51 protein-coding genes and 8 pseudogenes (1 of these 59 only partly in view) are annotated in these 57,201 nt (G+C 57.2%); 19 read left to right on the forward strand and 40 right to left on the reverse strand.

The window, feature by feature from the left end; translation table 11 throughout:
• Nucleotides 1-1,130: 1,130 nt before the first annotated feature.
• From G3A56_RS27985 to G3A56_RS28005, 6 genes and pseudogenes are all read right to left on the reverse strand, one after another.
• Nucleotides 1,131-1,467: pseudogene (locus tag G3A56_RS27985) on the reverse strand (DUF736 family protein).
• A gap of 362 nt (nt 1,468-1,829) precedes the next feature.
• Nucleotides 1,830-2,129: a thermonuclease family protein gene (locus G3A56_RS27990; RefSeq protein WP_246231491.1), complete on the reverse strand. Its 300-nt coding sequence runs from the start codon at nt 2,127-2,129 to the stop codon at nt 1,830-1,832.
• A gap of 64 nt (nt 2,130-2,193) precedes the next feature.
• Nucleotides 2,194-3,697 (reverse strand): annotated as a pseudogene (locus tag G3A56_RS29775) (Tn3 family transposase).
• Between the two features lie 11 nt (nt 3,698-3,708).
• Complete coding sequence (locus G3A56_RS29780) at nt 3,709-4,575, reverse strand: hypothetical protein (RefSeq protein WP_425503408.1); 867 nt, start codon at nt 4,573-4,575, stop codon at nt 3,709-3,711.
• A 321-nt stretch (nt 4,576-4,896) separates the two neighbouring features.
• Entirely contained in the window at nt 4,897-5,418 is a 522-nt protein-coding gene (locus G3A56_RS28000; protein ID WP_082186265.1) for an AAA family ATPase, read from the reverse strand.
• Nucleotides 5,415-6,043 (reverse strand): annotated as a pseudogene (locus G3A56_RS28005) (recombinase family protein). Before G3A56_RS28005 ends, G3A56_RS28000 begins: the two are co-directional and overlap by 4 nt.
• 129 nt (nt 6,044-6,172) lie before the next feature.
• On the opposite strand from G3A56_RS28005, the gene G3A56_RS29535 reads away from it, so the two are divergent.
• Genes G3A56_RS29535 through G3A56_RS29545 form a run of 3 tightly spaced genes read left to right on the forward strand, consistent with a single transcriptional unit; the run spans nt 6,173 to nt 9,143 of the window.
• The gene (locus G3A56_RS29535; RefSeq protein WP_343044314.1) at nt 6,173-6,655 is read left to right on the forward strand and encodes a DUF4158 domain-containing protein; all 483 of its coding nucleotides are present in this window, start codon (nt 6,173-6,175) and stop codon (nt 6,653-6,655) included.
• Nucleotides 6,652-7,917, forward strand: coding sequence for a hypothetical protein (locus tag G3A56_RS29540; protein WP_343044315.1), 1,266 nt, complete (start codon nt 6,652-6,654; stop codon nt 7,915-7,917). The genes G3A56_RS29535 and G3A56_RS29540 overlap by 4 nt, the downstream gene beginning before the upstream one ends.
• Nucleotides 7,833-9,143 carry a Tn3 family transposase gene (locus tag G3A56_RS29545; protein WP_343044316.1) on the forward strand — a complete coding sequence of 437 codons (1,311 nt, stop codon included), beginning with the start codon at nt 7,833-7,835 and terminating at the stop codon, nt 9,141-9,143. The genes G3A56_RS29540 and G3A56_RS29545 overlap by 85 nt, the downstream gene beginning before the upstream one ends.
• A 39-nt stretch (nt 9,144-9,182) precedes the next feature.
• Here the strand turns inward: G3A56_RS29545 and G3A56_RS28015 are convergent.
• The 3 genes and pseudogenes from G3A56_RS28015 to G3A56_RS28025 all read right to left on the reverse strand — a co-directional run.
• Nucleotides 9,183-9,332: pseudogene (locus G3A56_RS28015) on the reverse strand (integrase); the annotation flags it as partial.
• A complete protein-coding gene (locus G3A56_RS28020; RefSeq protein ID WP_082186262.1) occupies nt 9,329-9,736 on the reverse strand; it encodes a type II toxin-antitoxin system VapC family toxin in 408 nt (135 codons plus the stop codon). The pseudogene G3A56_RS28015 and the gene G3A56_RS28020, both read right to left, overlap by 4 nt.
• Nucleotides 9,733-9,990 (reverse strand): type II toxin-antitoxin system VapB family antitoxin, encoded by a 258-nt coding sequence (locus G3A56_RS28025; RefSeq protein WP_082186261.1) that lies wholly within the window; start codon nt 9,988-9,990, stop codon nt 9,733-9,735. The genes G3A56_RS28020 and G3A56_RS28025 overlap by 4 nt, the downstream gene beginning before the upstream one ends.
• A 183-nt stretch (nt 9,991-10,173) precedes the next feature.
• Here G3A56_RS28025 and G3A56_RS28030 point away from each other — a divergent pair, with 183 nt between their 5' ends.
• From G3A56_RS28030 to G3A56_RS28045, 4 genes are all read left to right on the forward strand, one after another.
• Nucleotides 10,174-11,322 (forward strand): RHE_PE00001 family protein, encoded by a 1,149-nt coding sequence (locus tag G3A56_RS28030; RefSeq protein ID WP_082186260.1) that lies wholly within the window; start codon nt 10,174-10,176, stop codon nt 11,320-11,322.
• Between the two features lie 155 nt (nt 11,323-11,477).
• Nucleotides 11,478-12,440 carry an SMEK domain-containing protein gene (locus G3A56_RS28035; protein ID WP_225337950.1) on the forward strand — a complete coding sequence of 321 codons (963 nt, stop codon included), beginning with the start codon at nt 11,478-11,480 and terminating at the stop codon, nt 12,438-12,440.
• Nucleotides 12,433-12,675: a hypothetical protein gene (locus G3A56_RS28040; RefSeq protein ID WP_035226358.1), complete on the forward strand. Its 243-nt coding sequence runs from the start codon at nt 12,433-12,435 to the stop codon at nt 12,673-12,675. Before G3A56_RS28035 ends, G3A56_RS28040 begins: the two co-directional genes overlap by 8 nt.
• On the forward strand, nt 12,665-13,552 hold the full coding sequence (locus G3A56_RS28045; RefSeq protein WP_210255093.1) for an AAA family ATPase: 888 nt from the start codon (nt 12,665-12,667) through the stop codon (nt 13,550-13,552). The genes G3A56_RS28040 and G3A56_RS28045 overlap by 11 nt, the downstream gene beginning before the upstream one ends.
• Before the next feature lie 6 nt (nt 13,553-13,558).
• Here G3A56_RS28045 and G3A56_RS28050 read toward each other — a convergent pair.
• A pseudogene (locus tag G3A56_RS28050) lies at nt 13,559-14,239 on the reverse strand (transposase); the annotation flags it as partial.
• 188 nt (nt 14,240-14,427) lie between these two features.
• Here G3A56_RS28050 and G3A56_RS28055 point away from each other — a divergent pair.
• The 3 genes and pseudogenes from G3A56_RS28055 to G3A56_RS28510 all read left to right on the forward strand — a co-directional run.
• Nucleotides 14,428-15,033: a recombinase family protein gene (locus tag G3A56_RS28055; RefSeq protein ID WP_003501158.1), complete on the forward strand. Its 606-nt coding sequence runs from the start codon at nt 14,428-14,430 to the stop codon at nt 15,031-15,033.
• Nucleotides 15,034-15,049: 16 nt separating this feature from the next.
• Nucleotides 15,050-18,019, forward strand: coding sequence for a Tn3 family transposase (locus tag G3A56_RS28060; protein WP_003501156.1), 2,970 nt, complete (start codon nt 15,050-15,052; stop codon nt 18,017-18,019).
• A gap of 41 nt (nt 18,020-18,060) precedes the next feature.
• Nucleotides 18,061-19,869, forward strand: a pseudogene (locus G3A56_RS28510) (Tn3 family transposase); the annotation flags it as partial.
• 42 nt (nt 19,870-19,911) lie between these two features.
• On the opposite strand, the pseudogene G3A56_RS28070 reads toward G3A56_RS28510, so the two are convergent.
• Nucleotides 19,912-20,223, reverse strand: a pseudogene (locus G3A56_RS28070) (DUF4158 domain-containing protein); the annotation flags it as partial.
• 155 nt (nt 20,224-20,378) lie between these two features.
• On the opposite strand from G3A56_RS28070, the gene G3A56_RS28075 reads away from it, so the two are divergent.
• The gene (locus G3A56_RS28075) at nt 20,379-20,966 is read left to right on the forward strand and encodes a recombinase family protein (RefSeq protein WP_003501080.1); all 588 of its coding nucleotides are present in this window, start codon (nt 20,379-20,381) and stop codon (nt 20,964-20,966) included.
• A 36-nt stretch (nt 20,967-21,002) separates the two neighbouring features.
• On the opposite strand, the gene merA is transcribed toward G3A56_RS28075, so the two are convergent.
• The 4 genes from merA to G3A56_RS28095 are packed head-to-tail and all read right to left on the reverse strand — an operon-like array spanning nt 21,003 to nt 23,432.
• Nucleotides 21,003-22,445 carry a mercury(II) reductase gene (gene merA / locus G3A56_RS28080; protein ID WP_164057015.1) on the reverse strand — a complete coding sequence of 481 codons (1,443 nt, stop codon included), beginning with the start codon at nt 22,443-22,445 and terminating at the stop codon, nt 21,003-21,005.
• Entirely contained in the window at nt 22,446-22,703 is a 258-nt protein-coding gene (locus G3A56_RS28085) for a hypothetical protein (RefSeq protein ID WP_003501076.1), read from the reverse strand.
• Nucleotides 22,704-22,714: 11 nt separating this feature from the next.
• A complete protein-coding gene (locus tag G3A56_RS28090) occupies nt 22,715-23,002 on the reverse strand; it encodes a cation transporter (RefSeq protein ID WP_164057016.1) in 288 nt (95 codons plus the stop codon).
• A 16-nt stretch (nt 23,003-23,018) separates the two neighbouring features.
• On the reverse strand, nt 23,019-23,432 hold the full coding sequence (locus tag G3A56_RS28095) for a mercuric transporter MerT family protein (RefSeq protein ID WP_003501072.1): 414 nt from the start codon (nt 23,430-23,432) through the stop codon (nt 23,019-23,021).
• A gap of 98 nt (nt 23,433-23,530) precedes the next feature.
• Between G3A56_RS28095 and G3A56_RS28100 the strand changes: the two genes are divergently transcribed.
• Both G3A56_RS28100 and G3A56_RS28105 read left to right on the forward strand, forming a co-directional pair.
• A complete protein-coding gene (locus G3A56_RS28100) occupies nt 23,531-23,971 on the forward strand; it encodes a MerR family transcriptional regulator (protein WP_023517540.1) in 441 nt (146 codons plus the stop codon).
• Nucleotides 23,972-24,037: 66 nt separating this feature from the next.
• Nucleotides 24,038-26,896 (forward strand): annotated as a pseudogene (locus tag G3A56_RS28105) (Tn3 family transposase); the annotation flags it as partial.
• 282 nt (nt 26,897-27,178) lie between these two features.
• Here the strand turns inward: G3A56_RS28105 and repC are convergent.
• The 4 genes from repC to G3A56_RS28125 form a co-directional block, all read right to left on the reverse strand.
• The gene (repC, locus tag G3A56_RS28110) at nt 27,179-28,459 is read right to left on the reverse strand and encodes a plasmid replication protein RepC (RefSeq protein WP_164057017.1); all 1,281 of its coding nucleotides are present in this window, start codon (nt 28,457-28,459) and stop codon (nt 27,179-27,181) included.
• Between the two features lie 812 nt (nt 28,460-29,271).
• The gene (locus G3A56_RS28115) at nt 29,272-30,090 is read right to left on the reverse strand and encodes a class I SAM-dependent methyltransferase (protein WP_142174410.1); all 819 of its coding nucleotides are present in this window, start codon (nt 30,088-30,090) and stop codon (nt 29,272-29,274) included.
• Nucleotides 30,091-30,675: 585 nt separating this feature from the next.
• A complete protein-coding gene (locus G3A56_RS28120; protein ID WP_142174409.1) occupies nt 30,676-30,996 on the reverse strand; it encodes a hypothetical protein in 321 nt (106 codons plus the stop codon).
• Between the two features lie 268 nt (nt 30,997-31,264).
• Nucleotides 31,265-32,071, reverse strand: coding sequence for a hypothetical protein (locus tag G3A56_RS28125; RefSeq protein WP_037092600.1), 807 nt, complete (start codon nt 32,069-32,071; stop codon nt 31,265-31,267).
• Between the two features lie 488 nt (nt 32,072-32,559).
• On the opposite strand from G3A56_RS28125, the gene G3A56_RS28130 reads away from it, so the two are divergent.
• A complete protein-coding gene (locus tag G3A56_RS28130; protein WP_142174407.1) occupies nt 32,560-32,805 on the forward strand; it encodes a hypothetical protein in 246 nt (81 codons plus the stop codon).
• A 20-nt stretch (nt 32,806-32,825) separates the two neighbouring features.
• Here the strand turns inward: G3A56_RS28130 and G3A56_RS28135 are convergent, their stop codons facing one another.
• Together G3A56_RS28135 and G3A56_RS28140 are read right to left on the reverse strand one after the other, a co-directional pair.
• Entirely contained in the window at nt 32,826-33,680 is an 855-nt protein-coding gene (locus G3A56_RS28135; protein WP_142174406.1) for a DUF932 domain-containing protein, read from the reverse strand.
• A 460-nt stretch (nt 33,681-34,140) separates the two neighbouring features.
• Nucleotides 34,141-34,290 carry a hypothetical protein gene (locus tag G3A56_RS28140; protein ID WP_164057018.1) on the reverse strand — a complete coding sequence of 50 codons (150 nt, stop codon included), beginning with the start codon at nt 34,288-34,290 and terminating at the stop codon, nt 34,141-34,143.
• 154 nt (nt 34,291-34,444) lie between these two features.
• Here G3A56_RS28140 and G3A56_RS28145 point away from each other — a divergent pair, with 154 nt between their 5' ends.
• Nucleotides 34,445-35,017 carry a hypothetical protein gene (locus G3A56_RS28145; protein WP_142174405.1) on the forward strand — a complete coding sequence of 191 codons (573 nt, stop codon included), beginning with the start codon at nt 34,445-34,447 and terminating at the stop codon, nt 35,015-35,017.
• Nucleotides 35,018-35,557: 540 nt separating this feature from the next.
• Here G3A56_RS28145 and ligD read toward each other — a convergent pair.
• The 5 genes from ligD to G3A56_RS28170 form a co-directional block, all read right to left on the reverse strand.
• Entirely contained in the window at nt 35,558-36,598 is a 1,041-nt protein-coding gene (ligD, locus tag G3A56_RS28150; protein ID WP_142174404.1) for a non-homologous end-joining DNA ligase, read from the reverse strand.
• Nucleotides 36,599-36,690: 92 nt separating this feature from the next.
• Nucleotides 36,691-37,092: a helix-turn-helix domain-containing protein gene (locus G3A56_RS28155; protein ID WP_142174403.1), complete on the reverse strand. Its 402-nt coding sequence runs from the start codon at nt 37,090-37,092 to the stop codon at nt 36,691-36,693.
• 123 nt (nt 37,093-37,215) lie between these two features.
• Complete coding sequence (locus tag G3A56_RS29265; RefSeq protein WP_246231492.1) at nt 37,216-39,150, reverse strand: ParB/RepB/Spo0J family partition protein; 1,935 nt, start codon at nt 39,148-39,150, stop codon at nt 37,216-37,218.
• Between the two features lie 744 nt (nt 39,151-39,894).
• Nucleotides 39,895-40,989, reverse strand: a complete 1,095-nt coding sequence (locus G3A56_RS28165; protein ID WP_003501058.1) for a porin — start codon at nt 40,987-40,989, stop codon at nt 39,895-39,897.
• Between the two features lie 408 nt (nt 40,990-41,397).
• Nucleotides 41,398-41,613: a hypothetical protein gene (locus G3A56_RS28170; RefSeq protein WP_003501052.1), complete on the reverse strand. Its 216-nt coding sequence runs from the start codon at nt 41,611-41,613 to the stop codon at nt 41,398-41,400.
• A gap of 160 nt (nt 41,614-41,773) precedes the next feature.
• Here G3A56_RS28170 and G3A56_RS28175 point away from each other — a divergent pair, with 160 nt between their 5' ends.
• Nucleotides 41,774-42,982, forward strand: a complete 1,209-nt coding sequence (locus G3A56_RS28175) for a YadA-like family protein (protein ID WP_003501049.1) — start codon at nt 41,774-41,776, stop codon at nt 42,980-42,982.
• Between the two features lie 35 nt (nt 42,983-43,017).
• Complete coding sequence (locus tag G3A56_RS28180) at nt 43,018-43,830, forward strand: invasion associated locus B family protein (RefSeq protein WP_003501047.1); 813 nt, start codon at nt 43,018-43,020, stop codon at nt 43,828-43,830.
• 45 nt (nt 43,831-43,875) lie between these two features.
• Here the strand turns inward: G3A56_RS28180 and G3A56_RS28185 are convergent, their stop codons facing one another.
• The 6 genes from G3A56_RS28185 to G3A56_RS28210 form a co-directional block, all read right to left on the reverse strand.
• Nucleotides 43,876-44,400 carry a thermonuclease family protein gene (locus G3A56_RS28185; RefSeq protein ID WP_003501044.1) on the reverse strand — a complete coding sequence of 175 codons (525 nt, stop codon included), beginning with the start codon at nt 44,398-44,400 and terminating at the stop codon, nt 43,876-43,878.
• Nucleotides 44,401-44,467: 67 nt separating this feature from the next.
• Nucleotides 44,468-44,734 carry a hypothetical protein gene (locus G3A56_RS28190; protein WP_003501041.1) on the reverse strand — a complete coding sequence of 89 codons (267 nt, stop codon included), beginning with the start codon at nt 44,732-44,734 and terminating at the stop codon, nt 44,468-44,470.
• Between the two features lie 45 nt (nt 44,735-44,779).
• Complete coding sequence (locus G3A56_RS28195; RefSeq protein WP_164057019.1) at nt 44,780-45,970, reverse strand: DUF1173 family protein; 1,191 nt, start codon at nt 45,968-45,970, stop codon at nt 44,780-44,782.
• A 33-nt stretch (nt 45,971-46,003) separates the two neighbouring features.
• A complete protein-coding gene (locus G3A56_RS28200; RefSeq protein ID WP_210255091.1) occupies nt 46,004-46,510 on the reverse strand; it encodes a hypothetical protein in 507 nt (168 codons plus the stop codon).
• The gene (locus G3A56_RS28205; RefSeq protein ID WP_164057020.1) at nt 46,497-46,826 is read right to left on the reverse strand and encodes a hypothetical protein; all 330 of its coding nucleotides are present in this window, start codon (nt 46,824-46,826) and stop codon (nt 46,497-46,499) included. The genes G3A56_RS28200 and G3A56_RS28205 overlap by 14 nt, the downstream gene beginning before the upstream one ends.
• A gap of 9 nt (nt 46,827-46,835) precedes the next feature.
• Entirely contained in the window at nt 46,836-47,513 is a 678-nt protein-coding gene (locus G3A56_RS28210; protein WP_164057021.1) for a hypothetical protein, read from the reverse strand.
• Between the two features lie 666 nt (nt 47,514-48,179).
• On the opposite strand from G3A56_RS28210, the gene G3A56_RS28215 reads away from it, so the two are divergent.
• On the forward strand, nt 48,180-48,605 hold the full coding sequence (locus tag G3A56_RS28215) for a helix-turn-helix domain-containing protein (protein ID WP_158001534.1): 426 nt from the start codon (nt 48,180-48,182) through the stop codon (nt 48,603-48,605).
• A gap of 808 nt (nt 48,606-49,413) precedes the next feature.
• Nucleotides 49,414-49,728 carry a hypothetical protein gene (locus G3A56_RS28220; protein ID WP_137039995.1) on the forward strand — a complete coding sequence of 105 codons (315 nt, stop codon included), beginning with the start codon at nt 49,414-49,416 and terminating at the stop codon, nt 49,726-49,728.
• Between the two features lie 520 nt (nt 49,729-50,248).
• Here the strand turns inward: G3A56_RS28220 and G3A56_RS28225 are convergent.
• The 8 genes in view from G3A56_RS28225 to G3A56_RS28260 are tightly spaced (at most 17 nt apart) and all read right to left on the reverse strand, a layout consistent with a single transcriptional unit that may run on beyond the window.
• Nucleotides 50,249-50,932 carry a thermonuclease family protein gene (locus G3A56_RS28225; RefSeq protein ID WP_425503405.1) on the reverse strand — a complete coding sequence of 228 codons (684 nt, stop codon included), beginning with the start codon at nt 50,930-50,932 and terminating at the stop codon, nt 50,249-50,251.
• Nucleotides 50,929-51,471 carry a thermonuclease family protein gene (locus tag G3A56_RS28230; protein WP_164057022.1) on the reverse strand — a complete coding sequence of 181 codons (543 nt, stop codon included), beginning with the start codon at nt 51,469-51,471 and terminating at the stop codon, nt 50,929-50,931. The genes G3A56_RS28225 and G3A56_RS28230 overlap by 4 nt, the downstream gene beginning before the upstream one ends.
• A gap of 2 nt (nt 51,472-51,473) precedes the next feature.
• Nucleotides 51,474-52,190 carry a type IV secretion system protein gene (locus tag G3A56_RS28235; protein ID WP_164057023.1) on the reverse strand — a complete coding sequence of 239 codons (717 nt, stop codon included), beginning with the start codon at nt 52,188-52,190 and terminating at the stop codon, nt 51,474-51,476.
• Nucleotides 52,191-52,201: 11 nt separating this feature from the next.
• On the reverse strand, nt 52,202-53,275 hold the full coding sequence (locus G3A56_RS28240) for a lytic transglycosylase domain-containing protein (protein WP_164057024.1): 1,074 nt from the start codon (nt 53,273-53,275) through the stop codon (nt 52,202-52,204).
• Nucleotides 53,262-55,682, reverse strand: coding sequence for a VirB4 family type IV secretion/conjugal transfer ATPase (locus G3A56_RS28245; RefSeq protein ID WP_425503406.1), 2,421 nt, complete (start codon nt 55,680-55,682; stop codon nt 53,262-53,264). Before G3A56_RS28245 ends, G3A56_RS28240 begins: the two co-directional genes overlap by 14 nt.
• A 1-nt stretch (nt 55,683) precedes the next feature.
• Nucleotides 55,684-55,983, reverse strand: coding sequence for a VirB3 family type IV secretion system protein (locus G3A56_RS28250; protein ID WP_137039999.1), 300 nt, complete (start codon nt 55,981-55,983; stop codon nt 55,684-55,686).
• 3 nt (nt 55,984-55,986) lie between these two features.
• A complete protein-coding gene (locus tag G3A56_RS28255; protein WP_137040000.1) occupies nt 55,987-56,307 on the reverse strand; it encodes a TrbC/VirB2 family protein in 321 nt (106 codons plus the stop codon).
• 17 nt (nt 56,308-56,324) lie between these two features.
• Nucleotides 56,325-57,201, reverse strand: partial view of a lytic transglycosylase domain-containing protein gene (locus G3A56_RS28260; protein ID WP_164057025.1) — the 3' portion only. Its footprint extends 5 nt past the window's final position; only the last 877 of its 882 coding nucleotides appear in the window; its start codon lies off the right edge, out of view — the gene reads right to left on this strand; it ends in the stop codon at nt 56,325-56,327.

The raw sequence follows: 57,201 nt of genomic DNA on the forward strand, positions 1-57,201 counted from the left end.
GGTCGAGACGACTGTGCCTCTTCCCGAGCCCGAGCCGGCTGCTGTGACGGAAATTAACGGAGCAGATAGCGGCGTTGCCGAGGCCGTTTCCGAAACTCTACCAGCTCGGCCGGTTGAGCCTGCAATCACGTCGCCGAAAGCGGATGCTCCAAGACGCCAGCGACAAAAACTCAAAATGAACGCGGGGGGCTGCGGGCATTGAAGGCGTTGCGGCCCAGAAGGGTGATTACGTTCTCAGCGTTTCGCTAGAAAGAGGTTGAGAGACCGGCTCGCGAGGGCGTCATTCGAAAGCAAGGTCAAACAGACAAATATTGTACGCGAGGCGCTGGACGAGTTTCTTAGAAAAGAGGGCTATTAGGGCTAACGTGCCTCTTTATTAGCCTTGTTTTCACATCTTTTTTAGATATTATGGTGTCGGGGGAATCGACGTTGGCTTGGAGACTCTATAGACCTCGCAAAATCAACTCCTCTTGAAGTCTCCAAACGTGAACAATTTCATCTAAGGAATCCCGCGTGGAAAGCGACGACGTTTTCAACGAGCAAGACGAAAACCAGCCTCCGGAAGCAGTTCGCGCCTACGCGAAGAAATATGGGCTTGTGCCCGTTTTCGAGCCAAAGCGCTAAAGCAGGCGAAGAAAGGGGCGGGGGCTGCCGAAAGCAGTCGAGCCACCACTATTTATCGCAAGCCTGGCTTTGAAGGCGTTCTCTCGTTACCCGAGATTGAGCGCCGCATTGGCGAATATCTGCGCACGGTACGCGACAGTCGCGACATCTCACAATATGATTTCGCCGTACTCCTGGGTATCACAGGGCAGGTGTGGGGCCGTTATGAGCGCTCTATGTCGTCGCTCGACGTCTCGCGCTGATTGTCCTGACAGAGCTTCTGGGGCTGAAGCCAGCAGATCTTCTCGCTTACGTCGCGCCACACTTTTTGGCGATACGCCAGAAGGCGCGAAAGACCGCATCGAGCTAATTCATCGTATTTGCGAGCTTCCGGACGAGACCGCCTCGAACTTGCTTGGCATGGTCAAGCACCTGGAAGGCGTAGCCAGAGGAATGAAGAAAAACTAGTCGGCGTTCCGCCGGCGTTGAAAGTTAGAAGCCCCTTTCGGGGGCTTTTTTTGCGCCATTCAGTCCTTGGCCTGCCAAGGAATGATTGCTTGCAGCGAATGATCGTCCTGGTTGGCGAAGCGGCCGAGTTAGCGTTGAATTTGATCTCCTTGATCGAGAGCGTGAATTTCGTTTCGCCGTTGGCATTTGTGCCTTGCCAGATGCCGCCGACCTCGAGCTCGAAACCCCTGGGGGATTTTCCGAAGATCCGGTGCGTCGGCGCTTTTGCGTTGTTCGAGTGAAAGGGCACTGCCGAGATCTCGATGTCGTGGGTGAGGGTGGAAATCCGGCCGGTGCCTTTCGCGTTTGCGATGTCGTCGCTGTCGACTGGATGAAGTTGGTGAGCTTGTTGGTCATGGTAGTGTTCCTCTTTTTGGGTTGCGATGATCGTTCACAAAGCATGGCGGTAAGGTGCACTGCACCCGAAGGGCCGCAGCGGAGCGGAGGAGGCCTGATCGCGGTAAATTTTGCTGCGCGAGGAAGCCGCAGGCGGGGAAATTTATTGCGAGCTGGCTTTGCCGTAAGCCGGCGCCATGCGAACGAGCATTCTGAGCAACCCATTGAGAGGAATACGTGCGCCGATATAGCTTTCAACCCTCCCGATCGTCGCACAATCACGCCCCCAAAAGGCTCGCTGATTGAACGTCGCCGGCACCTCGATCTGGCCTCACGGGATTCGGCCGACAAAAAACGCGCACCACAGTTTCGAGACCACCTGGTTACGAGCGGCCGGGGGCAGCTGGTTTGCTTGCTCGCCGGAACTCGGAAGGTTTCAATATCTCGGCGGACCACATGCCAGCGTTTGCCGCCTTCGCCCGCTGTTCCGTTTCGACATACTCGCCCAGGTTCATGCCGTGCTGCCGTGGAAGATACCGGAACAAGGTCTCGGCCAAACCTGCGGCGACGATCGCTAACCCGATGTCTCGGCCGCTTTCGAAGCATTGCGCGACCAGACGGCGATATTGATCCGTGTCGATCACTCTGCAGGTGATATGTTTTCCGTCTGCGATCTCCCGCATGAAACTTGGGGTCAGAACAAGAGCTGCTCGAAATCGTACGCTAAGACCGAACGGAGCGGGAACGTCATGCAGCGCGGAGGATTCTTCCAGGAAGTCGCAATGGCCTGAAGCCTTCGGGCATCTGCTGCTCGGTGTCCCAGGAATAGATGCCGGTGAGATTTATGTGCTCCCAGCTGAGTGGCGAGACATGCTTGAGCAATATGTCGGGGATAGTTCGACCACTTTGACGCAGATGGGCTACGGCACGGCTGAGATAAACGGTATTCCAGTGGACGATGGCGCTGACGACAAGGTTGAGGCCCGAGGCACGGAATGCCTGACTTTCGAACGATCGGTCGCGGATTTCGCCGCGCTCATGGAAGAAAACGGCCCGCTTGAGCTTGTGGGCGGATTCTCCTTTGTTAAGACCGGCTTGACATCGCCGGCGAAGTGCCGGGTTGAATACCATTCGATCATAAACAGGGATCGCTCGATGCGCCCGAGCTCACGCAGGGCTTTCGCCAACTGGCTCGGTTTCGAGGATGCCGCCAGCTTTTTGAGGATCATTGAGGGCGCAACAGAGCGTGTCGTGATTGATGCCGCCAGATGGAGAAGGTCATCCCAGTGTTCCAGAATGAGGGCGGTATTGATCGGCGCGCCGATATGGTTGGCAGTGCTGGATATGAGTCGGCCTTTTCGAAAGTATGGAACTTCCGGTCCTTGAGATTGCGCAGCCGAGGCGCAAAACGCTTTCCGATCAGAGTGAAGAGGGCAAATACATGATCGCTCGCACCTCGGTATCGGTAAAGTGCTCCTCGATCTCCAGGATGGTGTCGTGGTCGAACAGGCCGTCGAGAACATAGGCTGCCTCGCTCTCGGTCGGGCTGATCGGCAGAATGCTGAAATAGCCGTACTGATCGGAAAGGTGGCTGTAAAATTTCGAGCCTGGCTCGCTGCCATAATGCAGGTTGATATCACCGCGTTTGGCGGCACGATCACTGGCCCGGAAGAACTGACCATCAGATGATGCGGTCGTCCCTGTTCCCAGAGCTGGGCGTGGGGATGACGCGCATGGGCGTCGGTCACACATGCCTGCGCTGCGCGATAGGTTTCCGTGCGGGCATGGAACATGCGCATCCATCCGATCTGATGGGCGCTGATCCCTTGGAGGCTCCGGCCATACGTTTCGGGCCAAGATTGGTGGCGTCCGCGAGCGTGCCGGCGAGCATGGCCGGAATGTTTTGCGGTGAATCGCCCGTTCGAACATGGGTGAACTGGTCGGCAAAGCCGGTCCACTCATGCACGTCTCTTAAGAGATCCGGCACTTCGACAAGCGGATACATTTCGCTGAGTTCGATATTTAGTTCATCGGCTGCAGCGGGCACTTCGCTCGCCAGCGGTGTTACAATCAGGGTTCCGGCATCGAGACGGACGCCTTCAAGTTTGCCGTTGCGGGCGCGATGGGCGAGACGTTTCAGATTGAAGTCCAGCAATTGTTGCATTTCGGTGAGCCAAGCCACCCCGTCGCGCTGCACACCGAGCCCAAGCTGGTCAGTTTCCTTCAGCTTGGTAAAAGTAGGGCGGGGCATGAAATTTTCATTTATCGGCCGGAACGCCCTGCTGCCTTCGACCCAGATGTCGCCGAACGAAGCCGCTCGCGCAACGCTGCCAGTGTTGCAATCTCATAGAGACGGCGATCGGCCTTTGCCTGCCCGAAGATCAGTTTACGCTCCGCCGCGCCGAGATGAGCGATCGGGACACGTTCGGGAAGCACGCGCCTTCCTTCCGCGTAAAGGGATCTGAGTGTTTCGATCGCTGCCAGCAAAGGATCATACCGACGACTTGAATGGAATGTGAAGGTCAGGAGGAACCGGCCTGCATAATTGCGAACATTGGCATATTGCTCAGCTGCATTAAGCAAGGGTGAGGCGTCATTGTCTTCCACCATCGCCGCAAGCGTCGGCTTTGCCTGCACCAAGCGATGCCAGCCGACGTGGCGGTCGAGCGTTTCAATTGCATCTTCATCATTGTCATTGGCGCACTGAAGAGCCGATATCGTGTCGAGAAACAGCCGTAGTGCCTTAGCCGTCTCCATCCGGGTGTTCACATGGCGCTGCTTCTTGCGGTTATTCGCCTGCGAAAACAGCCTGCCGATCAGCTTGATGAACATGGTGACTGCGGCGTCGGTGAGCTTTTGCCCAAGCTTGATGATCTGCGCGATGATCGTCGCGCGCCGCCGACTGGCGTTGAAGTCGGCGGCAAGCCATGCCGGTGTCACATCGCCCTCCCGGACCATCTGCTCCCAGCGACCGGAGTGGATGCGGGCTTGTAGTCGGGGATCGATATCGAGCGCGCGGATGAAAGCGATCCTGTCGGTCAGCGTGACCAGGTTGGTTGCTCCCGGAGCATCTGGCGCAGATCGCAGCCAATGGAATCGCGTCTGTCGTATCTCGGGATCAACCGTCAAAAGATCATCGAGGGATTGGAGCTTTTCGGCTGAAAGGCCGATATCAGGGCAGCCTCGGCGCGACGGCGGCTATTACGCGGCCGGCAAAGCCGATCCGCTCTATTGTGTCAGGTGCGGGAAGTAACACCTTCCGCTCCCGCAGCGTGGTGACAATAGCTTGGGCAATAGAATGGCCTTGTCCGTTGCGGTCGCCGTTTCGACGGCGGATAGTAAGGCGGCGCGCCGGTCCTGTGCTGTTGCTGTTCGTTTTCCAAAATAGGAAAGCAAATGCGCGATATGGCCCTGAACATTAAAGGGGCACAGATATACGGTAGGCCGATTTCACGCCTTTTGCGCAGCCTTCTTGATGGCAGCTACGAAGCCCAACAGTTCGGCTGGCGAGGTGAACCGGAACACCCGACCGGCAAATCCTTCCATTCGAGCAAGGTCGCGCTGTCGTTGCTCCTTTCGGTAATTGATCACAAATCGGAAGAAGGCCCAATCAAAGCGTTCAGGACATCCCGGCGCGAGCTGATCACCGCGATTTCGGCCCAAACCGGATACCGTTCGTCGAATAACTCGCCACAGGCATAACGATGTTGTGTAATCGAGATGGATAAGCGTGTCCGCAGATGCCAATCGCTGCTCAAGCGTGCCGCTATAATTCCCGTCCATAATCCATTCAGATTGCGCCGCAAGCTTTTCGACGGTTTTCTGCCATGATGCGCTATCCGGCCTTTGCCAGCCCGGCTGCCAGTAATGTCTATCGAGGTGGACGACGGGCAAGCGGGTCGCTTCGGCCAGTTCTTTGGCGAGTGTGGATTTCCCGGCGCCCGGACAACCGACGATGAGGACTCGTTTCATTTCTTTGCCTTCCGCATAAGCAGCCGCTCTCCATCGGTGCGCAGCGCGCCCTTAGGATCGACAAACCGGTAGAGCGTCTGTCGTGTGATACCGAGTTCGGCGCAAAGATCGGCCACCTTGGTTTCCGGCTTCCCCATTGCTGCCTGAGCAAGGCGCAGCTTCGCCGGCGTCATTTTGAAGGGCGCTCCGCCGTTCCGGCCACGTGCGCGTGCGGCGGCGAGACCAGCTTTGGTGCGCTCAATGATCAATGCCCGCTCGAACTCAGCCAGCGCCGCGAATATGCCGAACACCAGCCGGCCATTCGCCGTCGAGGTGTCGATCGACGCCCTTCACCTGCCAGAACCTTGAGGCCGATATGCCGTTGGGTCAGATCATCGACCAGATTGACGAGGTGGCGGAGATCGCGGCCGAGTCGATCGAGCTTCCAGACGACAAGCGTGTCACCGCGACGCAGCGCCTTCAGGCAGGCGGTGAGACCTGGACGGTCCTCTTTCTTTCCTGACGCGGCATCCTCATAGACATTGTTGGCGTCGACACCAGCCTGTGCCAGCGCGTCACGCTGAAGGTCATGGACCTGGCTGCCGTCGGCTTTCGACACTCGCGCATATCCGATCAGAGCTGTCATTTATTCGTCCGTCTGCGTGACAATTTCGATTTGGCCGCGCCAAAGCCTGTAGATTGTCACATAACCCGTCTTGCAAAGTAAGCTCCGCGAACGGTTATCTCCAGTCTTTTTGTGACATATGGAGCGCCGATGCCTCGCCGCATGATTTTGACGGATGCCGAACGGCAGAATTTCCTTGCCCTGCCCAGCGACGACGACACCCTGATCCGCCATTGGAGCCTTGATGATGAGGACCATCGTCTTCTGGAAACGCGCCGTCGCGACGATACCCGTCTTGGCTTGGCCCTTCAGCTTTGTGCGCTCCGTTATCCCGGCCGTCTCATCCAGCGCGGAGAGGTCATCCCGGAAAGCGCGCTCACCTTCCTTGCCGAGCAACTCCGCATCGAGCCGAATGCACTTGCCAGCTTCGCACGAAGAGCGCCCACACGCTACGAACAACTGACCGTCCTCCGCCAACACTACGGGTTCAGCGAGCTGAGCCACCCGTTGCGCACCGATCTGCTTGCCTTCGCGCGCGGCGTGGCGATCGCCTCGACCAAGGACAAATTCGTCGTCGCCGCTCTCGCCGATGAGATGCGCCGGCGGCGTATCGTCATTCCGGCATCACCGTGATCGAACGGATGGCCGGACAGGCATGCACCGAGGCTGAGGAGGCGCTGTTTGCCGATGTTGCCGGAAGGCTGACGCCCGACATCATCGTCAGAATGGAAGCGCTGCTCGGTATTGGTCCACGCGTCCGCCAGAGCGGGGTCTCCTGGTTACGTGAACCTGCCGGAAAGGCTGGAGACGCAGCGATGCGGGGTCTGATCGATCGGCTTGAGGCCGTGCGCCACGTTGGCCTTTCAAGTGATGTGCTTCAGGCCGTCCCCGCCCATCGGGTGAGCCGCATGGCACAAGAGGGCCGGCGCCTGACCGCCCAGAACTTCGAGCAAATGCGGCCCGGCCGCCGATATGCTACGCTCGCAGCTTTCCTTCTGGAGATGGAAATCGCGCTCACGGATGCCGCAATCGCCATGTTCGAAGTCCTGATCGGCAAGGCGTTTCGGCGGGCCGAGGCAGAGCGCGACAAACGACTGCTGGAAACCGCCACCTCGGCGACATCGGCGCTGGATTTCTTCGTGGGCTTCGGTGAGGCGATCGCTGCCAGGCGAGAAACCGACCTTTCGCTCGATGAGGCGGTCAATGCAGTCGGCGGCTGGGAGCAGTTGATGCGGGCAACCGCGGCTGCGAAGGCAGCATCTCGTCCCCGCAAGGACGATGATCTGATTGCCTATCTGCCGGCGCAATATATGCGTATCCGGCGCTTTGCAGCACCATTCCTGGCAGCCTTCACGTTCGAGGGTAATCGTCAGAGCCGTGATTTCATCAACGTGGTGATGCAAATGACGGCCGCAGGGAAAAGCCGCCGTCGCTCTCTGGACGCGCAATGGATCAAAGCGGCGCTCGATCTGGTCGACAAGCGGTGGAGCAAGGAAATCAGAACGCCAGATGGCTCGGTTGACCGCAGAATGCTGGAAATCTTTGTCATCGTTGAGCTGAAGAACCGGATCGCTGCCAACGAGATCTGGATCAAAGGTTCTCGCACATATCGCGCCCTCGATGAGGGCATGATCTCCCATCAGACTTATTCCATCATCAAGGCCGAGGCCCGCATTCCCGTCGCCATCCCGGTTGATGTCGAGATCTATCTCGCCCAGAAAGCCGAGGCGCTCGATCAAAAATTGCGTGAGGCAGCAAGCCGGCTGGAGGCGGGTCGCGGCGACACGCGGATCGGCGCGAAGGCCTGCGGGTGCCTGCGGTCAAAACTGCCGAGACCGAAGCCGCGCTCGCCTTCGCAAGGAGAGTTGCGAGCAGCATGCCGCCGATCAGGTTGACGGATCTTGTCGCCGACGTGGATCGAATGACCGGTTTCAGCTCACTGTTCGAGCATCTTCAGACAGGCCGAACGCCGGGCGATATGCGAATTTTCTATGCCGCGCTCATCGCCGAGGCCACCAATCTCGGCTTCTCGAAGATGGCATTGGCCTGCCCCGGCATCACACGCCGCCAGCTACAGCAGATGGCGATCTGGCACTTCCGGGAGGAAACCTTCACCTTGGCACTTGCCCGGCTGGTCGAAGCCCAGCACGCGGCGCCGATCGCCACTGTTTTCGGTTCGAACACGATATCGTCTTCCGACGGACAACATATCCATCTCGGCGATGGCGGCGAAATCGCCGGTGGCGTCAACGGCCGTTACGGAACCAACCCGATCATCAAGCTCTACACGGCGATCTCCGGTCGATATGCTCCCTTCCATACCAAAATCATCGCCGCCACGGCGAGCGAGGCCGTCCATGTTCTCGACGCGCTTCTCGAAACGGATGCGGGCCTCGACATCGTGCGCCATCATGTCGATGGTGGCGGCGTCAGTGATCTCGTCTTCGCCTTCTGCCATGCGCTAGGCTTTGCATTTGTCCCGCGCATTCCCGATCTCGATGGCCGATGCCTCTACGGCTTTGGCCCCGGCAAGCAGTATGGCATTCTCCAGAATGTCATGGGCGATCGCATCGACGCCGATTTGATCCGGGCGCACTGGGACGAGATTCTGCGCTTGATGACCTCACTGCGCACCCGCACCGTCAGCGCTTCGCTCATGCTCAAACGGCTGTCATCAACGACCAGGCAAAGCGGTCTTGCCCAGGCACTACGTCAGATGGGCCGGATCGAGCGAACTCTGTTCACGCTGGACTGGATCAACGACGAGGAACTGAGAAAGACGACAACGGCAGAACTGAACAAAGGGGAAAGCCGCAACAGCCTCGTGCGGGCCGTCAATCTCCATCGCCTCGGCCGCTTCCGCGATCGCAGCCAGGAAAATCTCTCGATCCGGGCCTCCGCCCTCAACCTGGTTGTCACCGCCATCATTCACTGGAACACGATCTATACCGGCCGCGTGGTCGATGCCTTGCACACCGGCGGTCAGCATGTGCCTGATCATTTGCTATCCAGCCTCTCGCCGCTTACCTGGGAGCACGTGAACCTCACCGGTGACTACATATGGGAAGACAAGCCGGCACTCGATGAAACAGGCTTCCGACCTCTCCCGTTCTCGGTCTGATCCCCCTACCGTATATCTGTGCCCCTTTAATGTTCAGGGGCCCTGGTTGATGAGATGGCGCAGCGTCTCGACATCCTTGTCGGTGAGGAGCTCGGCGAGTTCGTCGCGCCGCTCCATAGGGAGCACGGCAGCGATCGTGTCGAGTTCGTACGCGCGTCTGTCAATCGGGTTGCGGCGGGGTTCTGTCATACCGTTGAAGACGCAGGGTGGAGTTTAAGATCCGTTTGCCCGAAATCATGTCCCTTGAACAGCAACGGCGCCTTGGCGACCGAGGCCACCGCATAGGAGAAGCAATCGCCCATGTTGAGGCCAGCCGGATGGCGGCCCTTGCCATACCGCTCTAAAGCTCTCTCTGCTGCCCAATAGTGTTTTGCATCAAATGCGACGGCAGTGATGTTCGGCGCATTGCAGAAGCGGGTGACAATGTCTCCTGGATTGGAAAATCGCTTTGCCGTCAGGACCGTCCGGACTTCGAACAAAGTTGGCCAACCGATGATAATCGTCGGCTCCTGTCGCAACACCGCTTTGAATGCATCGGCTTCAGGCTCGTCAAGCATGATTGCGACGAGAACTGACGTGTCGAGAGAAATCACTTTGGCAACCCGTTCTCGTCATAGAGATCGTCGTGGGCGGAGGTTGTCCCCGCCGGCACGGTACGTCGACCTTCAGCGGCGAGTTCCCATACAGCGTCGAGTGGATGGGCGCTTGTTTGCTTGCGAAGCTCGATATCGTACCGTTCCAGCGCGATTTCGACGAGCTTGTTGATTGGCTGACCCGTGCGCCGCGCGAGCGCATGGGCCAGGTCCCTGGCCTTGGTGCTGCGCACGGAGAGTTGTGGTTCGGACATTCGGCTTCCTCGCTGAATTGGTGGGTTGAGTATAGGGGTTTTCGTGTCAGATGGCAAAGAAATTCGTTGAGATGGCTAACCATCGATAAGAGGTACTTATCGATGGTTTAAAACCCAGCCGTTAATCATACCATGTGACGAACTTGATTATTCAACTAGAGTTCGTTTAGCAAATCGTTTACCATAATATCAATGGCTTACGATGTTTCAAAAATCAGCATGAATGCCTTGATGCGGCCGGCTTTCGACGCCGGTATCGCGCTTACGCGTCTCGACGAGCGCATCGCCCGTTCGCCGGTTGGCGCCGGCTTCCTCGAGCGGTCGCAATATGGCGACGCGTGTGCCTCGCTGTGGATCGACGGCGAATTGGTGCATCTCGAGGACCTCGTCCTCCATGACGCCACCCGTGACATCCGTACACCGACCCACGAACTGACCATCGCCCGCGACGTGCTGCGCACTCGCCGGCGCATCGCCGCCCAACTCCCCGGCTGGGCACTGTCCGCAGAGGGTATCCGCACGTTGCGACAAGCATCGGACATTACGTCGGCTGGCGCCGACGCTGCGGAGCAGGCCGGCATCATGCGGTCCGCGGCTGAGGGAAGAAATCCGGAAGGGGAGGGGAAAGAAATCGATGAAGCCGAAGGGCTTCCCGGCGTCGACCTCGCAGCCATCGATGCGCTGCTAGCACGATCGGATGCTGCGATCGAACACGCAAAACGCCGCGACCGTCCTGCGGTCGACAGCCGCGAGCGAGACACGCTCGTCTATGATCTCGACTGGGACGAGGATGCAAGGATCGACGAGTGGCGCGAGGTATTGCGCCAGGCCGAAAATCTGCCGGAGGCGCTGCAGGCCATCATCGCCCTCGATGCCTGGAACGCGCTCGAGGTTCTACAGCACGCACCCTGGCTCGGGAGGCTGTTTGCTGCCGCCATGCTGCGGCAGGCCGGCATTACCACGGGTGCCCATCTGGCTGCGATCAACCACGGCCTCAAAACCATCCCTGTCGATCGGCGAAGGCATCGCGATCGGGAAACACGGCTGCTGGCCATCGCCCACGGTTTGTTGGCGACGGCGGAGATCGGTTTGAAAGAGCACGACCGGCTGGTACTGGCTCGCCAGATGATGGAGCGCAAATTGGCGGGAAGACGCACGTCTTCGAAATTGCCGGAGCTGGTCGAGCTCGTCATGGCAAAACCGCTCGTGTCGGCCGCGATGGTGGCGAAAACGCTGGACGTTACGCCGCAGGCGGCGCGGCGGATCGTGGTGGAACTCGGCCTCCGGGAGATGACGGGGAGGGGCAGGTTCCGGGCTTGGGGAGTTCTCTGATCGCAGTCCTTCAAGCAGGCTAGCTAGGCGCAATCTATTTCAGGGGATTCTAGACAGTCTTTTGCGCTCAAAAGTGGAATCTTCTCCATCAATCGTGATTGAGAATTCAGCCTAAGTCAGCGATAAGTTTTCGGTGTGCGAAGATGGAAGGTCACATGGGAATGCACCGCGCTCAACTTCTGCAAGGTATTATTTACAGGATGACGCATCTGCGGGTCATCGTGGAGCAGTCGAACCAATTAAACTTGCAAGATATAAACGTCCATGCAGAAAATTTCTTCCGTGACCTTCTCAATCTTGCCTTCGACTACGACCTGCAGAACATCAACATCGTCGAGCCAAACGCCACCGCGATTGATCTCGGCTGCGATAGCAGTCGGATCGCGATCCAAGTTACATCGACGCCCGACCTCTCTAAGATCAAGCACACCTTTGATCGCTTTACCGGCAAGGGGCTGCAGACGAAGTACGATCGCCTCGTCATGCTCATTGTAGGCCAAAAGAAAAAATATCGCGAGACGGGACTGGGCGACGATCGGTTTAAATTGTCGTTTGGCGACGATGTCTGGGACATCGCTGATCTTCTTAAAAAAATCGGAGACCTCTCAACCGCGAAGATGGAGGCATGCCACGATTTCCTGTCTCGCGAGTTGCTTGTACGCGAACCGAAGCTTTCTAACGAAGTCGGCACTCTCGTGCGTCTCATCGAGGTCTTGAGCTCCGCGGAAGAGGGGTTGTCGTCAGGAGACAATCGCGAGGATCCTGATCCCGACGGCAAGATTCACGATCGCTTCGCAGATCATGCCCCATTCTTGACGCAGCAGTATGTCGATCTCCATGAACTTTATGGTCGCGTCCTGTCCGAAGTGAACGCGCACACGGATCTCGGCCACATCCGGGTTCGGAAGCTGCAGATCTACCTCATGAACTGGAGCGACCGCGTTCTGACTGAATGCGGAGGCGATCCTCAAGCGGCACTTGAGCTCTTGACTCAGCGAGTTCTCGGTATGATGGGAAGCAGCGACGCTGGGTTCGATGATGGTGCGGTCAGGTACTACCTCATCGATCAGCTAATCATGTGCAACGTCTTTCCGAACAAGAGGTCGCAAAGTGCCTAGCATCTTTCTGAAAGACGAGGCCCTGAACAAATCACCTGCGATCGTCGGCTTCGAGATCGCTCGTTACCTGAAAGATTCAGGTAAGCATCGGGTCAGCATCTTCGACGTGGTGGACCGGTTCAAGCGCGAGTCCTGGTTCTCATCCAACTCCTTTCTATACGGACTGACGTTTCTCTATGCCGTCGGTTTGCTTGATTTCGATGAACCTTACCTGATCGCGCGCGATGCGGATTAAGCGATTATACACAGATCCACCCGCGATTGACCCCATCGTGTTTGGGGAGGGGGTCAATATCATCCTGGGTGAGAGCGATGCGACAAGCTCGAAGAACAACGGGGTGGGCAAATCGCTCTGCATCGAGTTCGTGAACTTCGCGCTCCTGAAGCGCAAGTCCGACAGCCGCGTGACAAGAATTCCGAAGGCAGCCTTCGATCCCGCCACATTTATCTGCATCGATTTCGTAATGCACGGGATCCCTTACACTATCAGAAGGTCTGTCGCCGAGGCGGAGCGCCCGCGTATCACTGTGGCGGATCGCGAGACGACGTTTGCCAAGGTGGAAGACGCAACTGACTTTCTCGCGGCTCGACTGTTCGGGGATGACAGGTCAGAGATTGGTTTCCGCGAGATCCTTGGACCGCTGGTCCGGGACGAGCGGTCGGAGTTCAAATCCATCGTGAGCTGCTTCGACACGAAGTCGCGGATCCCAGACAATTACGCTCCGCATCTCATGCTCCTAGGTATCGATGTCGACATATACCGCTCAATCAAAGGCATTCAAAAGGAACTCGACGACATCGGCACGGAGGAGCGGCGTATCAAGGACAGTGTGCAGCTCGTCAGGCAGAAGGATCTCGACGAGGCTAGGTCCGATCTCAACGCTCTCGAAGAGGAAGTCGACAAGATACGTGAAGGAATCGACGCGCTCGAGAATGCCGCCACCTACGACTTAATTAAGGATGAGGTCCTTGAAATCGAGCACTTGATGGGAGAGCTGAGGGTCGAAAGGAAGTCCTTTCCCGGCGGTCTGCCCGTCTGGCTCCAATCGCTACGGAGCAATCGGTCTGTGATTAGGCATGGAATAAGGGCTCTGACGCAGTTTTGGTGGTGATGGATTTTATCCCGCGCCGATGACGCGGGCTTGGAGGAGATCAATTTTTCCGCGGCCGTACATCTGGCGTTTCACAAGTTTGAGCTTGGTGATCTGCCCCTCCGTCTGGCCGTTGGACCATGGTGAAGAGATTGCTGCGCTGACGGCTGCTCGGTCTCTAACGACACCGTTGGCGAAGGAGGCGACCAAGCCCGATCGAGCGCGTTCCAACCATGTATCGAGATCAGCGAGAGATTTCTTGCGGATCATGGCCTGGAAGGCGGCGATGACTTCCCGGGCCTCAACCAGCAGCGGCACGCCACCCTCAATCGCCGCAACCGTCACGGTCTCAGATTTGGAAAGGTCGTCGCGGCCGATGGTCATGAGACGCGCAATGGTCCTGGCCGAAGGCGCTCGGCTCAACGCGCCCGCATCGGCCTTCTCTGCTTTTCGACGGCGTGTGGCCCACTCGGTGACAACTCGAAGACAGCCGCGGAACCCTTGGCTCTTGAGTTGCCGCCATAGCTCCGTTCCATTCCGGTTTCCGGCCGTCCATTGAGCGTCAAGCCAGGGCAGGTAGAGTTCAAGCGAGTTCTCACGGACGCGGAAGACATCCGAACGTTGACCACGCAGTACGCGTCGGACAAGGCCGCGACTGTATCCGGTCCGGCGCACGATCTCCTTGATTGTTGCTCCGGACTTGGCCATGTCGGGGCTCTGTGGTCATTTCTACATTAATACACGCTAAGGGCATTTTGCAGGTGACGGGAAACACATGATTTCCGCTCACCGTGATCGCGGGGCAAACTGGCCACGCAATAGGGCCATTTTTTGCGCGACAAACCCTGTCGGAATGTTAGGCTGTGCGGCAACACCTGATTTGAGGTTTGTCGCACATGTTGATCGGTTACATGCGGGTATCGAGTAGTGACGAGCGCCAGTCGGTTGCCTTGCAGCGCGATGCCCTGCTCGCGGCCGGGGTCGATGAGCGCCATCTCCATCAGGATCGCGCTTCCGGAGCGCGTGATGACCGGCCGGGTCTGAAGGCATGCCTCGGCGAATTGCGCGAAGGCGATGTCCTGGTCGTCTGGAAGATAGATCGGTTAGGCCGGTCACTCTCCCACTTGATCCGTATCGTCGAGGATTTGAAGGAACGTGGTGTCGCCTTCCGATCTCTCACGGAGGCGATCGACACCACGAATTCGCACGGCGCGTTTCTGTTCAACCTGTTCGGCTCGCTTGCAGAATACGAGAGAGTGCTGATCACCGAGCGGGTCAATGCCGGCCTGGCGGCGGCTCGCCGACGTGGCCGTAAGGGCGGGAGACCTCCAACGATCGATGCGGAAAAGGTCGAGCAGGTTCTAGCTGCTTTGGAAGCTGGCGCCAGCAAGGCGTCCGTGTGCCGGACGTTCAAGGTGGCGCGCTCGACCTTGATCGACACGTTGAAGCGGACTGGATGGACAGGCCCCGGCAAGACCGGCACGCCCGAAACCGTAGTTTGACGAGTGACCGTGGCTGATGGCGTTTCTCGATGAGCAATCGCGTGCCGTTTTATTCGAACCACCCGAAGCTTATGAAGATGCGCAAGCGCGCTATGCACTGACTTCCGAGGATATTGTCTTCGTCAAGGAACATCGCCGGTCGCATAATCGGCTTGGCTTTGCGATCCAACTCGCACTGGTGCGTGATCTGGGCCGTCTGCTGCGAATAGGCGAAGTTCCACCTCAGGCGGTTGTCTCTGTTGTCGCCGACCAGCTGGGCATCGACCCTGCAGTGTTCGAGTTCTACGCCCAGCGCGACGAAACGCGCCGGGAACACGCGCGCGAGATCGTCTCTGCACTGGAGCTTCAGCCTGTCCGGACGAGTGACTATCGCGAGTTGATAACGGCGGCGGCACGCGAGGCGGCGGCCACTGAACAAGGTGCGCCGATCGCCAAGGCCGTGATCGAAGCCTTGAAGGAACGAAAGTTGCTCGTTCCTATGCCGGAGCTGCTGATCCGTCTGGCACTGGCCGGCCGGGCGGCGGCGCGTCGACAAGCCTATCGCGAATTGATCCGGGATCTGGAGCAGCCTTCGATCGAGGCGCTTGATCAGCTCCTCGCTGAGCGGGCCGGCGATCGGAGCCACCTTGGCTGGATTGCGGAAGCACCTGAAGGGGCGAAGCTGAAGAACCTCAAAGGCTTGATCGCCCGCCTCGAGGTATTGCGCTCAGCCGCCATTCCCGACGACCGTCGCAAGACGATCCATGCCAATCGCTACGGCATCATCGCCAGGGATGCACGCATTCTGCATGCCCGGGAGATACGACGCCTGACATCCGAACGTCGCTACGCCACGCTGGCCGCCTTCGTCATCGAGAGACAGGCGTCGATCACCGACCTGACGATCGACATGTTCTGCAAAATGATTGGGAGCAACCGCCGCAAGGCCGAGATCAGCCGCACGGAACGCCGGCTAAAAGAGGCCGAGGTTCTTGATGGGGTGGCGCTTGAGCATCTCAAGCTCGGCGAGGCGCTTCTGGCCGCTCGTGCGAGCAAAACCGATCTTGCATCGGCGATCGCAGCCTCCCTCGGCTGGGACGGATTGGTCGCCAGCATGGCGGCAGCCAGATCTGTCGTCCACCCTGATCGCAGTAACGAATTCGACGAGCTCATCAAGCGGCACAAATCGTTGCGCAAGCTGGGCAGACTGATGTTCCGCACGTTCTCGTTCCGGTCGTTTCGTGCTGATGATCCGATCCTTGTAGCAGTGGACCATCTGCGCGCGCTCTATGGCGGCCGGAAATTGCCGGCGCAGGTGCCGCTCGCCTTTCTGACCCGCAAATGGCGACGCTGCGTGCGCCCGAACAGTGCCGATATCGACCTGCGCGCCTGGGAAGTGGCGGTCCTCGTTCACCTGCGAGAGCGTCTGAGGGCCGGTGACATCTGGGTCGAAGGCAGCCGGGCATGGCGCAGTTTCGAGGATTATCTTCTGCCTCGGCCGATCTTCGAGCTGATGCGCGCCGAGGGGCGGCTCGGGCTCGCACTCCCCGACAGCTTTGCCGAATGGCGAGCAGAACGGACCGCCACGCTCGATGCGAAGCTGAAAGAGCTGGCAAAGGCGGCGGCTGCCAATGCTATTCCGGATGCAGCGATTTCCGACAAGGGCCTGTCGATCTCGCCGATCCGCGAGGAGGAGCGCGACAGCATCGTCGCGCTCAGCCGCCGACTATATGTTCTGGTGCCACGGATCAGGATCACCAGCCTGCTTGCCGAGGTGCAAAGCTGGACCAAATTCCTCGACAGCTTCACGCATTATCGTACCGGTGAGACGGCAAACGACGAGGCAGCGCTGATGGCAGCGATCCTTGCCGACGCCACCAATGCCGGAGCCGAACGTATGGCGGAAAGCTCACGCGGCGTCACGATCCACCAGATGATGCTGATGGTGGACAGGCATATGCGATCGGAAACCTACGCCACGGCGACCGCCGTGCTGGTCGATGCGCAGCAGGCCCATCCCTTTGCCGCGATCTGGGGTGACGGCCATATCTCCTCCTCGGACGGACAGTTCTTTCCGGCTGGCGGGCGTGGCGAAGCCAGCCTCGACTACAATGCAAAATACGGCAAGCGACCGGGGGCGTCGATCTATGGCTTCCTGTCCAACCGTTTTGCTTCCTTCTTCTCCCGCATGATCCAGGCATCCGAGGGCGAAGCCCCCTACGTTCTCGACGGCCTCCTTCACAACGAAAGCTCCGTCGAAATCTATGAGCACGCAACCGATACCGCTGGCGCCACCGAAACGACGTTCTCCATGTTCCACGCCTTTGGCTACAGGCTCATTCCCCGTATCCGCAATCTCGGCAATCGCAGGCTCTTTGTCATTGATCGCGATCCGGCTTACGAACCGCTCGACGCGCTGATCGCTGGAACCGTCAACATGGATGTCGTCGAGCACCACTGGGATGAGGTCTTGCGGCTGAAGGCTTCGATCGCTGCAGGTTTGGTGCCGCCTTCCGTCATCCTCAAGAAGCTGGCAGCGTCGCCGCGACAAAACCGGCTGAACCAGGCCCTGCGCGAAATGGGCCGGATAGAACGCTCGATCTTCATCTGCGACTGGCTGCTCGATACGAAACTGCGCCGCAGATCGCATGCGATCCTCAACAAGGGTGAAAGCCGTCATGCTCTCGCACGCGCCATCTTCCTCCACCAGCTCGGCGAATTGCGCAACCGCGTCGCCGAAACCATGGCTTACCGCGCGTCCGGTCTTAACCTCGTCGTCAACGCCATCATCCTGTGGAACACTGTCTATCTCAGCCGTGCTGTCGATTATATCAGCAGTCAGGGTATTATCATTCCGGACGAGCTGCTCTCCCAGGTCGCACCACTACCATGGGCGCATATCGCGCTCACCGGCGACTACCTCTGGAACGAAATTGACCGACCCCTCGAACGCTTCAGGCCAATCCGGGCTAACCGCTTCAATCCAAACAACTTCAAATTCCCTTAGCGTGTATTAATGTAGAAATGCCCACGGAGCCCCAATATATGCGTATCCGGCGCTTTGCAGCACCATTCCTGGCAGCCTTCACGTTCGAGGGTAATCGTCAGAGCCGTGATTTCATCAACGTGGTGATGCAAATGACGGCCGCAGGGAAAAGCCGCCGTCGCTCTCTGGACGCGCAATGGATCAAAGCGGCGCTCGATCTGGTCGACAAGCGGTGGAGCAAGGAAATCAGAACGCCAGATGGCTCGGTTGACCGCAGAATGCTGGAAATCTTTGTCATCGTTGAGCTGAAGAACCGGATCGCTGCCAACGAGATCTGGATCAAAGGTTCTCGCACATATCGCGCCCTCGATGAGGGCATGATCTCCCATCAGACTTATTCCATCATCAAGGCCGAGGCCCGCATTCCCGTCGCCATCCCGGTTGATGTCGAGATCTATCTCGCCCAGAAAGCCGAGGCGCTCGATCAAAAATTGCGTGAGGCAGCAAGCCGGCTGGAGGCGGGTCGCGGCGACACGCGGATCGGCGCGAAGGGCCTGCGGGTGCCTGCGGTCAAAACTGCCGAGACCGAAGCCGCGCTCGCCTTCGCAAGGAGAGTTGCGAGCAGCATGCCGCCGATCAGGTTGACGGATCTTGTCGCCGACGTGGATCGAATGACCGGTTTCAGCTCACTGTTCGAGCATCTTCAGACAGGCCGAACGCCGGGCGATATGCGAATTTTCTATGCCGCGCTCATCGCCGAGGCCACCAATCTCGGCTTCTCGAAGATGGCATTGGCCTGCCCCGGCATCACACGCCGCCAGCTACAGCAGATGGCGATCTGGCACTTCCGGGAGGAAACCTTCACCTTGGCACTTGCCCGGCTGGTCGAAGCCCAGCACGCGGCGCCGATCGCCACTGTTTTCGGTTCGAACACGATATCGTCTTCCGACGGACAACATATCCATCTCGGCGATGGCGGCGAAATCGCCGGTGGCGTCAACGGCCGTTACGGAACCAACCCGATCATCAAGCTCTACACGGCGATCTCCGGTCGATATGCTCCCTTCCATACCAAAATCATCGCCGCCACGGCGAGCGAGGCCGTCCATGTTCTCGACGCGCTTCTCGAAACGGATGCGGGCCTCGACATCGTGCGCCATCATGTCGATGGTGGCGGCGTCAGTGATCTCGTCTTCGCCTTCTGCCATGCGCTAGGCTTTGCATTTGTCCCGCGCATTCCCGATCTCGATGGCCGATGCCTCTACGGCTTTGGCCCCGGCAAGCAGTATGGCATTCTCCAGAATGTCATGGGCGATCGCATCGACGCCGATTTGATCCGGGCGCACTGGGACGAGATTCTGCGCTTGATGACCTCACTGCGCACCCGCACCGTCAGCGCTTCGCTCATGCTCAAACGGCTGTCATCAACGACCAGGCAAAGCGGTCTTGCCCAGGCACTACGTCAGATGGGCCGGATCGAGCGAACTCTGTTCACGCTGGACTGGATCAACGACGAGGAACTGAGAAAGACGACAACGGCAGAACTGAACAAAGGGGAAAGCCGCAACAGCCTCGTGCGGGCCGTCAATCTCCATCGCCTCGGCCGCTTCCGCGATCGCAGCCAGGAAAATCTCTCGATCCGGGCCTCCGCCCTCAACCTGGTTGTCACCGCCATCATTCACTGGAACACGATCTATACCGGCCGCGTGGTCGATGCCTTGCACACCGGCGGTCAGCATGTGCCTGATCATTTGCTATCCAGCCTCTCGCCGCTTACCTGGGAGCACGTGAACCTCACCGGTGACTACATATGGGAAGACAAGCCGGCACTCGATGAAACAGGCTTCCGACCTCTCCCGTTCTCGGTCTGATCCCCCTACCGTATATCTGTGCCCCTTTAATGTTCAGGGGCCGATATGCTCGCGGCGAGTTTCCTCCCGCCTGGCATAGGAACGGAAACTCTCCGGATCAGCATCCAATTGTTCGGCTATATAATTGAGCATCGCCCTCGGCGGAATTTCGTGCACCATGAGAGCCCGGCCCGGATGCCGCATCATGCAAAGCTGGACAGCAAAGCCGAGCTGGTTATGTTTTCGCCTGCGGACTTCGATCTCCAGCCGGTCCGATGGAGATAGAGTGTAGTGACGGATCAGACTATCCTCATCGGTCGGTAAGCCGAACAGCTCCTGTTGATCCTGAATTTTGAGAAACTTCCGCCGCGCCATTTTTTACTCCATACAAACTTGCGTCGATGGTTCCGGGCATGTCCGGAAACGGTCGTTTGAGTACAGGCCTAAATCACCCTGTCCACAAATTATCTTGACTTATTTGTGGACAGGCATCACCTTTCGGACAACCTATTCGGACGAAATTGAACCTTATGCCACGCACCTTTGCCTATGTCCGTGTCTCCACGACCGGACAGACCACCGAAAACCAGATTCAGGAAATCGAAGCGGCCGGCTTCCACGTCGAGCCACGCCGTATAGTCACCGAGACCATCTCGGGCAGCGTCGCCATTGCGCAGCGCCGGGGTTTCTCGCGACTGATGGATAAACTCGAAGCCGGGGACGTGCTCATCGTCACCAAGCTCGATCGGCTCGGCCGAGATGCGATCGATGTCAGTACGACGGTCAGGAAACTGGAGGAGCTGGGCGTGCGGGTCCATTGTCTGGCCCTCGGCGGCGTCGATCTGGCGAGTTCCGCCGGGAAGATGACGATGAGCGTCATCAATGCCGTCGCTCAGTTCGAGCGTGATCTGCTGATCGAACGCACGCAGTCGGGCCTCAAACGAGCCAAGTCGGAAGGCAAGACCCTCGGCCGTCCCGCTCGGCTCAATGAGAAGCAGAAATTGGATGTTCTCTCGGATTTGGCGGGCGGGATGAGCGTTTCCGCACTCGCCAGAAAATTTGACACCAGCCGCCAGACCATCATGCGTGTCAGGATCGAGGGCGACCGCTCCGTTTAAGCCGTGACTTGAGTAGGCACCCGTTTCCCTTTCGCCTCACCCCGCGCAGCAGGACAGTTTTTTCACATCCCTGTCGAAGGTCTGAGCCGCAAGCTTCAAACCTTCGACAGTCGTCAGATATGGAAAGATCGTCTCCGAGAGATCATCGATCGTCAGGCCGCAGCGGATGGCCAAGGCTGCCGTCTGAATGCTGTCAGCACCCTCTGGTGCAAGGATGTGAGCGCCAAGGAGTTTCCGGGTTGACCCGTCGGCGACCAGCTTGATCAGGCCGCGCGTGTCGCGCGCCGCCAGCGCCCGCGGCACATTGTCGAGGGAAAGGACGGAGGTGCGAACCGAATGTCCGGCAGCCCGCGCCTGCACTTCGGTCATGCCGACGCTCGCCACCTGCGGATCGGTAAAGACCACGGCGGGCATTGCGGTGTTGTCGTAACTCAGGCTGTTGCCGTTCAATGCGTTCTTGGCGGCGAGCTTTGCGCCATAGGCGGCCATGTAGACGAACTGATCTTTTCCGGTTACATCGCCGGCGGCATAGACGCCCGCCTTCGAGGTGCGCATGCGATCATCAACGATGATGGCCCCGGCCGGTGTCAGGTCTATACCGGTTTCAGCAAGCCCAAGGGCTTCAGTGTTCGAGCGGCGTCCCGTCGCCACAAGAATCCGCTCGGCAGTCAAGATTTCCGGACGTCCGTCCCGCGCGATGGCGAGGGCAACACCACCATCATCGGTCTTGCGGGCGGACTCGTAGGTAATGCCGCTGACGATTTTAATCCCCTCATCGGCCAGATAGGTGGCAAGCGCAGCGCCGATTTCGGGTTCAGCCTCCGGCAGAAGCCGGCTGCGGAACACGAGTGTCACTTCGACACCGGCCCGTGCGAAAGTCTGGGCAAGCTCCACGCCGATGTAGCCGCCGCCAAGCACTATCATCGAGCGTGGCAGCTCGGTCAGGGCGAGCGCTGTCGTGCTGTCGAGCGGCGATACGTCAGCGATCCCCGGAATCCCCGGCAACGCCGGACGCGCACCGGTGGTGATGATAATTCGCTCGGAGCCGATGTGCTGGCCCGCGACCTGGACACCGCCGTCAACGAGGCGGGCCGGACCTTCGTGGTAGACCACATTGTTGTACTCCGGCAGCAGATCAGCGTATTTCGCCTGTCGCAGACCGGCAACCAAAGCGTCTTTCTGGGCGATCTGAGCGGCCCAATCAACCACGCGCGCGCCGCTTTCGATCCCATCAAACCGGGCAGCCGCATCGTTGGCGTGACGTACAGCCTCCGTGGCCCGGATCAGGGCTTTCGAGGGCACGCAGCCGATGTTGACGCATGTACCGCCGATCGTGCCATGCCCGACAAGAGCCACTTGGGCGCCTAGTTCGGCGGCCGTGATCGCGGCGGAGAAACCGGCCGAGCCAGCTCCGACGACCACAAGATCATAACGGCCGTTGCCTTTGTTGGAAGTTGGAACGTCGCAAGCTTCACACATTCAATTCACCTTTGTTGTCTTGTTATTCATCGAGCAGCAATTGGCATCCGCTGATGAGGCGGAACGCCGACGCCGGTAAAGATAAAGTGCGGACGCCCCAATCGCGGCGAGAGCGATCGGGATCAGCACATAGCCGGCCGCTGCGAACCATGCGGAAAAGCCAAAAGAGCCAGCGGCGACCAAAAGAAATGGCGCGGCGCAACAGATGACGGCGAGAAACCCGACTCCGCCAAGGCCGATGAACTTTCCATCTGTCATGCTGAACCTCCTTACTGCGAAACGCCGGACGGATAGCCAGCATTGGTGGTTGCGGTGATCAGCGCGGCGACATTCGTCTGGCTGTCGTCAAAGCGCACCTTCGCGATCGCCGCGCCGGTCGCCTCCGATACATCAACTTCGAGCACGCCTGGAACGTTGCTGAGCGCCCGCTTCACAATCGGGCCGCAGAGTTCGCAGGTGGCATTGGCAACATTCAAGGTTACGGTCTGCTCGGCGGCAAAAGCGTGACCACCCGTCAGCAGGGACGCAGTAAGGGCAATGAGGGGCAGGATTTTCATGAGATTCTCCTTGGGATTAAGCATCGAGGACAAGGCGGGCGGCGTAGGGAAAGCCCACGGCGATAATGATCAAGACAGTTGCGACCCAAAGGCCGATCTTGGCGTTCCGATGGGATGATGGACGCGCGCAGTAGGAACCCTCGGCGCATTCAGCCGCCTTCGGCCTGCGATAGACGAGATAGAAACCGTAGCCGAGGCAGGCGAGCGCGATCGTGATAAACACAGGCTGGTAGGGTTCGAACGCGGTCAAATTGCCGATCCACGCGCCGCTGATGCCAGCGAAGAACAAGGCAAAGGGCAGCACGCAACAGGTTGCTGCGCCCAGTGCCGCAACGATGCCGCCGACCGACAGCAATGCTGCCCGATCAAAACCCTTTTCGGCTGGCTCTGTGACTGTATTTGCCAGCGTCCGTGTTTCATCCTGCATCATCGTTCACATGCTCCCGCAATTGATCTATCGTGACCCTAGTGCCTGTAGCGACTACAGGGTCAAGCGAGAAATTTTCACGGATTTGTGCGAGCTATGTGATGACACAGAATGATGAATTTTCGATCGGCGTGCTGTCCGAGCGCAGCGGCGTCAACATAGAGACGATCCGCTATTACGAGAAAATCGGCGTCATGCCGAAGCCCGCCCGCAGCGCAGCGGGTTATCGTATCTACACAACTGAACACGCAAGGCGGCTGCATTTCGTGCGGCGCGGCCGTGAACTCGGCTTCAGCCTGGACGAGTTGCGCGGCCTGCTTCGCCTGGTCGATGGGCATACCTACACCTGCCGGGAGGTCCATGCGCTCACCATCGAACATTTGAAAGATATCCGTCAGAAAATCGCCGATTTGCGGCGTCTGGAGCGGGCCATGTCGAATATGGCGGCGCAATGCACCGGCGATCAGGTTCCAGAATGTCCGGTCATAGATGCCCTTTTTGAAATGCGGTCAATCAAGCGTTCCCGCTCCGTTCAAGCTTAGCGTACGATTTCGAGCAGCTCTTGTTCTGACCCCTCTAAGCTACACCACTCCCCGGGACACGATCCGGAGATCCGGAGACGTAATCACAATCGGCTCGGCTTCGCCATCCAGCTATGTCTAATGCGATACCCGGGTCGAGTGCTTGGAGCAGAAGAAACTCCGCCTCGCGCCATGCTGAAGTATGTTGCTGATCAGATCGGCGCCGCTCCAGACGAATTTGCCCTCTATGCACGCCGCGAAGAAACCCGTCGGGATCATATGGCGCGGCTAATGGTGTATCTGGATACGAGAAGCGCGACGCTGCAAGATCGCCGCGCCGCGCTATTGGCGGCAATTCAAGCGGCGACCTTGTCCGACGACGGTGCTGCGATAGCCAGTTCGACTGTCGCCGCGTTTCGCGAACGCGGCGCTCTTCTGCCGGCGATCGACACGATCGAACGCATCGGCCTTGCCGGCCGTGCCATAGCCCGGCGGCGAGCAGAAAGAACCCTGATTGAAGACATCCCACTCGATAGGCTTCAATCACTGGATAGGCTGTTAGAGGTTGACCCGTCGATCGGCCAGACCCGCTTTCATTGGCTGCGTTCGGCACCAGAAGCGCCGGCCGCGTCGAACCTCGTCGGGCTGACCGAGCGGATAGCCTTTCTGCGGCGGCTGGAGATCGATCCGGAACTGCAGGCGCGCGTGTCATCCGGACGGTGGGACCAGATGATCCGGGAGGGCAACGCAACGCCGGCTTGGCTTGCCAACGACTTCAACGCCAGCCGTCGCCACGCTCTGATCGTGGCCCAAGTCATCAAGCTTTGCCAGAAGCTCACGGACGATGCGGTGACGATGTTCATCAAGCTGATGGGTAAATTGTTCTCGCAAGCCAACAATCGAAAGAAGCAGCGACAGATGGACTGCAGGGCGAATACCGCCAAAGCGCTGCGCATGTTTCTAGATACGATCACCGCACTGCAGTCCGCCAACGACCATGGTCGGAACGCATTGGATGTTCTCGACCAAAAAGTCGGTTGGGACCGGTTGCTTCGGATGAAGCCTGAGCTTGAGTCGATGGTCGACGACAACGAGGCACCGCCGTTGACCGTGGCAGCCGAACAATACGCGACCGTCCACAAATACATTGGTGCATTTCTTCAGGCCTTCACGTTTCGCTCGGCGCATCGCCACGACCCGCTTCTGGCGGCAATTGCGCTGCTGAAACGGCTTTATGCCGAGAAGCGGCGGACACTCCCTGATCGCGTGCCGCTCACCCATCTCAGCCAAACTGATCGACGGCTTATCTTCGAACAAGGGAAACCTGATCGCCGTCTCTACGAGATCGCCACGCTAGCGGCTTTGCGAGACCGGCTTAGATCTGCGGACATTTGGGTCGACGGCAGCCGATCTTTCCGGCCGATTGACGAGCATCTGATGCCGCGGTCGACATTCATCACGATGAAGGAAGAAGATCGTCTCGGTTTGGGGGTCCAAGGCGACGGCGCGCAGTGGCTTGCTGAAGCGTGCCAGATGCTCGAGTTCAACCTGCAGCGTCTTGCGCACAGAGCACGATCCGGAAAGCTCGAAGGAGTTCGTCTTGAGGCCGGAACGTTGATCGTCACACCAACCGTCGGCGAAGTCCCCGTGGCAGCAGAGGAACTGAATGCCGAGATCAGCGATATGTATCCGTTGGTCGAGGTTCCCGACTTGTTAAGGGAAGTGCATGAATGGACCGGCTTTGCGGATCACTTCACGCATGTTCGTACCGGCGACATCCCGAAAAATGTCTCTGCCATGCTCGCTGGTGTACTGGCCGATGCGACGAACCTCGGCCCAAAGCGAATGGCGGGCGCATCCAAGGGGATCAGCGCTCACCAGATTGGGTGGATGCGCACATTCCATGCCCGATCGGAGACCTACCGCGCGGCGCAAGCGTGCATCACCGATGTCCACACCCAGCATCCGCATTCCCGCCTTTGGGGCAATGGCACAACGTCATCGTCAGATGGCCAATTTTTTCGTGCGAGTGACCGAGCCGCAAAGCGCGGCGACATCAATTTGCACTACGGCAGCGAACCCGGGACGAAATTCTATAGCCATCTATCAGATCAGTACGGCTACTTCGGCATTTTGCCCATCAGTCCGACCGAAAGCGAGGCGGCCTATGTGCTCGATGGGCTCTTCGACCAGGACACGGTGCTCGACATTCAGGAACACTTTACCGACACGGGCGGTGCCAGTGATCATATCTTCGGGCTGTTCGCCTTGATCGGAAAGCGGTTCTCACCGCGACTGCGCAATCTCAAAGACCGGAAGTTCCACACGTTCGAGAGGAGCGATGCATATCCAACCCTGTCGAACCATATCGGGGCGCCGATCAACACCGCCCTGATTCTCGACCATTGGGACGATCTGCTGCATCTCGCGGCGTCGATCACGACGCGGTCCGTGGTACCGTCTACGATCCTGAAGAAGCTGTCCGCATCTCCGAAGCAAAGCCATCTCGCGAGGGCGCTCCGCGAACTCGGCCGTATCGAAAGGTCGCTCTTCATGATCGAATGGTACTCAAGTCCGGCATTGCGGCGGAGATGCCAAGCCGGTCTCAACAGGGGAGAGGCCGCCCATAAGCTGAAACGCGCTGTGTTCTTCCACGAGCGAGGCGAGATCCGTGACCGGTCGTTCGAAAGCCAAGCTTTCCGCGCCTCGGGGCTCAATCTCGTCGTCAGTGCGATCGTGCACTGGAATACGGTTTATCTTGATCGCGCGGTCACACAGCTGAAACGAGCGGGGCGAGACATTCCTGATACTCTATTGAAACACATATCGCCGCTCAGTTGGGAACATATCAACCTTACCGGCATCTACACATGGGATGCCGAACATCAGATGCCGAACGGATTTCGATCGCTCCGCTTTCCGGCTAGGCTAAGGAACGCCGCGTAAGTTCTCATTCCGTTCGTCCTTAGCGTACGATTTCGGACTGCTCTTGTTCTGACCCCAAACTTCGCGCGATCTTACCGCACGGCCATTCAGCGCCGCCCCTGGTGCCGCTTTGATCAACCTCGCAAGCGTCGATCGCAGCAAGTCGAATCCGTTGATCGCGGATGCTTATGGTATCGCCATCGATGACCCTGGCTGTCCCCGATATCGTCGAGACAGGGGGTTCAGCACCCGCAGGAAACGCCTGAATCAGCAATCCCGCTGCCAATGAGATCGCGAGCCGGTTCATATCCGCGCCTCAGCGATATTGCGATTGACGAGAGCGTGCACGGAGCGGGTCAGATGCAAGGTGCCAGCTGCCGCCCGTTCGGTCATGGCCCGCAGATAGCCTCCCGGCGATGTAACCTCCTGCATATCCTGCTTTTGAAGGGTGACGGCAATCGCAACCGCGGCCGCCTGTTGGCCCATCTGCTTGATGGCGCGGTCGCGGGCGTCCGGGGATATCCCGGCAACCACGGCCATATCGGGCAGGGCGCGCATCAAATCTGCCCACGTCCGGACGCGGAACCCCCACGTTTGGGTTATTACAGGCGCAGCGCGCAGCAGGTCGCTAAGTGCCACTAGGCCATCCGACTGCCTCATCGGCCGCTTGTCACCCTCGGCTTCGCCGCACAGGCTTTCTTCAAAAGCCCCTTTGCTGGCGTAGCCAGCCCGTTGCAAATTATGTTGTGCGGCGGTAGCCGAACGCCGTTCATCATTACCAGACAGATTGGGATAGGGGTTTGTATTCTGTATGTGCTTATCGTTTCCGCGATACAGGCATACTATATTTTCGTTGCAGGATGGCTGCTCTTGTTGCTTGGCGACCCCGCTAATGCGCCTTGCAATCCATTCGAGCAGGCTGGTTGCGCGATGCAAGACAGCGCTTGGAGCGCGGGCTGGCTTCCCAACTCTATCGATGATCCGCTGCAGCCGTCGTTGAAGCTTTGCGGCGACCTGAAACGCCACTCCCTCTGCCTCATCTATGAGATTGCGCACCATGCGCAAGCTGCCGCGATATCGCCGCGCCGCCGCGTTCGTCGCCGCCTCTTCCTGCTGTGTCGTTCGGACCAGTTCAGAAAGCTCGCTGTAACGCGCGACGAGGATGCGAAGGTCGATCCCGCACGCCTCTGTTGCGCCGCCCTCTAACGATCGTTCGGAGTAGCGCTTGTAGTTCCCACTATCCTGCATGGTGATGAGGCCGCGATCAAAAAGGCGCGACAAAATCGCACTGACGCGGTTCTCTGAACGACCAATCTCGAACGAGAGTTGTCGGTTCGATTTGAAAACCACGGGCCGACCGTTTTTCTCAAACGCTTTTTTAGGAGCCGTGTTGATGAGGCACCTTAACAGTGTGGTTTCAGTCGAATTGACAAGACCTGTGCAGATAAGCTTGTCGACGAGTATCGCAAGATCGGACCGTTGAACGATACCAAGCTCCGTTTGCTCTGCAAGCGCAAGGTATCGCACGCGGTCAGGCGTGATCTTCCGGCCGGTAGGCCGGGTAGAGTTGAATGGCGTCCCCATTATCGTCCGCTTTCTAAAAGCTGTGACAAGGCAAAGAGATACCGTTCGCCGAACCGGCGTTTTTATTATTGACTTTGAGGCGGAAGGATGTGAAAAAGGTTTTGGCTTATTTATTTTCTACATCCACCCGCTTCCGGACTTGTTCGGGAGCGGTTTTTCTTTTTGGGCCTGTCTATCGTCTCCGTTGCTGTTAAAATCCCAAGGTGGAGAATGATTCTCCTGCCTCAGTTGGCGCATACCATAGTGAAACATAAAAGAGTTATCAAACCTTTCTTCGATTTTTCGCGAAAGGTTGGCGTAGCGCGCTGAAAACCGTTTAAAATCAAAGGTTTTCCCAAAAGATTCGATTATTGCGCCCGACAAGGGCGCGATGCGAGGCAAAAAAACTGCTCTGAAATCTTACGAATCTTGTTTCTATTGGCCAGAATCGACGCCGAATCGAGTGCCGATGTTACCAGAGATTTTTACAGGGGGCGGGGGCGCTTGGAAATTTTGTGCAACGGAGTTATATTCAGTTGCGGAGTGAAGCGCCGGGTTTCCCCGACGCTCCGTTTCCTAGCTAATGAATTGAACCCGGATCGTGAGTGTCCAGCTCGTCCGGGTTCTTTTCAATTCTAGGGCAACGCTAATAGGCATAAGCCACATATTGTTACCTCCGTTTGAGAGCGAGGCCTGTCGCCTCAGCCAGAGCGGCCCATCCTCTCTGGTTGCGCGGGCTGGCTCCGCGCTTGCTGCTTTCGCTCTCAAAACTCGTTGTGCGAAGGCCGACGCGGCCTTTCACACAATCAATCTCGTACCAGATCGAACCTATATCAGAATAGTGCCAGTTGTTGGGCCTGATGAGTGGCCGCAAGCGGCAGGGAAACAGATTCTGTCTTAGACGACTTTACACGACAAACCTCGGCAAAATCAAAACATGCAATCTCCGTGATGATGCTTGTGTCTTTCCATTCGTTCTTGAAAATCGATGTATCGACGCCGACGCCGGCATCCATAGTAAGGCCGGTCGCATTTTCGAAATCCACACCCTTTCCCTTCGTATGACGCTCATAAAAATGGCGGCCTGAATATTGGAAAGATGCGGACTGCTGCGGAATGATGAACGCGCCATAGTCGGCCAGCTCGGCGGCAATGTCGATCACATGAAACTCGAACTCACTCCCACGGTAACGCGGGCCGTTGGCGCTGCGGCGGACGCGGCCAAATGGCGGGTTGCCGATCGCTATATCATAGCGGCCAAGGTCCAACTCCCGCCAGTCGAAAACATCTGCATTGATCCAGCGGGCCTCCGGCACAAGTTTGCGACCGACTTCGCAGTATTTCGGATTGATCTCCACACAAGTCAGTTCCGTGGCGCGGCTGCCATACCTGGCACGCTGGCCGACGAAATAGGAGAGAACGCCGATACCCGCGCAAAGATCGATCACGCGACCGCCAGCGCCATCGAGTGCGAAGTCACCAGCCAGATCAAACGGCGTGAAGAAAGCGCCTGCTTCGCCATTGATGAACTCCGCGCCCTCATGCCAATTGCGAAAAACAAACTCGCGCTCGTCCTCGGTGAGCCGATCCTTGGTTAGAATTGCCTCGGCTTCTGCATGTGCCTTGCGCTGTGCCTTCGTGAGTTTCGCCATCGTCTAATTTCCTATTTCACGCATAGCCCCGCAGTGGGCGAAGCCTTCACCCACCGTTCCGGTGGATGTGCTCTCACATCCTCCGGAACGAAGGGGGGAGGGCGAAGCCCGCTCCCCGTTGGTGCGCGGGTCTAGTCATGGGTCTGGCTGGCTGAAAAACGGAAGGTTCGCCGCCCTGGCGGTGAAAGCCGTTTTTCTGACGGATGGACAGGCGGCAGCCTGCTTGCCCATTGGCGAGATCTGCGCACCATCGTAGAGCGGGGAAATCAAACAGTAGGGGAGGGCATTAAGCGCAGCGTATGCTCATTGCGAATGAGACCGCTAAAGCGGTCACTTTTTCCTTCTTCTGGAGCCGCCCTCGCGTGAGGTGGGGCGCCGGGAGGGGACGGGGATGCCGTGTCCCATCATTATCGGCCGCGGTCGCGGCCGGAGCCTTCGCCGTCACTTCGGCGCTATGGGGAGCGCGTTCTGGCTTCGGCTCAAAACGAACGTCATTGAAAATGAAGGACTATCAACGAGATTCGACCGCTCTGTGACTGAACTAGTGCGCCAGGCCGAGAGGTTTACGATGGAGCTGGCTCAGTATCAGGATTCTGCGGCGCGTACTCGGACCAAAAACGGGTCCAAGAAAGGCACTGTTTCCCAATCATCTCCACCATATTCCTCTGCGTGAGTCTTTCGCCACGCGATTTCCTCGGCGGCAAGGGCGCGAGGCATGACGCCGATAACGTGAAAAAGCCCACCCAAAAGACCAGATGCTAGAGCAAGGGTATTGATTAGTGCGACTGCCGTGCCACTCCAGAAGGGCAATTCCGAAACAGCAAGCAAAATCATCATGACCGCGCCCGGAATAATAAGTCCGGCGCGGACTGCCGGGCTTTTCGCGATAGTGACAAAATTGGGCATGGCTCAAACTCTCACAGCTTCAGGCTACCAATCGCTGCTCGATCTCTGTCGCATGCAGCACCACCGGACTTCACCATAGACGAGGCTTGGCAAAAAGAGAATCGGCAAAGTCGTGAAATGGGCGGGGGGGGAGTTCGAGGGGCGGGGCTTCAGGGGAGCCCTTCGAAGCCGGTCGGGTTCCTCGCAAAACCCGACCGGCCGCCGCATCTCCTGATGCGGAGATCTTAGGATCTAAATTTGGACAACCGCCAAAAAGCAGCCCGTGCAGCTATTCGCGCCAATGCTTCGCAACCCATTCTACAGGGCGCATGAAATGACGAAGAAATTGAAAGGGGCGCTTTCGGCGAAAACCGTAATCGACGAATGCTTTTAGATGCTGTCGCAGAGTAATGCCTTGACGACCCGACCATCCGCCACGGATGGCATCCTCCGGCAGGATTTCTCCGGGAAAAATCACAATCTTTGCGCCCGCCGGGAGTCGGGCGGGAAAAAAGAGGTTGAGTGGGAAGGGAAGCAAACACTGAAAACGGAAATGACGGATCCATTTTCCCGGAAAAAACTTGATCCCGCCCGGCGCTTCACGCGTGACAAATCGCTGTTCATATCCATATTTCTCGGCTACACCCGCGGGATCAGCGGCAAACTTGGTCTGAATGGGAACGAGCTTACCAATCGGAAAACGATAAACGGATGTCTGCCCCAGACGCTCGAACGGCTTTGCCGCATTTCGTGCCAAGATCACGTCCTCGGGATTACCGAATGTGAAGAATCCGTCCAGTGAGTCCGTTACAACCAGATCCAGATCCAAAAAGAGCACGACCCCTGATAGCGATCCCAGCTTTGGTCCCCAAAGGCGTGACTTGGGCCATATACCGCGCCTTGTTTCTGGAATTTCGTAGTCGATAACAGGAAGATCTTCACACAGGACTTCGGAGCGGATTCCCTCCCGACTGTCAGTAAAGCAGGTGAATGTGAACGGTGGAGTTATGTTTCTCTCCACCATGGCGTAAAGCCGGTTGATATAAGGCGCACCGTATTTCGTACCCCAATTTATACAGATAATCTGCTTTATCACGTCACTCGGTCCAGAAAGCGCCCCGGCCAAAAACCAGAGAAAGGGTATTGTAGCACGGGTCGGTCTATGACCTAGTTCATGGGTCAAGCTACGCCGAATTTTTCGCCATGTCGACTAACGATTGGGTCGGAGAAGCTCCAGATTATCCTGGGCAAGCAGGCCAAACCGAGTTCAGCCGATTGCTGTTTTCGTCCGAAAACAAATGAATGCCGTCCAAAGACGGGGATATCCTTATCTCCTCGCCGACCGCCTGGCCTATGCGTTCGCGATTGCGCTCGAGGCGGGCTTTTAGCAACCCCTGCACATTGGTCCAGTCGAAACGCAAATCGGGTGGGCGGGGAGGTCGAGGGGCGGGGCTTTAGGGGAGCCCTTCGAAGGCGGCCGGGTTCCTCGCAAAACCCGGCCTGTGGTATCGCCGCATCTCCCGGCGTTCCCATTCATGTAATCTAACAGAGAACCGCAAGCGTCAATCCGCTCATGCTAGAAAGATGAGCGGCAATGCGCTGTGCCTCGTCAAAATTGTCGCAATCGGTGATGGCTTCGCAACCGCCCTCAATAAGATGTCCGTAGATAGTGAAAAATTCCGCATCGGCGCGGGACTGCCCGCCCTCGATGCACGTACCGTCTGCCCCTTCCTCGGCGGCATCGATGCAGCCGCCAAGTTCAAGGTTCGTGAATTTGCTCCAGTCTGGCTCTCGAAACGCAGTGCAGCAGTTGAAAAGCTCTGCAGGTGAAAAAGAAGGGCCGGGGCGCATTAGCGTGCGCCCTTCAACTTGGCCATTTCGGCTCCAAGGTGCCAAAGTGCTTTGTTCAGCTTTATGTCCTGATCGATGCCAGTAACGGCGCGTGACTTTACGCGGCGCGGCCGTCCAAGATCGTCGCGACCAAAAGCCCGGAGGCCTCCCTTAATCGCGTTCTCCTGCACCACATTCCACGTCGTCCATAGGTCATCGGAAACATCATCGGCGCGGCGCTGCTTCAAAAGTTGGGCGGGCTGGATCGGTGTTGTTACGGCGCCGTCCGCATCACCGAAACGGAGCATGTGGGCGCTCTGTGCAAGAATTTCCTTCTCATCACTATTGAGACGTAGCGTAGACCAGTCCTGCGGGGCCGCCAGCGCGTTTTCGGCGGCCTTGAGGACCGTATAGGTGCCGTCGATGACTTTCGCCTGTACGTCACCAGAATGGCGAACCTTGATTTCCTCAATCGTGCCGGTCTGCGTCACGAGTGAGTTGAGGCAACGCACGCGGAAGAGGCCAGCCATCAATTCATAAGCACTGCTGCCGTCGTTGGCATTCTTCAGGAGGATTTCGCAAACGGTATCGCCCACGCTGTAGATCTTGCCATCGTCGATGCGGCGAAGGCGAATAAGATGCTTGGTATAGTCTGCCTTGCTTTCGGTCCGTGATGATGACTGCTTTGCACCGACAGCAACAAAGCCTTCCTTTTCGAGGCCACGGAGGACTTCGATTGTGGGGATCGGCTGAAAACGCTCTGACCGGCTTTCGTGCGCCGTCTTGGCAAAGATCGACGGGGCGAGTTTGCGCAGCTCGTCCTCAGTCAAAGCGCGGCCGGTGTCGAAACGTGCGGTGCTTGTGTAAACGGTCATGATTAAGTCTCCAACGGTTCCCGAAATCCGAGAGGCAAGCCCGCAGTGGGCGAAGCCTTTCACCCACCGTTCCGGTGGATGTGCTCTCACATCCTCCGGAACGAAGGGGGGAAGGGCGAAGCCCGCTCCCCGTTGGTGCGCGGGTCTAGTCATGGGTCCGGCTGGCTGAAAAACGGAAGGTTCGCCGCCCTGGCGGTGAAAGCCGTTTTTCTGACGGGCGGACAGGCGATAGCCTGCTCGCCCATTGGCGAGATCTGCGGACCATCGTAGAGCGGGGAAATCAAACAGTGGGGAAGGGCATTAAGCGCAGCGTATGCTCATTGCGAATGAGACCGCTAAAGCGGTCGCTCTTTCTCTTCAGGACAAGTGATCGTAACCGGAACGGCGGAGACGGCCGCCAGGGCGGCTCCGTGGCGAAGCCATAGAGCGCGCTCGCAACGCGATGGCCCGAAGTTGATGATCATGCGCTGAGGGGCATGGGAGCGTAGGCAGCAGCAAGCGAGATATAGAGGAACACCATGAAAATCTTGGTACCAAAAACCCAACGAGGGTGAACTAGCGCCAGGACATGGACTGCGGCGATGATGAAGTAAATGGTTGCGGTGAGCATGGGCGTTTCCTTGCAATTGGCTTCTAACCAAAAAGGACCTCAGCTCCATGATTTTATCTCAGGGGAAAAAAAAATAACGAAGTGAGATAAATAGACGGGTCTGGTGTCCCATATAAACGAAGGGCAGAATTGCTCGAAGAAAATGCGAGGCATAATGATCACGTATTCATTGAGCGATTTTGTAGGGTCCCTGTCGACAAAGGACTTTGAGCTGCTCCACAAGCGTTGGGTTCTCTATGCATCACGATTGATCGCGAAGCACGGATGTCAGACGCGTATCGAGCCAACCGAAGTGGTCGGCGAGACATTCTATTTGGTCGAATCCTCCGCGAGGGGCTATGCGTGTCCCGAAGGCATGGATATCGGAGAGTTTTTCGTTTCGAAGCTCCGTACAACCGTCGAGCGGTTAGCAAAGCAGGTTAAGCGTGATGCAAAACGTTCGACCGAGTTCAATGACAATCTTATTCCGTGGCAACAGGAGGGGGAATCGTTCTCCGAGTACGCAGATGAACTGACGGAAAAGTTACGCTGCAGCCTAGCTGACGGCCGATCTTCTGAGGGTCTGATCAAGTATGTCACGATGATGCCCCACATTATCCAGGGTGGCTTCGATCAGAACTATGCGGCAGAATTGCTCGGAAAGACCACTGGCAACCTCGCGAATTATCGACATCGTATCGAATCGCGTTTCTTTCCTACAAGCGCACTCAAAAAGCACGGTAAGTGAGCGCAATCAACTCAAGGGTTTTCTCATGTCTAATTACACCACTGATGTCGTCGAGCGAGACGCTCTATGGAGTGAGATTTCGGACCTTTCCTCCGCTGAACTTGACCTTGAGCTGAACGCAATGGGCGTATCGGCGCGAAAAGTCGCAGAAGCGCGTGTAACACTCCAAAGCTATGTTTCTATTTCAGAGGCTAGCTCTACCTGCTTTGAAGACTTGTGGCCTATCTGCCGATCATCGGTTGGTTCAACGCTTTGCACACACAAGGTAATATACAGGAGCGATGGCTCGTGTCTAACGTTCAAACTAGAACATCCAAAAACGGAAACCGAATTGGATCAGACCTTACTCTTATTTAACGCAAACTTTGCGGCCCATAACCTAGCGCAGAACAAATAGAGCCATGTCCTATCGCTTCGCGATGACTTGCCGTGTCTGCCATTAAGCTATCGTAACCGGAACGGCGGAGATCGAAGCAAAGCGGCTTCGTGCCGAAGCGATAGGGCGCCGTCGCACATTGTGCGATGGCGCGAATAAGGGCCTTAGCAAAGGCGATAGACCTCAGCGTTGTCCTGCACGTCGCGAACGCCTTTGTATGATGCATGACGAAGTTTGCCTTCAAGCGTCCGCGCGCGATATTCGACTTCAGCGATCAGCGTTGGCTGCGCCCAGACGATATTCTTGCGTGCGCCTGTGTAGACAACGGGCGGCCGCTTGCATTTCAGACGGTCGAGAAGGGCGCGGAGCTTCTTCGTCTGGGCTTCCTTAAAACCCGTTCCCACCGAACCGACATATACAATGTCGTCGCCGCGATAGGCGGCGAGCAACAGCGACCCAATTCCGCCGAGCGCGTTGGTGGACGGCTCGTAGCCGATAATGAAAAAGCTGTCGCTCTGAACGCACTTGACTTTGAGCCAGTCGCCTTGGCGGCCGGATCGGTAGGAGCTATCGCGATGTTTCGCGATAATGCCCTCGAGACCAAAATTGCAGGCGGATGCGAGTAACGCATCGCCTTCCGCTTCGATGGTTTCGGAAAACATGATACCAGGTGTTTCGGCGGGAATAAGATCCTCGAGGACATGTCGGCGAGAGGATAGCTCCATGCTCCTTAGATCGTGGCCGTCGAAATATAAGAGGTCGAAGGCGACGAAAATCGCGTCGGAAGATTTAGCGCTGCCTGAAGCTCCACCGAGCGATTTTTGCAGAAGCCCGAAATCGGATCGGCCTTGTTCATCCAGGACAACAGCCTCGCCATCGATGATAGCAGTCGCCACGGGTAGTTTCTCCGCGGCGGCCGCGATCGTCGGAAAACGATGTGTCCAGTCGTGGCCTCCGCGAGTGAGTATGCGAACGCGGCCGAGCTCGATGTGAACCGCAATGCGATAACCGTCCCATTTGACCTCGAAAAGCCAATCGTCACCTTTTGGAGGCCTAGCTTTGAGGAGTGCAAGGCACGGTTCAACCCGGTCCGGCATGGGATCGAGCGGCAAGTTTGGCTGAGCGGGATCCCGCCTGCGGCGGGCGCGAGAACGCAGCGGTTCATCATGCCTCAGAAGAGGCTGAGTTTTTCTTGGCTTCTTCATCGGGTGAGCCTAGCACGAAGCTTTTACAAAACGTCACCATTTCGACGGAAGGGCCAGTTGGACTGGCCTCTTTAAATCAGTGGTCTCGTTCCTCAGGAACTGACGTCCTGAGAAGCGATCGATTTGACCAATGAGAGGACCTTTCGCCTCACGTCGCTGTTTTCGATTTTTGCAAAGGCAGTGTTTAACGCTATCGCCTCAGGTGTTTGGAGAAATTGCGTGAAATCGTTTTCAGGTGCTTCGCCCTGGCTCTCCGTAGAGGCGCTGTCCTCGAAGAAGGTTGCCACGGGAACATCGAACACGGCCGCGATTGCCTGCAAGCGGCTGGCACCGACGCGGTTCACTCCTTTCTCGTACTTCTGCACCTGCTGAAACGTGACACCCAGCTGCTCAGCAAGTTTGCTCTGGCTGAAGCCGAGACGCATGCGGTGTAGGCGGATACGAGCGCCCACGTTAATATCGATCTGGTTTGGGGTTTTGGGCGAATTCTTCATATCAGGTCCTTCGGGTGGGCGGGGAGTTCGAGGGGCAGGGCGACAGGGGCGCCCCTCGACCTGGTCAGACACGGAATGGAAACCGGTCGCAGCCGGGAGAAGACTGCGACCGGCGCGGCTGCTTTACGCAGCCGCTTCGGGGAACTGGATGATATCGGCTGTTTCGGCAATTTCGTCCTGCTCGGCCTCAATCGTCTCGGCATCACCTTGGCTCTCAGACGAGACGTTGTCGAGAACGAGGGGCGCGGGGAGCCATCCCGTGCCTTTGAGGCTCTTGGCAGCGTATGCAGCGGCTTCACTTTTCTTCATGTCGCTGATTCCCTTGGCGAAATCCTCGCCCTTCACTTCCGCCACGGACGCCTGAATTGTCGCACGGTTCATATGAGTAAAGCAGTTATCGACGGTCGGCTCGAAATGATTGCGCATGTCGGTGCCAAGTGCGGCCGCAAGCTGCTTTGAATGGTTGAAATGCTTGGAATTCCGATAGGTTGTTTTTCCTTCGACAACATTCACCGTTCCTGCGGCGGCAAAGGCCAGAAGGTCAAGCAACTGGTTCGGCTTCAAATCCATGCACCAGTCCCAAAGGCCCTCGGGGTTCGATGGAAGGCGGCTTTTGATATCTTCGAAGGCCACATCCAGATCGGCAAGGGCCTTGCAGTTCTGCGGCTCCTTCAAACTGCCATCGAGGCCGAAACTCTTGCCGGAGATTTCGAGGCACGAATAGTCGGTCGCAGCATAGCTGTAGAACGAGGATAGCAGCATCGCATGGACAACTGCCACAAGTGCCACGTTGTGGTTTTTGCTGAGTTCCAACCGCAGCGCAGCGGTCTTCTGTGCCGTGAGGTCTTCGACAAATGGCGCAGAAAGTTTCGCGGACTTGTCCTCCGGGGCTTCGGATTGCGGCGCAGCAGTAGCCTCTTTCACTTCTCTGCGGACGAACCCTTTCTCGACCCGCAGCTGACCGTTGTGGTTCAGAGCGATGAATACACCACCCGCCGAGACGACTTCGGGGGCGAAAGCTTCCCTTTCCAGCGCATTAAGGCTTTCCGTGATAGCGGCAACCCTGTTCTCGGCGTCGTCGTCTGCGACGCCCGCTTCGATCAGCTCGGACAATCCTTCAAGCTCGCTGGTGAGAGCGTCATGCTGAGCCTGTTCGTCCTCTGACAAGATGACCTGCTCCGGATAGTGCCGCTCAAACTCTCTGACAGAAGGATAAGACCATTCGGTAAGGTTTTCGACCCATGCCCATCCTTCGGCTTTTAATGCGGCAATGGTTTCTTCGAGTTTTCGAGCGACAAGGCTTTCAACAAGCGCTGGATCGTTGGCAAAACCGGAATCGGTCACGAAAAGGTCGCGCGTGACCGTGCCGCCCGCTTGTTCATAGGCGGAGAGGCCGCCAATAAACACCAATCGCTTATCACTGGCGGAAACACCGTCCTTTACCAGAGCGCTTTTAATCACCGAGGCAGAGCGGTTCCAAGAGGGCAGGGTGTCCCAGACGTGTTTCTGTTCGGCATGGTCGTCTGAAATCGTAAAAGCGGAAAGCTGCTCGAAAGTCATTTTACCTGCGGTAAACTCTTTGTGCAGGTCGGGGTGGACCTTCGAAAGCTTCAACCGGCGCTGGACAATAATTTCTGTCGTAGAGAAGCGCGCCGCGATGTCAGCGATCGGCAGGCCGGATTCGGCAAGATGCGCGAAAGCATGGTACTGCTCGATGGGGTCCATGTCGTCACGCATGATGTTTTCAGCGATGGACAGGGCAATCGCTTGCGCCTCATCGATCTGTTTCACCATGCAATCGAACTCAAAATTCTTCGGCAGCCGGCCCTGCTCGATGAGCAGACTAACCGCCCGGAAACGACGGCTACCAGCCGTGATGAAGTAGTGGCCTTTTTTCTCTGCGGGACGAACAACAATGTTCTGCAGGACACCTTCATGCGCGATGCTTTCGGCCAGTTCGGCCAGCTTGGCAGCATTGAACGTCTTGCGGGCATTCAAAGGGTCGATAGCAAGCTTCGAGGGGGCGACTTTAATGGTAGCGGCGATTTGAGCGGTCATAGTCTTATTCTCCAACGGTTCCCGAAATCCGAGAGGCAAGCCCCGCAGTGGGCGAAGCCTTTCACCCACCGTTCCGGTGGATGTGCTCTCACATCCTCCGGAACGAAGGGGGGAAGGGCGAAGCCCGCTCCCCGTTGGTGAGCGGATCTAGTCATGGGTCTGGCCGGCTGAAAAACGGAAGGTTCGCCGCCCTGGCGGTGAAAGCCGTTTTTCTGACGGACGGACAGGCGATAGCCTGCTTGCCCATTGGCGAGATCTGCGCACCATCGTAGAGCGGGGAAATCAGAGAGCAGGGAAGGGCATTAAGCGCAGCGTATGCTCATTGCGAATGAGACCGCTAGCGGTCACGCCTTTGTCCGCAGAAAGGACAAAAGCGCTATATCGGCCCAGAGGTCAGGACACGGTATTTTGGAGAAGAAAATATACCCAAAAAACAGAACTCCCCGGCCTGGAGGACCGGGGAGCGAAACCTAGGGTGGTTCTAGGCCAACTCTGACTGGAGTCAGTATGCTCATCCCGTGGACAAACGGGGTGGATCAGAGCTTTCCAACTCGCTCGTGAGGTTACCCAAGGAATCGATTTTTGTCTAAGGAAAAATCGTTTGGACAACTTATTTTTATTGCGAAAGGGGCGGGAGTGCCACAGCGCAAATTGCCTATGGGATCAACTCTGTAGGCACCCTATGACACAAAAAAACCCCGGCATTTCTGCCGGGGTTTCCATCACTGACATTGTCAGATCAAATTAGAACGAACGCTGAAGGCGAACGAAGCCCTTCCACTGTTCCTGATCAACATCGTCTTCGTCGTAGTAGTTAACTGCGACCTTCGTGGAGAGACCCTGCGTGATCTTGTAGTCGATCGTCAGGCCAGCCTGCCATGCGTCACGGTCAGACCAGTCGTTGGTGACGATTGCGGTGCGGGTCGTGCCAACAATGCCGATACGGTCAGCAACGTTACCGAAGTACTGAGCACCGGGGGTGATGGTCAGCTTGTCGGTTGCCTTGATTGCGTATTCAGCAGCAACTGCCCACTCGGACTCGGCGTAGTAAGCGTTTGCGCCGGAAGCCCAAACACCAGCAAGACCAAGCGTGCCCGGGCCGAGGTCAGCCGTAGCGATCAGGCGAACTGCGCCTTCTTCCTGGTCGATGTCGTAGCCGCCGATGAGCTGCAGCGATGCACCACCGAGCTTAGCGCCGAGGCCGAGAGCGATACCAACGTTGTTGTCAGGCTCCTGCGAAAGCGGGAACAGACCGCCAACAGCCGGACCCGTGATCGTTGCGAACTGGCTGCCAGTACCTTCGAGCTCGTCAACCGAAACGCCTGCCCAGAAGGAACCTGCGTCGTAAACGTAACGAGCGGAGTTGAACAGAGCGTTCGTGGAGAGAACGTCAGACTCGCCAGAGAGGCCATCGTCCCACCAGCTGTAGAACTTACCGACCTTCAGGCCGCCGAGTTCGATGAAGGCCTGGTCAACGAAGACGCTGGACGTGTCAGAACGACCGTTGTCAGCATTGCCACGGAAGCCGATGAAGCCACGCAGAGCGCCGAGCTCGGTGTCGGTGCGGGTGTCAACTTCGAACTGAGCGCGGGTGAAGGAATCCCAGTCAGAAACGCCAGACTTGTCACGACCGAAGTCGGTCTGGAAACGAACGTAACCGCCGAACTTCAGGCAGGTTTCAGTGCCGGGGATGTAGAAGAAGCCGGTACCGAAAGCGTCGCAAACGCGAACGTATTCCAGGGGCTCGGGCTCAGCAGCGACGATAGCGTCAGCGGCCTGTGCGCCGGATACTGCTGCGAGAGCCGCAGCGGAGCCGATGAGAAGGCTCTTAATGTTCATGGTTGACCTCCAGTCAGATGATTTAATAACGCAGCTTTTGAGCCGGTTTATCCGGCGTTGGTCTGCGTTAGGCAACAGATGGCAGATTATTCAGGCTGTATGCAACGATTGGTCATTGTGAAAACCTGTAAATGCACCGCCTAATTCAAGCCATGTATCATAAAAGCCACACAAATTAGGTGTGCACTGCAGAAGACTCCAAGACATTAAAACATCGTTAGCGCTCAAGCCGCGCTCACACGTCGCCTTCCGCCAAAAGTCGCCCGATGAGAATCAAGAAATCCTTTTATGTTTCGCACTGCCGGGCGGCGGAAAACATCAAATGTGTTTCTGATATTGCCAATTTTCGCGAATTCCGGCGAAATTTGGCGAAATCCCAAACGTATTTTGATATGCTCATAGTTGATTTTAGGCCGATATTCCTGCATTGATTGGCATTGCCACGCCGAAATAGAGGCAAAAAAGGTTTATATCGATGAAATGAGTTGGCCAGCGTGCTCGCAACACGCTGGCCGGTCTTCCCCGAACCCGAACGGTCGAATTCAAAGGAAAGTCCATGGAGCTTCCATCTTTCAAGTTTGCCGGAAACACACTTTTAAAGCTGTTAATTTCCAGCGCCGCCATTTTACCCCTAAACGCTCGGCTCGTTGCCGCTGCTCCTGCTGTGGGGGGAACGAACGGATGTGTCGTTGGGTACGGTGGTTACTCAGGAAACCCAAATACCGGAGAGTCCGGAGGAGGCACCCTTCCTTATCGATGCGGTGTGGGAGACCAAGGAAGCCTAGTGAATGGCAATTTTGTCACCGCAGGCGAAATCAACAACGCGTTCAACCAGATCCAAAACGAGTATCAGAACTACGTCAATCAGCAGATTGCGAACAGCAACAACGGGGCGAAGGACGCGGAGCAGGACGGCCGGCTGAATGGTCACGATCAGGCCATTACGAACATCAACAATAATATCACCAACATCAATAACACGAACGTAAATCAGCAAAACCAGCTGAATGACCATTCCACGCGGATCGAAGCTGGCGAGCAGAAGGATGTGGAGCAAGACGGTCGGCTCGACAGCATTGAACAGAAGAATATTGAGCAGGACGGCCGACTTGACGGCGCCGAGCAGAAGAACGTCGAGCAGGACGGCCGGCTTGACGGCGTCGAGCAGAAGAATGTCCAGCAAGACGGCCGCTTGGATGGCCACGATCGGGACATTGCCGGGATCAAGAATACAGGCGTCTTCTATAATACCGATGCGAACGGCAACAAGAGCGGTGGCCTGACGTTGAACGACGGTACCGGAAATCCGGTCCAGATCGGGAACGTCGCCGCCGGTAAGGCGGCGACGGATGCGGTGAACGTTGCTCAGCTCGATTCGACGGTCGCCGCTCTCGGCGGGGGCGCAAAGATCAATGCCGATGGAACAGTACAGGCTCCCATCTACGAAGTCGCCGGTCTCGCTTATAACAACGTTGGCGACGCGCTCAAGGCGACTAATGAGGCTGCTGTGCAATACGTCACAGACGCCAATGGGAAACGGACGAATGATGTTGTTTTAACGGGTAACGGCTCGGGTCCGGTCCGGATCCACAACGTGGCTGACGGCAAGGCCGACACCGACGCAGCGAATGTTCGTCAGGTAAAGCAGGTTGCGCAAGAGTCGAAGAACTATACCGATCAGCGCTTTTCGGAGCTGCAGACGCAAAGCTCCGACCAGTTTTCGTCCCTTAGCAGCCAGATCGAGCGGAACCTTCAGGAGACGCGAGGCGGTATCGCGACCGCGATGGGCATGGCGGCGCTACGCTTCGACAATAACCCCGGTAAGCTTTCCTTCGCGTCAGGCTTGGGCAGCTTCAAGGGCGCGACATCGGTCGTCGCCGGCATGGGTTACACGTCCGAAGACGGTGTAGTCCGCGTCAACGCGTCCATGGGCTATAATTTCGGCGAGAACGACCTTTCGTGGAACGCCGGCGCATCCTTCACCCTGAATTAAATCGGGGTGCTCCCCAACTTTGACTGGAGCCAAATATGAAACGCATGTTTTTTAGCCTGGCGTTCGCAAGCGCGGCATCAATGAGCTTGGCTCAAGAGGCCGTTTTGCCTGATGCACCCACGGCGACGGAAGTCGCCGAGCAACCGGCCCCACCACCAGCGAACCCTTTCGCCGTCCGCGCGCCGGTTGCGGATCCGGGCGAGGTGGTGGACCTCGGAGACATCCTTACGATAAGCCGGGGCTTCGACGCTTGGACGCTCGGCTGCAGCGTCCGTATTTCTTCAGGCCGACGCTCGTGCTCGATTGAGCAAATCATCATCGATAATGGAGCGGACAAAGGCCTCAAATCATCGGTGAAATGGGGAATTGGATCGAGCGCGGCTAAAAAGTCGCTCCTGTTTATCCACGTCACCAGCAACTTCGGATCTGAGAGCGGCATGCGTCTTTCCTTTGCCGGCGTTGAAAAAACAATCCCGCAGCAGGAGTGGTTCTGCTCAAACGAGGGCTGCGTGACCGCTTTTCCGTTTGAGGGCATCGTCCAGTCCGCCATTCAATCCACGCAGGAAATCGGCTTCGGATATAAAGTGAAGGGTCCGAGCGGCGAACTGGTTGATGTCGAACTCTCCGGCCACATGGGCGGCTTCGAAAAAGCGCTCCAGGTTGCCGCGACGAACCCGTTTGCCAGCGTGGCGCCGGCACCAAAACCTGCTGAGGTGAAAAAAGAAGAGGCTGCCGCCCCTGAAAAGAAAGCCGTCCCACCGCAGCGGCAGGCTAAAAGCGCCCAGCTCCCGCAACAGAAGCACCGGCAACAGGGTGAGAGACCACGGCCGAAATCTGAACTCTATTAAGAAAAGAGCCCGCTTTTAGCGGGCTTTTTTTTGGGATGATAATTCCTAGCACCACGGTTGCCGGCGACCGGTCCATGTCCGGGCTAGCCCTTCGGAAACGAGGACATCGCCAAGACTGTGGCCATCACGTACCAGAATTCGAAGCTTGCGGCCGTACCTATCCTCGTCACGACCTGGCCATGCCACAATTTCAAAAGGGCCTGCATTGACGAGCTGTAGCAGGCGCGAAGTCGCTCTCGCACCCAACGTCGCTTCTGACTGACACCTCGGGCTTGACACCTCGGGAGTATCAATATCTGCGATCCTAATTTTTACGCCCTCGTGCCAGAGGGTATCGCCGTCAACGACGCAATGCGTTCTCACCGATCCGGAGCAAAGGCTATAAGGCTGTAACCCTGACAGCTTTGCGCTTTCCGATGTCACGGTCGTTCGCTGGACAGCAGATGAAGGCGACGAGGATTTTTCAGCAAACAGTAGCGGAAGGCCGGTTTTCTCAGCATAGTAGCTGTAGCCGGCTCCGGCCGAAAAAGCAGCAAGCATCGATAGCGCGACGACTTTCCCGAAAGACATTCGTTCTCCTTTTGGGAGCAAGATAAAGCACAATGGTTGCTTTCTTCGGAATGGTCAGAAGGCAATTTTATCTATCGGCAGGGATGGCCAGCTCGCCTGGATAGGGATTGGCAGGACCGAAACGGATACCATCCTGTTCAAAAAAGCCCATAAAGCCAAGCAGCCATGCATTGTGGATTTCAGAACGAGCGAGAAGCTTGCGAAGTGAGCGTGGCATCACCTTGCCGTCATAGCCGAGCAAATACGCTCGCAGATAGATATGGTAAATTGTCCAATCTCGCATCGCTGCGATGGATACAACTCCGGTGTAGGCAAGGTGCAGGATCTTGGACATGAGTTTCCCCTTAGACTACGATCGTTGGTTCACTTAGTGCCAATGTTATGCCTTGGTCGGAATTTGAGGCCATTGCCCATCTTCCGGATCCCACAGCCAGGTCGCCATACCTGTCTCCTTTTCCATGTCTTCACGAATTTGGCTATAGGCTTCGTCCGCCGCCTCCGGCCGGATGTACATCGCACAAACCGGCGTCGTGTCCGTGAGCAAGGCGCTGGCGATCGGCCGCTCCTTGACGTTGAACCGCAGAGTTTTTGTAAAGCTGCGACCGTCGGTCGTGAGATTTTCAATGAGCTGCAATTCTGAAAGACTTTCGACCGGAATCCAGTTTTCGGTTACGAGCATGATGCTCACCTCGGCAAGTTGCGCTGATGCGGCTCTGGTGACGCCGACCGTCGCAATCATGACCAGCTTCAGCTGCTCATTTGCTTCCGCAAGTTCGAGCTCAAGGCCAAAACGCTTGCGGATCGATGCCTCCATCTTCTCATCCATGTAGATAGGGAACGCCGGCGCGTGTTTGATGACGAGTTTCGATCCGAAGCGGGACGGCTCGATGTTCTTCAGCTCGCCAACGTAAATCAGCATTTCCGTCTTGTTCGTGCTTGTCGGCATGTACGGCTGCAGCTGCTTCATGCGCCTGCCGTCGATCTCCTGCGAGCGCTCCCGATGGTACGGCTCAGGGACATAAAGACGCTCCAGAAGAGCGGTTTTCTTTGTCTCCTTAGCGCTGGCAGCGTCGATCAACCTCGCCTGTACCATCGGCCAGCTCCGGCGGCCGGCAAAGCGGGGGTTCCACTTGTTCAACTCGGCCTCATGCCACAGGTAATGGAGAAGGCCGAGCAGACTGAGCTTGTTGGTTTCGGCCTTCACCGTATCGGACTTCGTTTCCGATGCCTGCGCAGGCGCGCTGCGCCCGATCTTCGTCAGGCTGAAATCGAGCTTCAGTACCGTATGACCGTCTTCCTTCTGCTGGATCGCACGGCCGAGCACGTCGCCCAGGCCGGAAAGGCTAGGGGGTGGGTCGAAATGATCGCATCCGGAATCGTGCGCGATGCCAGTGCCAGGCATACGCTTAACGATGAAGCTGTCTCCGACCTTGGCGACGTACATTTCGGGGTTCGGGGTCTGACAAAGGCACCGCGGCCGAAATTTCGAGGCGTGGGCGGCGGCCAATTCACTGAGGAACGATCCGGCTTCATCGTCGAGGGCCTGAGTGGCAAACTGGTATCTCGGCATATTTTCTCCTTTTGGCGGTCTGGCTGGTGCTGGTTATGGCGAAGTGAGGACGAACGGCTCTGGCGGAGATGGCAAACGATGGCGCTGCGCCTCCTGCCGCGCTTTGGCGCGTGCAAGGATCGGCGCGAGGTCGAATGCCTCCAGGCCCGCGCCACGATAGACCCAGGGCGGATTGTCGAGATCGAGGCGGCCGACGCTGACTGAGTGAAGGAAATCCAACAGATATTCCGGGTTCTTGGGGTAGGGCGCGCTATCCCAAAGCTCACGGAGCCGTGGTCGCACATTATCGCCATAGGCGAAGAGCCTCGCTCTTGCCTTTCGCCAAAGCGCCGCCTTCTTGTCGCGATGGTCCTGCTGCCAGACGGGCCATTTAGCTGCCCTTTCACCCATGACGGTGTCAGCGTCTTTTTGCTGCTCGGCAATTTGGGCGGAGAAAAGCGGCAGCTTTTCCCTTTCCAGACGCTGCTTGCGCGCAAGGGCTGCGCGTTTGCGAGAGGTATCTTGAAACGGGCCGTGGCGGGTCGATTTAATGAACTTCATCGCTACGCTCCCTCATCAAAAAACGCAGTCCAGGGCGCGATTCTAAAGGCCGTTGCGCCTCTTCCAGCATCTGCTCCATCTGCGCTTCACTGAGGCCGTGAAACTCATATCCTTTGGCGCGAAGCGCTCTCACCAAGCCTTCGATTGCCGGATATTCTCTGGATTCTGTGCCGAGCCAGATTTTGAAGTAGGTGCAATCGTTCATTTCAAAGGGGAAGCCCTGCAGAAAGTATGTCTGCAACGGCGGATCGAAACCGATAACGGCCTCGGTATCTTCGGATGAGCCGTGGACAAGCGTGATTGTGAACGTGCTCACAGTAGCCTCTTAAGGTTGGAGTGAATTGGGTTGGGAGCGAACGGGGACGAGGCGGGCAAAGCCCGAGAGGAGTGCCTTGATCGGCACAGCAACGGACGACAAGTGGCCTGCGCCCTTGGGGCGAAGGCCTATTGGCTCTACTTCTTTCCGCTCCTCGATTAACGGCACAATGGGCGGGCAAAGTACCTTCCGCGTCAGCTTTAGATGCATCTGCATCCGAGCGACACGCGCCCAGGCGACCTGCTCAAGTTCTTCCCTTCGTCGCATGGTCCTCGGGGAAACCTTGAGGCATCGCGCTCGATAGATTTTATCGACGGTGCGCCAATATTGCCGGGTCAGCCTGATATGCTCGGTACAATGACGCTCCAACTCACGCGCCACCGGAAAATCCGTTGGAAAGCCGCCATTCTCATGATGATCGCGAACGACATCGGCAAAGAAATTGAGGCGGTCGCGCAGCTTGCGCAGTTCCGCAACGGCATAGTCCGTGACCTGGTCCGTTGTTGAATGGAAAGGGTCAACCTCACGTGCGGATACAGTGACTTCAACGCCATTGACGACAACCCGCATTGCGGTGTTCTCGATGATGGCAATCTTAAATGCAGCGGCAGTCTCGGCGGTCATAATTAGCTCTCCAACGGTTCCCGAAATCCGAGAGGCAAGCCCCGCAGTGGGCGAAGCCTTCACCCACCGTTCCGGTGGATGTGCCCTCACATCCACCGGAACGAAGGGGGAAGGGCGAAGCCCGCTCCCCGTTGGTGCGCAGATCTAGTCATGGGTCTGGCCGGCTGAAAAACGGAAGGTTCGCCGCCCTGGCGGTGAAAGCCGTTTTTCTGACGGACGGACAGGCGGCAGCCTGCTTGCCCATTGGCGAGACCTGCGGACCATCGTAGAGCGGGGGAAATGACAGGGAGAAAGCGCGGCAAGCGAAGCGGATGCACCATGTGGGAGCGACCGCGGAGGCGGTCTCCGAATACGAGCTTACCCATCACCCCGGCCTCATCATAAAAAATGCCGTTCCGAGTAAACGGAACGGCATTTTTGCGGCATTGGCAGGGGACGTTGCCTCGCCGCAAACTCAAATTATGGCTCTAACGTTCCCCTTTTCAAACCAAAAAGATTTTGCCACATGTCTCGAAAGCGCGCAAGCGCTTCGTGGGTCGATCGTCACCCGAATGGGCAAAAACCGCGTGAAACGCGGGTTTTGTGCGATACGCATAGAGCGAGCTTCCGCGAAGCGGCACCCAAATTTACGATAGCTCGCTGTCAAAAGGCTCTTTCTGCAAACTCTTTTTAGATGTATAATTACATCAATTTTGATGCGAAAGGGTTTTTATGTCGGTTATCATGAGAATGTCAGCGGCCGAAAAGCGCGCCTTGCCCTCGTCGGCGAACCTTAACGCGACGGCAGTGACCTCTGACGAAGATCTCGAAAAGAAGATTGGAGCGGCGATCCATAGCCTTAGAAATGACCGGGGCTTGTACCGGACTCAGGTTGCATCGCGACTTGGAATGAAGGAAACAGGCGTTCGTCGTCACGAAACGGGCACCACGAAACTATCGGTGAGCCGGCTTATCCAACTTTGTGAGGTCCTGGAAGCAAACCCGGTCGAGGTCCTGTGCTCCGTTGCTCCGCATTTGTTCGGGCGCACGGAAGAGGGGGCTTTGCAGATGACGACAATGATTAAAATTCTAAGCCGCTTGAATGACGAAGCGCTGACCTCTGTATTCAAGGTCATTCGGGAATTCGAACCGAATAGCGACACTCCCGAAGATTAGAACTTACGGTAGTATTTAGTAAACCACATACGTCTCAATGTGACGAAAATGGGGCTGCGCGTCGCGAAAGCAGCAGACTCTGATACGATTTTGTACTATCCATGGCTCGGGTCGCAGACGCGGCGATCCAGGGCGTCGAAACCCTTTGAACACCTGACGTTGGCAAACCAACGTCGAACTCTTTGGACCTTTGAGGTCGGGGAGCCTGTGGTTATGTCCAGGCTTTCCGAGCTAAAGGCCATGGGGCCGTGTTCAACGGTTTCGAACTCCCCGATCAAAGGTTGAAGAGTTTTCATGCGAGGGCGCTCGCATTCGAAGCTCTTTGGAGCATTTCAGACTCCGGCCGCAGTCCCAGATGCGGCTTAATGCCAAAATGTAGACATCATGTCTGCTGCCGCAAGGCAGCTCTCGCAGGTGAATCTGCGAGTTGGGCTTTCGAGCCATGCAATCGAAATTGGTTGTGCCGCAATCGGCGTACCAGGGCAACCCGGCCATTGGCCGGGATTGGAGATGCGAGTGCAAACACTCCCATTTTTAAGTGCGGTAAGAGGGAAGAAAGCGCTCTGCCCTCTCTCCCCCGCAACAGCAAAAAAACGGTTTCCCCGTCCTTCCTCACTGCGTTCGTGCAGGATCGACACGAAGCGCCAGGGCGTTCTAACGTCGACCTATCGGCGGGTGATCCCCCTCCGTTTTTTGCTATTGCCCCCCACTCTCCCGGTCCTCGCCGGACGGGCAGGAGGGCAGGTGGGCCTGCCCTCTGCTCCCGACTGGAGCGGAAAGGGAAAGTGCCGATTGAAGGAGAGGTTTCATGAATGAAGTCCTGAAAGTCGCCAGGGAATATACGCTGAAGGAATTGATCGCGAGGCATTATGGCTGCTTGCAGCTTGGCGGAGAGATCGCAAGCCGGTGGAAGATCGTCGCTCAAGACGGGACGATTTTGACGCCTGAAGATCACGAAGAGCTGGACCGCGCATTGAGGGCGGAGAGCGATGCTCGTCAGGATCTGATAGACTACGAGCCGAAAGACGAAGCTGAACTTTTTGAGAGAGGTTTCTACATATCGGCGCTCCTGATTGCTCAACCGACGTTGGAGATTGAGCAACTGGCGAAGCAGCGTACCTAGCCAAAAGAAAGCCCGCGATAAGCGGGCTTTTTTATTTCAGTATCTGAGGTTGAACCAGTGTCGGTTCGACTGGCCCTCGCTGTTCCTGATGTCAAAATAGTAAGGGTCCTGCCGGATCGGCCGAGGGACTATCTCGCCAGTCTTGCAGATGGCATCACTACCTCTTCCGCTACAAATATCCGGCTTCTTGCACCAGGCGGCAAGCCCTTTTCCATTGCCATCATCGGGTTCGTAGACCTTATAGCCTGTTGGGCACTCCTCGAAGGGTTCGTGACCAGGCGCGCCTGTCCCGGCCTGCGGGCAAGTCGGCCAGCTGAAGCCCGGAAGTTTCATAGCGGCAATCAACCGTGTCATGGGTGGGACGCAGGACGGCACTCCTTGCCAGGAAGGGGCGGACGACGCTGCGCATAGCAGGACATGGCACCCCCACGGCGCATCTTGCGCCGGGGCGGTATTTGGCAGGCCCATCGATAGAGCGGCAAGCATCGCAAGCTTCTTCATTCCGGTGTTCCTCATATGATTATCGATCTGTGCGAACTGGTTTGTTTCGTGCATCTGCGAAGGGCGGCGATATCTCGCTTTGGCGGGTGGCCAGGAGATTGAAATCTGCGATGGGCTGCCGTTCGTTGGTGCGATCGACAGCGCGCCGGCGCCATTCGTTCATGTCGAGAACGTAAGTGGCCCACATCCCGTAACGCGCTGCCATTGCGCTCGTCTGGTAGCCGAGATAGGCGGCGTGGCGCGGGTAGGGCGTGGAAACACGCGCCCAGCCGACGCGCAGCATTTCGAGGGCGAGATCTCGACCGGCAACAGTGCAAACGGCTTCAGGCGTCCCGTCAACGCCGATCGTGACCACTTGGCAGGTTACGGAAGCTGCACCCATCGTCCGTTTCAGCCAAGCTTTTGCGAGCGGGCCGCAAGGGACAGGATTGGGCGCTTTGACAGCCTTCCGATTTGTCCATTCCGGATCGAGCGCCCATTGCGGAAGTTCGCAAGCATCGATGTCGGCAAGGCGGACCTTTTGCGCCGTTTGCGGGAACCAGAGTGTGCGGCCATCGATGATGGACGCACGACCGGAAACGACCGATAAAGGCGCAGCCTCGTAAGCGGCCGGAGGCAACGCCGCCGGCGTCTTCACGAGATCGGCGGCGCTGGCGATCGTGGTCGTCGCGCATAACGCGATGAGAGCGGTAAGTTTCATCATTTCGATGCGTCCTTGCTCTGAGCCTTGGCCCGTGCGGAAAGAAGGATGGACGGATGCTGGACGTCACTGAATTGCCAGAGACCGGCCTTGCGCGAACGGGCTTCTTGCTCTGCGACGGCGTAAGCTGGGAAAACAGGCATGCCGTTGCGATCGAGGGCAGCGAACGCAAAGCCTTGGCTGACGATGATGGTCGCGAGGTCGAGGCGTTGGTTGCCGACGGTCGCATAGCAAACGACATATGTCAGGTTGGCTGTTTCAGCTGCAGGCGCGCATACAGGCTTGGTGTCCTTGATATAGGCGGCAAGGCCAGCGAGCGAAGCATCACCACAATCCCGCTTTTGACCGCTATTGTCGGTGTAGGACGTTCCCCGGATGCATGACTGAACGCCATAGATGCGATAGCGTTTTGTGCCGTCTGTCCAGGTGTCGCCTGTCTCAAGGGTAACGCGCGGGCCAAGATCGAAATAACCGGGAGGTGCAGCGTGGGCCGAATGCGCTGCGATCGATGCAGCCAGAAGGGCAGTGGCGAAAAACTTCATGGTCATTCTCCGAACTTCAGGATTTTGTTGGTGTTCGACATGTCCGTGATTTGCTTCTGCGTTTGCGCCTGAAGCGAGGACACCGCGCCATTCATAACCCCAACCAGCTCGTTGATGGTGAGGCCGGATTGAACCTGAAGTTGGGTGTTCTGGTCGATGGATCCCTTGATGTCCTGCGACTGGCCGATGGTTTGGCCAGCGGCCTCAAAGGCAGATTTGCGCTGCGTGACGGCTTGCTGCGAACCATTGATGAGTGCTGAAACGGAGAGGACGGTATTGACCATCTGCTCATAGGATTTGTCGCCTGAGAAGTCACTGTTGGACTTTCCGGAGAGGTTTTTGACAAGCTTCAGGCCGTTGATGAAGGTCGATGCCAGTTTCGAGATATCACCGCTCAGGCCTCCGAAATTAGGGACGCCGCCAGACATGATGCTGTCGATCGACGGCATGGAAGAGACGCTGAAGCCATTGCCGACGGCAAGGTTCTGCATCTGGCCGGCCTCACTGCCACGGTTGCCGGTTAGCGCCTTCAGCGTCTCATCGACCGTTGTGAGGATTTCCTTGTTGGTGCCCAAGATCTTGTCTGTTGTCTCGGCCGTCTCCTTGGCGATCTGGTAGTTCTTTTGGTCGATGACCGGCACGCCTTGGGCGTGGGCTGACTGTGCACCAATGAGCGCAACGACGGCGAAGGAAAGGGCGCATTCAATTCGTCTCTTCATGTGTTCTCTCCTCATTGGGGATTGAGATCCAGGTTGATCTCGTTGGCGTTCTGGCGTTTGGCGACGCAGGCTTTCTGCTCCTCGTTCCATTCGAGGTTCTGTTCTGGGTCGCAATTTCCGGACGGATCGGCTGGTTTTTCAGGTTTTGCGGGGACCGCGGTGGATTGAGAGGCACCGGACGTGCTGCTCAGACTGACAGCATTGCGGCTGTTCAGGAGGTCGGTAAGGCTGTTTCCAAGCTCGATGACCTTGTTGATCATATGAAGATTGGCATTGCGCGCACCAGAGTTCAGGTCCCAGCTGTCCTGAATGGTGCCGGTCTCAGTCTGCCCGAGTTGCTGGAACCATGAACCGACGTCAGAAGAGCTTTCGGCAACGCCTTGTGTGGTTGCCATCGCATTGATTGTCGCCTTGCGCATGCTGGTGAAGCTTTCACCGCTTCCGCCGTAATTGAGCGGAATCTGGTTGCCGCCGAGTGCAGGAACCCACTTCTGGGTGATATTGTGGACATACCCCTGCGTTTCTTTGAACGGCGGTATGCCGCCGTACTTGTTCACATTACCGGGGCCAGCATTGTAGGCGGCAAGCGCTTTATTGACGTCTCCGCCGTAGGTGCGGAGCTGCTGACGGAGATAACGCGCTCCCCCACGAAGATTTTCTTCGATGTTGTGGGGATTAACGCCGAGATCCTTGGCAGTGCCCGGCATAAGCTGCGAGAGGCCGATGGCGCCGACTTGCGATCGTGCGCACGGATTGAAACGGCTCTCCTGATAAACCAGGCCCATGAAAAGCGTCTCGTCCACGCCCTCTTCACGGGCTACTCGTTTTATGAGGCCCGCAATTTCCGGATTCGCCTGCGCGGCCGCATTCGGATCCCCGCCCTTCGCTGGCCGGTAAACGGAGCAGGTTACGCTCTTATTCTGCACGAAGCGGTTCTTGTCGGTTTCTTCGACTTTGCTGGTGAGGCTGTCACGGGTTAGCTTCTCGCCGGTAACCTTGTTGTCTTCGACTGGAACGTCGGCTTTCGCGCCAGAGACGAACAAGACACCTGATAGCAGCGCGACGACCGTTCTATTTCGTTTCATCCGAAGCCTCCCAACCGCAAAAGATCGGAAGCCAGATTTTCGGATCGTCACCGTGCTGGGCACGCAGCGCCGTGCACTCATCGACCGAAGATTTGGTTCCGGACAAGACTTTGATAAGATCGGGCATTGCGCCAAGATCGAGCTTCGCAACGACCGAGTCAGTGCCGTGTTTGACCAAAAACGCTCGCTGCTCGGGCGTCGTGTTTTTTACGAAATCAAACTCTTTGCGGGTCAGGCTGAACCGCTTGATATAGCTCGCCTCGTCGGCATTAGGGTTGGGGAAGTGAATGTGTGTCGGCGACTGCTCAATGAGAGTGTGAGCATCCTTTGCGTTGGCGATATCGGCCGCAGATTGCGTGCCGAAGCCGACGATCCCGTTTTTCTTACGGATCGTTTTCATTTGGTCAACGATGAAGCCACTGAACGTTTCATCCTGCAGGAGCTGCCAACCTTCATCCATGAAGATCATCACAGGATCGCCGTTCAGAAGCTCCTCAAGGCGGTGGTAGATGTACATGAGAGCTGGCGCGCGAATGTCGGGGAGCGACAGGATGTTTGTCATATCAAAACCGATGACGCGGGCGCGATCCAATTGCAGCGTGTCGTTCTGGGCATTGAAGAGCCACGCCTTATCTCCATCGATCCACGGCTTGAGGCGGGCCGCGAGGTCGTTGACGCCGGCCCGGGTCTGACCGATCAAAAGTCCAGAGAGGTTGCGAAGGTGGCGTTGCTCCCGCGGCTCCCTCATCAGTCGTAGGAGGGCGCTTTCGAGGCGGTCAGTGTCTTCCTGGGTGAAAGGCGCGGCCTTGCTTTCAAGCATGACCTTGAACAGGCGAGACAAAAACTCCCGGTTCTTGGGAGTGTTCTCGATCTGCAATGGGTTGAAACCGGTGGGCGCACCAGGCTCAAGGATCTCGTAGGTGCCGGACATCGCCCGCACAAAGATCTCTGCGCCTCGGTCCTTATCGAAAAAGACAGCCCGAGGCGCTGGTGAGACGCGAAACGCCTGCGCCAGCAGGAAGGTGAGCGCCACTGTCTTACCAGAGCCGCTTGGGCCGGTAACGAGAAAGTGGCCGACGCCGCGCTCGTTATGAAAATTGAAGGTGTATGGCGTTTGCGATGCTGTTTCGAGGATTGTAATCGGTACATTCCAGTGAAGGTCATCGCGACGGCCGCTGGCGAAATTGTGCAGGGACGACAGGCCGGAAAAGTTGCTGCTCGAAAGCATGGCTTCGCGGGCGATATAGGAGTTGTTGCCCGGGAGTTGCGCCCAAAAGGACGCTTCGAGGTTCAGGTCTTCGCGAACCCAAGGCATATTCATGTCTGTAAGGCAGCTTCCGAGCTCGGAGACAACGGTTTTGAGTTTGTCGAGCTCGCGGGATAGGCAAAGCAGGGAGAAGTGGTGGATGCCAAAGACGGCCTCCTGGCTCATAAGCTGCGCAAGGGCCTGATTGATATCCGTCTCGACGTTCGTGCCGCGTTCATCCGATGCGGCTATCTGGCGCTGTAACCGAGTAATCCGCTCCTGGGCAATGGGCTTGTCAGAGAGGGTGAACGATTGGGTCAGAATGAACTCGTGCGGCATTTGCAGCAGGCCATCGAGCATTCCGGGGCCAGTCATGCCCGGGTACTCCTTAATCGAGATCATTTCACCGAAACGGGTATCTTGATCGGCGTCAGTCTGCATCGTGCGTGGCCCAAAGTGCAGACGCGACATTCCGACGTAATCTTTGATAGCCATGCGCGGGAGCGGCATTTGACGCGGAACGCCACATGACAGGATCGATTGGAAGAATTCGCATGGTTCGGAAAACGGCTGCTTGCCTCTAATGGCGATCCCGAGCCGGCGTGATCCGTATTTCTTCAGCTGAGATACAACATTCGTGATGAGCTGTTCGAAGTCGCTGATTTCCTCGCGATCTTCCTGCTCTCGCACCTCGGCACCCTGAACCTTGTTGAGGGCACCGCGAAGATGGTCGGCGATGCTGAGCGCGCCGCGAAGCTTGGACCTTACCACGGTCAAATAGATGTCGTTCTGAAACATACGCTTGCGGTCAAGCTGCTGCTTGTAACGTTCATCGAGGACCTTGCAGAAGTCGTCGGCAAACTCGCCTTCAATTTCCGGCTGGATTTGGCGACGGATAATCGTGGACCAAACAGAAAAGCGGCTGGAGCCGAGCGATCGAAGAATGGTGTTTCGCAGCACGGCTTCATTGTTCAGGCGGGATTGATCCTCGGTCTGAAAAAACAGGCCGTTCAACTTGATGACACTGGCAAGAGCGCCATTGTCGAGCCGCACCACTGTGTCTGACGCATGGCGCGTGTAGGGGATATGAACAGACATTGGGCGCTCATTATGAGCGGTTTTTCCGAAACCCAATTCGTCCCGAATGAACTTGTGCAGCATATTACGGCCCGTAAGAGTTTGCGCCCCAGAAGCTTTTGTTGCGCGTGCGTGGAGTTTTTCTCGTCGTGACCTGGAAGACCTCAAGGATCTTCGCGTCCCACGTACAAAGCGAAAAAAGGAAGAGGTAGGCGGCTGGAGCGATCAGGAATGACCACAAGGAATTCGTTGCCAGCCAGCCAATCATGGTGAAGCCGATCACCAGGACGACGGCCATGTACGGCACTCCCCAAAGTGTTGGGGAGCGCGTCAGGCCAATGACCAAAGGGGTCATGTGAGGCTTATCGTCGGTATATTGCGCCATTGCTTACTTCACGCTGGAAATAAGCTGGTCAACGATCGTCGGTGCGCCGAACACAAGCCCCATCCCGAGAATGACCGCTCCTGCCGTCATCCAGGACAGTCGGCCAGCAAATGCTGCGAGGCCGAGCGCCATAACTGCGATAATAGCCGCAAGGCGACCGAAGGAGCCGTTGATGAAATCAACAATCATCTGAAGCGCCGATTGGAGAGGGGTGAATGCGGACTGCGCAAACGCTGCCTCTGCCCCAACCAACTGCGCGGCAACGATAAGCCCGCCGATAACGACGGCCTTGCGATACTTTACCTTGGGAAACTGGATGTTCATTTCATTCTCTCCTGTGATCAAAAATGCATGATGCCGGCGATGAACTTCCCGTTCTTTTGAACGGGAATGACGCCGTGCGATCCGCTTTCCTCGTTTGGGGATTGCGGAGGTTTCGGGGGTGAGGGGGCCTTCTTTGTCGGAAGCGTTACGCCAAGCTGGTAGTTCGTGACCTTGGCGACGTATTCGACGGTTTCGCGAAACGGCGGAATGCCGCCGTGTTCGTAGATTCGGCCTTCGCCGCTGTTGTAGGCGGCGACGGCGAGAATGGGATTGGTGAACTCATCGAGCAGGAAGCGCAGGTATTTGACGCCGCCCTCAATGTTCTGAACCGGATCGCAGATATCCCGCACGCTGAAGCGTTGTGCGGTTGCCGGGATAAGCTGCATTGGCCCACGCGCTCCCGCTTCGGAGTTGCGCTGCTGGTCGAAGCGGCTTTCCGCCCACGCAACGGCGACAGCAAGACCTTCGTCAACGCCGAACCTCGTTGCGGTCGTACGTACCAACTTCTCAACCTGCTCGGGAGAAAGCGGCGATGGGCCGCACTCTCCTGAATGCGTTCCTTCGGATGCCGTAACCGTAGAAGGTTCAGGAACCATCCTAAAAGGACGCTTTTCTTGGCTGGTCTTGAAACCTCTTTTATTTGTATCGCCTGACGAACCAGGGACATCGACCGCGGTCTCGCTCACCGGAAGATGAAAATCGACCGCGGCGCGGTCTCCGCCACCCCATCTTTGCTCAAAGCCATAAGCTGTTACAGCCGAGACTTCGGAAATGTAATCTTGATTAATTCCTTTATTTTCAATGATTTGTGAGCTTTCAAAGGCTCTTGCGTGTGGAGCGGGGACAAATTGTGAGGCGCCCACGAGAAGCGAGAAAAGCAAGGCACTCTCTTTT

Origin of the sequence: Rhizobium oryzihabitans (assembly GCF_010669145.1) — a bacterium.
Classification (GTDB): Bacteria; Pseudomonadota; Alphaproteobacteria; order Rhizobiales; family Rhizobiaceae; genus Agrobacterium; species Agrobacterium oryzihabitans.

Bases quoted from the DNA above. Each gene is read 5' to 3' on its own strand.
- G3A56_RS27990 (WP_246231491.1), bottom strand. From the start codon at position 2,129: ATGCGGGAGATCGCAGACGGAAAACATATCACCTGCAGAGTGATCGAC.
- G3A56_RS28000 (WP_082186265.1), bottom strand. From the start codon at position 5,418: ATGAAACGAGTCCTCATCGTCGGTTGTCCGGGCGCCGGGAAATCCACA.
- G3A56_RS29535 (WP_343044314.1), top strand. From the start codon at position 6,173: ATGCCTCGCCGCATGATTTTGACGGATGCCGAACGGCAGAATTTCCTT.
- G3A56_RS28025 (WP_082186261.1), bottom strand. From the start codon at position 9,990: ATGTCCGAACCACAACTCTCCGTGCGCAGCACCAAGGCCAGGGACCTG.
- G3A56_RS28035 (WP_225337950.1), top strand. From the start codon at position 11,478: ATGGGAATGCACCGCGCTCAACTTCTGCAAGGTATTATTTACAGGATG.
- G3A56_RS28045 (WP_210255093.1), top strand. From the start codon at position 12,665: ATGCGGATTAAGCGATTATACACAGATCCACCCGCGATTGACCCCATC.
- G3A56_RS28055 (WP_003501158.1), top strand. From the start codon at position 14,428: ATGTTGATCGGTTACATGCGGGTATCGAGTAGTGACGAGCGCCAGTCG.
- G3A56_RS28060 (WP_003501156.1), top strand. From the start codon at position 15,050: ATGGCGTTTCTCGATGAGCAATCGCGTGCCGTTTTATTCGAACCACCC.
- G3A56_RS28075 (WP_003501080.1), top strand. From the start codon at position 20,379: ATGCCACGCACCTTTGCCTATGTCCGTGTCTCCACGACCGGACAGACC.
- merA (WP_164057015.1), bottom strand. From the start codon at position 22,445: ATGTGTGAAGCTTGCGACGTTCCAACTTCCAACAAAGGCAACGGCCGT.
- G3A56_RS28085 (WP_003501076.1), bottom strand. From the start codon at position 22,703: ATGACAGATGGAAAGTTCATCGGCCTTGGCGGAGTCGGGTTTCTCGCC.
- G3A56_RS28090 (WP_164057016.1), bottom strand. From the start codon at position 23,002: ATGAAAATCCTGCCCCTCATTGCCCTTACTGCGTCCCTGCTGACGGGT.
- G3A56_RS28095 (WP_003501072.1), bottom strand. From the start codon at position 23,432: ATGATGCAGGATGAAACACGGACGCTGGCAAATACAGTCACAGAGCCA.
- G3A56_RS28100 (WP_023517540.1), top strand. From the start codon at position 23,531: ATGACACAGAATGATGAATTTTCGATCGGCGTGCTGTCCGAGCGCAGC.
- repC (WP_164057017.1), bottom strand. From the start codon at position 28,459: ATGGGGACGCCATTCAACTCTACCCGGCCTACCGGCCGGAAGATCACG.
- G3A56_RS28115 (WP_142174410.1), bottom strand. From the start codon at position 30,090: ATGGCGAAACTCACGAAGGCACAGCGCAAGGCACATGCAGAAGCCGAG.
- G3A56_RS28120 (WP_142174409.1), bottom strand. From the start codon at position 30,996: ATGCCCAATTTTGTCACTATCGCGAAAAGCCCGGCAGTCCGCGCCGGA.
- G3A56_RS28130 (WP_142174407.1), top strand. From the start codon at position 32,560: ATGAGCGGCAATGCGCTGTGCCTCGTCAAAATTGTCGCAATCGGTGAT.
- G3A56_RS28135 (WP_142174406.1), bottom strand. From the start codon at position 33,680: ATGACCGTTTACACAAGCACCGCACGTTTCGACACCGGCCGCGCTTTG.
- G3A56_RS28140 (WP_164057018.1), bottom strand. From the start codon at position 34,290: ATGCTCACCGCAACCATTTACTTCATCATCGCCGCAGTCCATGTCCTG.
- G3A56_RS28145 (WP_142174405.1), top strand. From the start codon at position 34,445: ATGATCACGTATTCATTGAGCGATTTTGTAGGGTCCCTGTCGACAAAG.
- ligD (WP_142174404.1), bottom strand. From the start codon at position 36,598: ATGAAGAAGCCAAGAAAAACTCAGCCTCTTCTGAGGCATGATGAACCG.
- G3A56_RS28155 (WP_142174403.1), bottom strand. From the start codon at position 37,092: ATGAAGAATTCGCCCAAAACCCCAAACCAGATCGATATTAACGTGGGC.
- G3A56_RS29265 (WP_246231492.1), bottom strand. From the start codon at position 39,150: ATGACCGCTCAAATCGCCGCTACCATTAAAGTCGCCCCCTCGAAGCTT.
- G3A56_RS28165 (WP_003501058.1), bottom strand. From the start codon at position 40,989: ATGAACATTAAGAGCCTTCTCATCGGCTCCGCTGCGGCTCTCGCAGCA.
- G3A56_RS28170 (WP_003501052.1), bottom strand. From the start codon at position 41,613: ATGGCGGCGCTGGAAATTAACAGCTTTAAAAGTGTGTTTCCGGCAAAC.
- G3A56_RS28180 (WP_003501047.1), top strand. From the start codon at position 43,018: ATGAAACGCATGTTTTTTAGCCTGGCGTTCGCAAGCGCGGCATCAATG.
- G3A56_RS28185 (WP_003501044.1), bottom strand. From the start codon at position 44,400: ATGTCTTTCGGGAAAGTCGTCGCGCTATCGATGCTTGCTGCTTTTTCG.
- G3A56_RS28190 (WP_003501041.1), bottom strand. From the start codon at position 44,734: ATGTCCAAGATCCTGCACCTTGCCTACACCGGAGTTGTATCCATCGCA.
- G3A56_RS28195 (WP_164057019.1), bottom strand. From the start codon at position 45,970: ATGCCGAGATACCAGTTTGCCACTCAGGCCCTCGACGATGAAGCCGGA.
- G3A56_RS28200 (WP_210255091.1), bottom strand. From the start codon at position 46,510: ATGAAGTTCATTAAATCGACCCGCCACGGCCCGTTTCAAGATACCTCT.
- G3A56_RS28215 (WP_158001534.1), top strand. From the start codon at position 48,180: ATGTCAGCGGCCGAAAAGCGCGCCTTGCCCTCGTCGGCGAACCTTAAC.
- G3A56_RS28220 (WP_137039995.1), top strand. From the start codon at position 49,414: ATGAATGAAGTCCTGAAAGTCGCCAGGGAATATACGCTGAAGGAATTG.
- G3A56_RS28225 (WP_425503405.1), bottom strand. From the start codon at position 50,932: ATGATGAAACTTACCGCTCTCATCGCGTTATGCGCGACGACCACGATC.
- G3A56_RS28230 (WP_164057022.1), bottom strand. From the start codon at position 51,471: ATGAAGTTTTTCGCCACTGCCCTTCTGGCTGCATCGATCGCAGCGCAT.
- G3A56_RS28235 (WP_164057023.1), bottom strand. From the start codon at position 52,190: ATGAAGAGACGAATTGAATGCGCCCTTTCCTTCGCCGTCGTTGCGCTC.
- G3A56_RS28240 (WP_164057024.1), bottom strand. From the start codon at position 53,275: ATGAAACGAAATAGAACGGTCGTCGCGCTGCTATCAGGTGTCTTGTTC.
- G3A56_RS28245 (WP_425503406.1), bottom strand. From the start codon at position 55,682: ATGCTGCACAAGTTCATTCGGGACGAATTGGGTTTCGGAAAAACCGCT.
- G3A56_RS28250 (WP_137039999.1), bottom strand. From the start codon at position 55,983: ATGGCGCAATATACCGACGATAAGCCTCACATGACCCCTTTGGTCATT.
- G3A56_RS28255 (WP_137040000.1), bottom strand. From the start codon at position 56,307: ATGAACATCCAGTTTCCCAAGGTAAAGTATCGCAAGGCCGTCGTTATC.